Source organism: Deltaproteobacteria bacterium (genome assembly GCA_016874755.1).
Taxonomy (GTDB): Bacteria; Desulfobacterota; Binatia; order UBA9968; family UBA9968; genus DP-20.
The window spans coordinates 1-46134 of sequence record VGTH01000046.1 but is presented as its reverse complement, the minus strand read 5'-3'; the positions used below and the strand labels follow the sequence as shown (position 1 = coordinate 46134).

The window sequence follows — 46134 nt, the reverse complement described above, 5'->3', positions numbered from 1 at the left end:
AAGAGCTTCCGCAAACTGAACGCACCACAGCTTGTCGGAAAAGTAGCGCGCGGGACGAAGTATGACAATGGCAAAGAGATGAGGGTCGCCGCCTAGTATCTTTTTACACACCTATTGACAACGGCTCTTAGCTCCTGCCATTTGGCCAACAATTTTTCATGGATCGAGTTGAATTGATCGGCGCCTGGAAAACGCTCTTCAAGCCAGTGCCACTGGACCACCGCGGCTTCGAGCAGGGCCGTCGGTGTGTCGGCGTTGTACTCGAGCAGTTTTAAGTGATCGCCGTCGTAGGCGAGATCGAAGCGGCCGTAGAGCGCCGGCGGTTCGTCTTCCCAGGCTTGCTTGATGATCGGCACCGCTTGCGGCGGGATGGCCAACTCGTCAAAGCGATTTTTGTCGATGATGTGCTGCGCCGCTTGCAAGCACATTTCATGCAGCTCGTTAGTCGCTAATTCGATGCGATCGATTTCTTTGGTTTCGAACGAATAATAGGCCGCCTCGTTCCAATAGGGCTGGTCACCGGTGTGATGATAGATCAGGCCCAGAGCTTCGACCTTTTGTTGCCAATCTGGGCGGGGCGCCGTGGATACTCTTTTCATCGTCTCAGCTCGAAAAGACTAGCTGGAGATGCTGCCGCCGCGGCTGACGAAGGCTTTGCCTGTGGAGCCGAAGCCCCCGCGCGGCACCCGGCTTGAGTTAATATAGTTGGTTCCCTGGCGCGGTATGTGGCCGCCGCCGTAGGCGAGGTCGCCGGGATGGTAGCCGCCGCCGCCATAATAGTAGCGATACACGTGATGGGCTGTTGAATGGGAGCCGCGCTGCTCTGCCGGCTGCTCACACAAGCGGTCCTCAACGACAACGTCGTGGTTGTCGACGCAGCGCTTGGCTTCGACCCAATCGCCGCCGTCGTCGCTGCCGCCGCAGCCGTTCATGAAGGTGGCGGCGAGCGACGAAACCAGTACTAGAGTGACGCGCGCGGATTTTTTCATTGCGCTATCCGTGGGTGTAGCCCAACGTGACGGCGACGAACAAAACCGCTTTGAACAGCGCCGCGGCGATGTTGCGTTGTATCATCACCTCGTCGCTTAGTTGCGAAGAGCGAAACGTCACCCGCTCGGAGATCCAATGGGCGAACAACACCAGCACCAGCCAAACCGCCAGATACACGAGCACCACGGTCAGGTCCTGCTGCCAGCCGCGCGATGGCCCGCTGATGACCGCGCCGCAGACGATGCCTCCCGACAGCAGAAAACCGCCCAGCGATACACCGACGGCGAGGTTTTGTTGATCGAGCTGCTCGTCCGTGCCGCGAGCGACCAGGCGGTAGACGAACGCCAGCACGATGAGCAGCAGTTGGCCGATCACAAACCAAAGTGCCGCCAGCCACAGACCGTTTTCCCAATCTAAGAACGCCCCGGCGATCACGTAGGCGCTCGCCAGATAGGTCGCGCCTTCGACCAAGGCCACCGCAACGTTTTTCTCATCGATCACTTCGCGATTGTTGCTGAAGTGATAAAGAATGAACCATTCGTTCAAGAGCCGTGAAAGATAGATCAAGACGACGGACAGCGCCGCATGCTCGACAAAGTCGACAAAGCCGGAGTCCCCCTGGGCGCGGCTAAAGATTCCCAGCAACGTCAAGATGACCGCGATGGTGAACAGCGCGTAGCGCACGCCGAGCGCGGCGTTGTCGCGGAACATCATTTCGTTGACCGGATCGTAGCCTTCGAGCTTTCCGGTGACCCACAAAAAAAGCCACCAACGCAGCGAGCAGCACCAAGATGCCGGCAGCCAAAGAGAGCGGGGCGACAATCACGTTTTGCCAGTCCATGCGAAGGTTCCAATCTAGGCGCGGCTCTGTTGAGCGAGCCAGAGTTCCGTGCGATGTTGCGCAACAGTATGAATGACGCTGGCTAATAATGCCAATGCTACGACAGTCCTAGAACCTGTGCTGGAGCAAAGAACGTGGCAAATTATTCCGAAACCATCGGCCGCTTTGCGAGCGGTCTCACACTCGACGCTGTGCCGTCCGCTGTCGTGGACAAAGCCAAGCTAGTGTTGCTCGATACTGTGGGGGTGGCGCTGGCGTCAGCCACCATGGATTTCGGCGCCATGGTCACTGCGGTGGCAAAACAACTGGGCGGCCCTGCGCTGAGCCGGATCATTGGCTCCGCGACAAAAGTGGCGCCGGCCAACGCGGTGATCGCCAACGGCACCTTGGCGCACGGACTCGACTACGACGACACTCTCGAGGAAGCGATCGTTCACACCGGTTCGTGCGCCTGGATGACGGCGTTGGCTGTGGGTGAGGAAGCCGGCGCGAGCGGCAAAGCCGTCTTGGAAGCGGCCATCGCCGGCACGGAGGTCATGTGCAAAGTTGGTCTGGTGGCGCCGGGAAAATTTCATGCGCGCGGCTTTCATCCGACCGCGCTCTGCTCGACCTTCGGCGCCGCCGCGGCGGCTGGCAAGCTCTACGGCTTGACTAGTGCACAGTGGAGCGATGCTTTCGGTCTGTGCGGCAGCCAAAGCTCGGGCATCATCGAATATCTTGCCGACGGCACCTGGACCAAACGCTTGCATCCCGGTTGGTCGTCCCATGGCGGTATCGTCGCGACACTGCTGGCGCGCCAGGGCTTTCGTGGTCCGGCAAAAGTCTTTGACGGCACCCACGGTTTTTACCGTGCCTTCGGCGGTGAGAACGACTATCGCTTTGAAAAGCTTACTGAGCTGGGCAACGAATGGGAAATCCCCAAGCTCGCATTCAAGTCGTACCCCTGCGGCTCGATCTCCCATCCGTACATGGATTGCGCTCTGAAGATTAAGCAAACGCATGCGCCGGCACCCGAAGCGATCAAAGAAGTTATCTGCCGCACCGCCGAGGGACCGGTGCATCGGCTGTGGGAACCGCTGGCGGATAAGCAAGCGCCGGTGAGCTCCTACGGCGCCAAATTTAGCCTGCCGTTTAGCATCGCCGTCATGCTGATCCGCGGCAAAGCCGGCCTGGAAGAGTTCTCAGATGAGGCGATCCACGACCCGGCTCTACTGGGGTTAGCCAAAAAAGTTCGCTACGTGCTCGATCCGACCATCGACTATCCGCGCCATTTCTCCGGCCATGTGAAACTGTTTTTGAATGACGGCCGTGTGCTCGAACAGAATCAGCCGCACCCGCGCGGCGGCCTGGAAGATCCGCTGCCGCCGAGTGAGATCGAGGCCAAGTTTCGCGCCAACGCCGGGCTGGTTTTGCCGGCGGACAAGATCGAGCGGATCATCGGTTGCGCGCGCGCCATGGAAGAATTGCCATCGCTGCAACAACTAACTGATCTGTTGACGGCCTGAACCGGGAGTTTTTCGGATGCCATGCAGCTCTGCCGCGGCGCTCGGTGCGGCGGTACGCACACTGATCATCTGCGTTCTCTTCGCCGCCTGTGGCGGCGAAGAGTATTGCCGAGCGGGTTATGCCCCTGTTGCGCGCAGCGGACGGGCATGGCGGAGCGGGCCGGCGCGGGTGAGCCAGTGCACCGCCAAACCCACTAGCACTATGCCGATCCAGGTGGCGACGCCGCTGACGATTTTAGGGTCGGTGGAGCCGAAGAGCCAACCCAAATCTTCGCGGCGAAAGCGGCCGAAGACACCGATGGTTTTGATGCCAATAATCCAGCCGGCGTGCAGCCCCATGGCAAGATACAAAGTGCCAGTGCGCTCGAAGGCGTAGCAGAGAATCACGCCGATGAGAAACAGGCCGAGCAATCCCGGAAACAGGGTACCGATATCGAGAAATGGTCGGAAGGACGCCGCTAAATGAACAAAGCCAGCCCAGGGGTCGAGCTCGGTCAAAGGCGCATCGTCGGCGGGTTGCACGAAATGAACCGCAGCAAAAAACAAGTTGGCCGCTAGATAGCCCGGCAACAGACCGAGATCGTGGCGCAGGCCCTTGAAAACGATGCCGCGAAAAAAAAATTCCTCAAAGAAGCTGGCGCCCGCGGCTGCCAACAGGGCGTTGGCGCAGCGAGAAAGGATCACCGACCAGTTGTGGCGCAAGCCGGGAGTGTAGGTGTCGTTCAAAGTCATGGCGGCGGCCAACAAAATCATCGAAACCAAGGCGAGCAGCGTGCCTTTTCCCACAGTGGCGCCGGCATGGTCGCGCGGTAGGAGGCCCAACTCGGTGGCCGGACCGAGCCTCAGCCAACGGCGGAAGACGATGAACAAGACAATTCCGGAGATCATGAAGAACCGGTTGAATATCCGTGAGTAGGGGTATGCCTCATAGGAAACACCGAAGTAGGAGCTGCCGAACCAGTGCCAAAAAAACGCCGCCCAGGGGCTGAGCAAAGCCGTCAAAGCCAGAGCCGCCAATGCAAAAACAAAAAGGCGTTGATAGGTTTTCATGAGTCGGGAAGTGTGAGTTAAATTGTTATAGCAGGTCTACTATGGCGAACGAAGATATCGAGCGTTTAAAAGGCAAGGTGGCGTTGTTAACCGGCGCCAGCCGCGGCATTGGCAAAGCGATTGCGCGCCGCTATGTCGAAGCAGGCGCGCGGGTGTTTATCTGCGCGCGCGGGCCTCATGATCTCGCGTCAGCCATCGATGAGATCCGTGGCGTGGGCGGTGAGATTGACGGCGCGGCGGGTGACATCAGCCAAATCGCCGACGTGCAGCGCATCGTCGCGGCCGCGCAGGTGCGCTTTGGCGCCGTCGATGTTTTGGTGAACAATGCGAGCATCCTCGGGCCGCGCGTGCCAATCGCCGAATATCCCGAGCGCGCTTGGCAGCAGGTGATCGACGTCAACCTCACCGGGTTATTTTTGATGACCCGGGAGGTTATGGGATCGATGCTGGCACGGCGGCAGGGCTCGATTATCAACCTTAGCTCCGGCGTCGGACGCACGGGCAAGGCCCGTTGGGGCGCCTACGCGGTTTCCAAATTTGGCGTCGAAGGCTTTTCGCAAGTGTTGGCTGATGAGCTCAAGGGCAGCGGCGTTCGGGTGAATGTGGTCAACCCGGGCGCCACGCGCACCGCCATGCGCGCCGCCGCGTACCCCGACGAAGACCCGCTGACCCTGCCGATGCCGGAAACCCTTGGCGAAATCTTCGTTTATTTGGCCTCAGACAAAGCGGCGGGCGTTCACGGCAGGTCGTTGGAAGCCCGGTCGCCAAGAATTGACCTGGAGGGCTAATCCGGGTAGAGATCGGACAAACTATGCCGTGGCGAAAACGAAAGAGCGTGGAGAGGAGAGTTCCCTATCTCCTCATGGTCGCGAGCGTGCTGCTTGCCGTCGGCTTAGGTGTGCTGATTGGGTACAGCACTTGGGGGACGACTGCTTCGGTGGTGGAAATCGTTGAACGTCAGCTCTCACGCACCCAAACCCGCATCGAAGCGCTCGAAAAACGCATGGGTGCGTTGGAAAGGAAAGGCGGTGGCGAAAAAGTCGATACTTCAGCGTTCATAAGCAGCCCCTTTGGCGTTCCAGACGTTCCCAGCAACGCGCCGCAAAATCCACCAACTAAAAACAAAAAATGAAGCATTTGTTGATCGCCGTCCCATTCCTTGCTCTGTGGCTGTTGTGCGCCGTTACGGAGGCGCAGGAGCTGAAGAAGATCAAGATAGGCTATCCGGCCATCTCCTATAATCAAATTCATATCTGGATCGCCAAGGACGCCGGCATTTTTCGCCGCCATGGCCTTGATGCCGAAGTGATCTTTTTTCGCGGCGGTCAGATGGCGACCCAGGCACTGGTGGCCGGCGATCCGCCGATTGTCAACATCGGCACGGTCGTCCAAGCGGGACTACAGGGCCACGACGTCGTGCTGATCGCGTCGTCGGAGTCTTCCTACAACTATTCGGTGGTGGCCAAACCTGGCATGAGCCGGGTCGAACAGCTCAAAGGCAAGCGGCTCGGTGTCAGCGGCTTCGGCTCGGCATCCCACAATGCTGCGCTGATATTGCTGAAGCGGTTTAGTCTTGAACCGACCAAGGATGTTGCGCTGGTGGTGGCGGGGCCGACGATGGAACGGTTGGCGGCGGTCGATACCGGGCGCATCGACGCCACGATTCTTACGCCATCGGAAACGCCGCGGGCGCGGCGTCAAGGGTTGGTCGAAGTCTTCGACATGCTCGAGCTGGGCATCGAAGTGCAGGGCAATGGCTTTGCCACCTCGCGCGGCTTTATCAAGAGTCAGCGCGCCACGGCGCTGAGCGCGCTCCGTTCCTATGTCGAGGCGATTCACTTTATCGGCAAGAATAAAGAGGAGTCCAGGCGCATCGCCGCCAAGTACATGCGCACCAATGAGCCGGACGTGCTCGATGCGACCTACGAGTGGTTCGTCAAGCGCGTATCCAAGCGGCCCTATCCCACCTTGAAAGGCATCCAGTATTTGCTCGACGAGGTGGCGCCGACCATTGCGCAGGCAAAAAACGCTAAGCCGGAACAGTTCGTCGACCTAAGCTTGCTGCAGCAATTGGAGAAAGACGGTTTCTTCACTGAGCTTGGCCGGCGCTACCAGTAGTTTTTCCTCCAGGCAAATAATCGACACGGAGGTGCGACGATGAACCTGAAAATCGGCCAGAAGTTCCCTGACATTGAGCTGCCGGATCAGGATGGACAGGCGGTCAAGCTGTCTTCATTAGTGGGGAAATTCCCCTTTATCCTGACATTTTATCGTGGCTACTGGTGAGGGAAATGCCAGGTGCAGTTGCGCCACTACGTTGAACTTCAAGAAGAGCTGGCGGTGAACTATTGCAAACTAGCGGTATGCAGCGTCGATGCGCCGATCGTCAACGACGCCTTTCGCACCGGACTGGGTGCCAAATACCCGTTCTTGAGCGATCAAGATCGCAAAGTCGTCACCCTGCTCGACATGACGGAAACCTCGAAGACGCAGGGTGTGACCGCCATGCCGCACACGTTTTCGCTGCTGCCCGATCTAACGATTCATAATCTATACAACGGCTATTGGTATCTTGGCCGGCCGACACTCGATGAACTGCGCGCCGACATGCGCGCCATGCTACGCATGGTTCGCCCCGATTTCCTCGGGCCCGAGGGATAGTCGTTCAGCGTTCTCAGAGTCTGGCGCGCAATTCGCGCGGCGGCACCCGATCCTTGAACCGTGACCCGCTTGCCGGTAAGGTTTTGCCATGGGGATTACACCTGAAGAGATAAAACAGATCGTCGGCAAGAGCCTGCCGGTGCAATTGATCGAAACCCAGGACCTCACCGGTGGCGGCGATCATTGGCAGTTGATCATCGTTTCGCCGGCCTTTGACGGCAAGGGCTTGCTCGAACAGCATCGGATGGTGAACGACGCGCTGAAAGAGCCGTTGGCGGACCAGCGCATCCATGCGCTAGCGTTAAAGACCTATAGTCCAGTGCAGTGGGAAAAATTGGGCGCCTAACCAAGGAGATAGATAATTATGGCTGAAGAAGTCTTTTCCAAGATCGACGACAAGGTCAAAAACAACAAAGTGATGCTCTACATGAAGGGAACGCCGGATTTTCCGCAGTGCGGCTTTTCGGCGCACACGGTGGAAATCCTCAAATCCTACGGCTTTCCCTTCGCCAGCGAAGATGTGCTGGCCGACCCGGCGGTGCGCGAGGGCATCAAGCGCTACTCCAATTGGCCGACGATTCCGCAAATTTATATCGACGGCAAGTTCGTCGGCGGCTGTGACATACTCCATGAGTTGCATCAGCGCGGCGAGCTCGAACCGATGCTCAAAGCCGCCTTCCAAAAATAGCCGGTTCATGAAAAAACCCCGGAGCTGAGATGAAAGATCCGGGACCGGGGCAAATTGTAAAGAGATGAGAACCTGACGGTTCTCGACGTTTCAGCTGCCAATGTCAATCTGGAAGTCTTTGAATACAGAGGATTGTGCAACCGCAGTGGCCGCAACGCCATGGCCGATGGGATTCCAATGCCCGTCGTTTGGATATTCGAACCGCTGTGATTCACGGGCGAAATGCTCGATGAACATGGGTTGAAGATCGACAACCGCATATCCGGCGCTTAAGCCCTTGCTGATGAACTCCCGCCGCATTTGCCCATAGTACGATGTCTCAGCATCGCGGAGTGCGATGGGGTCATAAATTTGCGGCCGCATGGCGTCGACCAGCAAGAGCACACGCTGCTTTGGCAGTCCGCTGTAGGTTGGCAGGTCGCGAAAAAAAGCATCGATGGCGCGCGTCGAATCCTCGATCACGTCGGCGGAAACCACGGCCAAGGTGTTGCCGACGTAGTCGGAGGGCGCTGCCCAAAACGCATGAATCCTCTGCCGAATCTCCGCCACGCCAAGATTCAAGAGCAGGTAGCGCACTAAAGCGCTCTTGAAAGCCAAGCGATAGCGCGTCGAGGTATAGTCGAGGCGGGTTAAACGTAGGTTACCATTGTCGTCGGGAGCATAGTAACTGGCGCCAGCTCGGTTTTTGTATTTGAGCAGGCTCTCGTTGAAATCGTTGGCCACCACATTGATGATGAGAAAGTCATTTTTGTATTTCTCGCTAGCGTAGCGCGCCCAGACGAGGTACTGGCTCAGCGGTGCTCCGGAAAAGCCAAAACTGTAGACCCGCAACTTCGCGCGCAAGGTGTCGGCCAGCCGGCCTTGCAGGGTTTGCGCGAAAGGCACCATCAATGCTTCAATGTAAGAGTCGCCGACGACGGCCACCAGCGGCAGCAGCGCATGCTCATAATAGTCTTGGTCGTTAATGAAGCCGTCGTTGTTGACGCGAACCTTGTTGTGGTTCTCCAAGCGCCATCCGGCTGAATAGGTGAGATTGCGATTGGGCAGGTTACGAGCCACGGGGTTTTGCTCGTTTACCGGCATCGGATAGGTGTAATCCAGCACCGGCAGAAACCGCAGCAAGACTTCCAATATCAAACCTAGTGCGCTGACTGCCAGCGCCAAGGCCGATAGTGGCAAAACACTTTCCGCGTGAATCGATGGCTCATATCCAGTTGGAGACGCGGAGCGCAGAGAGCTCATAAAAGAGACACTAACCCCTCTGCGCCCCCGCCTCGATCCTCCGTGATGCATCTTTCGCCAATTCACGTACGGGCGGGAACCTCTACCTAGTGCTTTAGTAACTTACTTTGCCTGTCGTTGGAAGGCGGATTGCGACTTTGCTTCGCGCTGCTACGGGTGTGGCATTGTGGTCTCGGGCGTGCGTCCGTGTTAGGCTCGGCGCGATTATTGACGTTGGGGTGGTTGATTTGGTCTAGAATTCCCCGCAGCTTATTGGTTTGTATGCTGAACTGCATGGGTGGCTCCCGGTAAATCCGATGTCCAACGCTGGCGATTTTCTGCGCACCGTCTCTCTGTCTCAGGATTTGGAACGCGACACGCTCGAAGCGTTGGTGCCGCTGCTCGTGATCAAACGATTCAAGGCGGGCGAGGCGGTCTTTCGCGAGTTGGATAGACCTGATGCCCTCTACGTGGTCGAGCAGGGCCGCTTGGCAGCCAGCAAATATGTCAGCGGCGAGACCGATATCGTGCTGACGCGCTTTAACCCCGCCGATTTTTTTGGCGAGATGGGGCTGTTCGATGCTGAGCCGCGCTCGGCATCGGTCTACTGTGAGGCCGATGCCGTATTGTGGAAACTTGACCGCGATGTGTTTCACTCGCTGATCAACGATCGGCCTGAGATAGGTGCGCGCATTTGTTATCGGTTGGTAACTGTGTTTATTCAGCGCCTGCGCGCAACTAACGAGCAGGCGCGAGAAGCGGTGCGTTGGGGCTTGGAAGCCACCGGTTTCTCGCCGTCCGACGACGCATCTTCCTTCGGCCGCCGCTCCACTTGACGCTGCCATGGCCGAACCCGCCAAGCTCGAATTTCTCACGCGCAATCGCGAAAGCGGCGCCTTCAAAACCCTCGAGATTGACAGCAGCCAAGTCTACCTGCAGTTTCGCCCCAAGCGTTTGCCGCCCGCGGATTGGGAGCTGCGGCCGCAGCCGCGCGGTGCCGATGGCAAGGAGAATTTTGTCCTGCGCAGTACCCGCCGCGACCGTTATCTCCTGCTCAACGAGCGAGAATATTTCCTTTGGCTGCAGTTCGACGGCGCGCACTCTTTGAGCGAGATCGGGCGCGGCTTTCACCATCGCTTCGGCGCCTTCGACTACGCGATTATCGGTCAGTTCATCGGCAAGCTGCACAATGCCGGATTGATCGAGGACTTTGGCGAGCGCGATCTGCGCACGCGGGGCGCCGGCTTTGAGCGCGGCGGTTGGTTCACCGCGCTGAAGCAGCTGGCGCGGCGCTGGCAGCGGCTATCGTTTCGGCTGTCGAGCGCCGATCGCTATTGCGCGGCGGTTTACCGCGGCGGCGGTTTTTTGCTGTTCAATTGGTTTGCCTTGGGCGCGATCATCGCGCTCACGATTGCCGCCATGATGGCTGCGAGCCATTTGTGGCGCGAGGCGAAAACCATCTCGGCTCGTCTGGTGGGCGCGCCGTGGCTCAGCGCCGGGACGATCGCGGCGACTCTGCTCCTGGTCTCAGTGCTGCACGTCTCGGTTCACGCGCTTGCGTGCAAGGCTTACGGACGGCGCGTGCGCGAGATCGGCTTCTTTTTGCTGCAAGGCGTGCTGCCGACTTTTTATGCCGACGTCACCGATATCTTCATGGCCAGCCGCAAAGCTCGCATCGTCGTTGACTTGGCCGGGCCGCTGGTCGAAGTCGTCGCCGGCAGCGCGGCGTTCTTAGGAGCGTACTATGCGCCGCCCGGCGTCGGCCAAAGCCTATTGTTTGCGATTGGCATCGTGCTGTGGGAAGGGGCGCTGCTCAATCTTTACCCGTTTAACTTCCTTGAAATGGACGGTTACAACGTGCTCGCCGACTTGCTCGCCATGCCGGCGCTGCGCCAACAAGCGCTGGGTTTGCTATCCCGGCACGCGACCGCGCGCAGCGAGCGCCGCCAAGCGGTCAATTGGATCCACTGGGCGTATCTTGTCTTGTGTTTCCTGTCGGCATTGGTTTACGTTGTGCTCCACTTGGATATGATCGGCATCACGCTTTGGAAAAATTGAACCACGCTCCCGGTGCAAGGAGGCCGTTGCGCTCATGGTTAAAATATTTTCGGCGCTAGCATTTTTCGCCGTCTGTTTTTCGGTGTTTTCGCTAGGATATGCCCAGCAAAGCGCTGGCAGGCCGGAAAAGAAAACTCTCGACATCGCCGTCGCCGCATTCGCCCACACGACGATGCCGCTGTTGATCGCCCACGAAGCAGGCTATTTCGCCAAGTACGGCGTTACCGTGAACATCAGCGCGGTGAGCGCTAGTGTGGCTGTCCAAGGGCTGATTTCCGGCAAGATCGATATCTATCAAGGCGGCTCGGCGGCGATGATGGCGGCTTTGGCCGGCGCCGATATCATTTACGTTGCCGCCGGCGTCGACAAAAGCTCCCTCATATTGTTCGGGCAAAGGGGCATCACCAGTTTAGAAAACTTGCGCGGCAAGACTGTTGCGACTACGTCACCTGGGGCCTTTGGCGATATCGCCATGCGTATGTCGGCTCGGAAGAGCGGCATGGAGATTCCCAGGGACATCAAACTGATGTTTCACGGCACGCCGGCGCAGGCGTTTCAATCCTTCACGCTGAACCATGCCGACGGCATGATCAACACGCCGCCGCAGACCGATCTGGCCAAGCAGAAAGGCTACCCAATCATCATCGATTACTACAAAGAAGGCTTGAAGATCATCGGCCCTGGGACGGCGGTGACGCGCGAGTTTACACAGAAGAATCCCAACACGGTGAGAGCCTTTCTGATGGGATTGCTCGAAGGGGTCAAGCGGGCGATCGACGATGAGGAATATGCTAGCAAGCTCGAGTCGAAGTATTCCAAAGTCACGGATCCCAAGATTCTCGCCGACAACTATCAGCAAGGCCTGCGGGTGTGGAACAAGGACCTGACCATCGACCCGGCGGCGATTCGCATCGTGTTGGAGAACACGCCCGATGGAAAAGGTAAGGACGCCGATCCGAAACGGTTTTACGACAATTCGTTCATTCAGGCGATCAACCGGGATTTCGCTTCGAAGTTGTTTCCGGGGGAAGTGAAGTAGGCAGCGGAGGAAGGCACGAGGCGTGAGTAAGGAGCGCGATGAATCGCGCCCCAATACAATACGCCCCCAGTTTGCACCTTTGCGAGAGACAATTGGATTACGTCCGCTTCGGTTCGTAGACAATCGCCTGTTTAATCGCAGCGTCGATCTGGGTTGCCATGGGATTTTCGATTTCCTCGGCGATGTGGCCGATGGCGCCCAGCGTGCGACCGATCAAGGCGAAGGCTTTGGTAATTTGCCATGAGAAGCCCATGTCGAGGGCGATCGCCGCGATCGCTCCCGTGACATTGACCGGGATCAACCGTTTGCGCCGTTCGGTGGAAAGCTTCGAGAGGCACTGAATCAACTCGCAGTATTTGCCGTAAACGCCAGTGTCCTTGGCGATGTTGAACAACGTCTCGGCACGTGGATCGCCCTCGGCGTGGGTCCGGTGACCGATACCGGGCATGCGCTGCTTGCGCAGCGTGTAGTCATCGATAATCTTAGTCGCAATCTCATCGTATTCAGGATTTCTCGTATCCCGCGGCAAGGCGTCGAGCAGCATCTTTGCCGACCATTCGGAAGAGCCAAGATGCACGCTGCCGGCGCCACAGAGAGCTGCAGCCACTGCAGCTTGAATCGCTTCCGGCGCGCAGTGGTAGATCAAGCGCGCAGCGACCACATGGGAGACCATGCCATGCTCGACCAGGATGACCAACAAGGCGTCAAGCATTTTCGCTTCGTTCGCCGTCGGCATACGCCCGCGCAGCATGAGCGAGCACATATCGGTAAAGCTGATCTTGCCGACCAATTCTTTGTTCAAATCGTAGCCGCGCACGAGAATGCGATGAAGCTCTGCTTTGCCGAGACCTGTAACGATTTTCGCTTGTTCCGCCATCGAATGATCCTCCGTCTGAATAATGTGTTTCACCTATCATCGATTGCGCTTGAAACAAAGGAGTACCTCGCCACCGAGTCGTGTCATCTCTTTGCAACTCCGTGACGCGATTTGCCAGGGCTTTTGCCGTCAACTGCTCTCCGCGACGGATTAATAGTGTCTGGAGGAACGATGGTCGCAAGAAGCTCCAGGCCAAGTGGGGCGAGTTGTTGGGGAAGATGGGCAAAGGCTAAGCCCATGCATTTCCGATCGATGGTTTTGTAGGGGCAGGCGCCGGTGCCTGCCCAGGTAGGGGCTAGCGCGGCGGCAGCGGTGCCGGGCCGGAGAATAGCTTGTAAAAATCAATGGACTCGGCGTCGCGCGGTGTCTCGCGAATCGCTTTGGTCAATTCGTCAGCCATCATCGGGCTGGCTTCTTCAGCGACCACCTTGCGGTGCTCGGCGAGAAACTCCGGGTCTTTGAAAGTCTTGCGCATCGCTTGCTCGACGATCGTGACGCGATCTCTTGGCGTGCCTGGTGCGAGCACGTAGGGTGAGCCGGTTAGGCGAAAGATGCGCGCCAGCGCGAGCAGCCTCTTTTCTTTTTCGGACTTCACGAAGCTCTCAAGTTCGGGCAAGTGGCTGAAACGGGGAAACTTGAAGCCCTTCGGAACTTCGAGAATCGCGTGAAAGTCCATGAGACCCTTCTCCACCCAATCGGGATTGCGCTGCATCACTGAGGTCGCCGTGTTGGCCCGAGCGTCGACTTCGGCGCGCAGCAACGCGGCATCCAATTCGGGTGCGGAGTAGCCTGGGATGAATTTCGGGTCCTTCAAATCGAGAAAGTAGGTAAATAATCGAGCGGCGACATAGGCGCTGTGTCCGACGGTGCGCGCGCCGACGCGGATGCCGGTGGCGGACTTTAGTTTTTCCAGGTTGTTCAGGCCGAGTTCTCTACGCGTGTAATAAACGTTGTGGCTGGAGCTATCCGGTGAGCCGACGTAGTGAAATTTATCGATATCAAAGAGCACACCGTTTTCGCGCAAGATGCCGAGGCCGATCACGCTGCTGCTAAAGGCGCCGATGGTAAGCCCGTCAGGTTTGGCGACTTTCGCCATATGATTGCCCACCTGGCGGCCGCCGCCGCCGTCCATGTATTGCACGAGGATCGACGGATTGCCCGGGATGTATTTTTTCAGAAATGGCACCATCGACTTAACCCGGTTGTCGCCGATGCCGCCGGGCGCGGTACCAGCGACAATGAGAATGGTCTTGCCCTGATAATAGGGCGTCTGGCTAAATCCAAAGCGCGGTGCCATAGCCGCGGCGATGGTTAGGATGGCCAACACTACTAGGGTAAGATCGCTCTTCATGACCGGCGCCCCTTGTCTATTTCGATGATGCGAGCTTCCTATCTTATATTGCAAAGAATGTCGACGCAGTTTATTTGTGAAATTTAGCTTGTCTTTCGGAGGACCGATGGAAATCAAACACAAACTGATCAGCGCTGATTCCCACTGCGGGTTCGATCGCAACGATTTTGTCGAGCGCATGTCGAAGGTGAAGTGGGGTGACAAGATTCCGCAGATTGTCGAGGTGGAGTCTAAAGGGGAGAAGATCGACCGCTGGTCGGTCTATGGCGAGCCGCGCCACGGCGACGTCGGGAACTGCCCGGTGTTGATGACCGGCCCGTTTCCGACCTATCCGAAGCGCTACGCTGAAATACCCGCTGCCTATCACGACCCTATCGCCAGATTGCCTGCGCTCGATGCCGACGGGGTGGATGCCGAGGTGCTGTTCCCAAATCCGCCCGGCGGAACTTTTTATGAGCCCGGCGACGCTCACTATGAGTTAGAGGTGGTGCAGGCCTATAACGACATACTTTCTGATTGGAAGCGCGCGAGCGACCGCTATGTGCCGCTGGCCGCGGTGCCGTACCTGAGCTCGCCTCAAGCGATTAAGAAAGAATTTGAGCGCGCGGCGGCGAACGGTCACCGCGGTATCAATCTCCACGGCCAGATGCCCAAGGGATTGCCGCATATCACAGACCCCATTTGGAATCCGGTTTGGGAAGTTTGCCAGGAGTTGCAGCTCCCATTGCATTTCCACGGGTCCGCCGGACTAAGCGCCGGCGCTTCGGTGCGTAAATGGGATGGCTATTCGGTGCGCCAGGCGCATTCGGCGCAGACCGCAACGTCGGCGGTGACGCCAGCGCAGATTGTGCCGCAGTTTATTTTTCCCGGCATCACCGAGAAATTTCCCGGCTTGATCTTGGTTTTCCCTGAAGCCGGTGTTGGCAGTTTGAACTATGTCATCGCCGCCTGCGATCACGAATGGGAAAGCCGTCATCTTTGGACCGAAGGCATCATCACCCGTCCCAGTGAAGTCGTGCGCCGGCAAATGTATGTGAATTTCTGGTTCGAGGCCGAGGGGATCAAACTGCGCGACGACATCGGCGTCGACAACATCATGTGGGAGTCGGACTTTCCGCATGTAGCATCGTACTATCCGCACTCTTGGCGTGAGGTCGAACGGGTGCTCGAGGGCGTGCCGGAAGCGGACCGGCGTAAAATGCAGTACGAAAACGCCGTGCGGTTGTACAAGATCGACGCGAAACTGCCGGCGTAGTGACCGCGGAGAATTAACCGCAAAAGGCGCAAAATCGGATCCGATGTAGGGGCGGGTTTGAAACCCGCCCGCCGGGGCTTAGAGGAAAACTTTCATGAACTTGAAGTATGGCTTCATCAGTGTCGACGATCATGTGCAGGAGGTGCCGAATCTCTGGGCCGATCGCGTCGAGAAAAAATTTCGCGACCGGGCACCGCGTTTGGTCGCTAGCAAAAATGGCGGCGAGCAGTGGCTGCTCGATGGTCAAGTATTGCTTGACGGCCGCGCGGCGCGGGCCGGAGCGTTGCTGGTCGATCGCAATGAAGATCCCAAGCGCTGGGCTGATGTGCCGGCTCCAGTATTCACGCCCGCTGAACGGTTAAAGGCGATGGATTCGGCTGGTATCGACTACTCGGTTCTCTATCCGACGGTGGCAGGTTTAGCCGGGGAAGCTTTTGGACGGCTGGATGATTCTGAGTTGGAGCTTGCCTGCGTGCGGGCCTACAACGATTGGCTGATCGACGAATGGGCGAAAACGAGCGAGCGCTTTATTCCACAGTGTCTGGTGCCGATTTGGCCGGTGGAAGCGGCGATCGCCGAGGTAAAGCGTGGTGTCGGCAAGGGCCATCGCGGCGTGATTTTCCCATCGCTGCCGATGCATTTGCGCAAAGTCCCTCACGTCAGCGGGCCGGAATACGATCCGTTCTGGTCGGCCTGCGAAGAGTTGAGTGTGCCGGTCTGTTTGCATGCGGGTGCGTCACCGGAGTTGCAAACGCCGCTGCCGCCGAGTGTCAAACCGACGTTGGCCGCCGCCATGGATGCCGCCACCAAGCCGGTGTCGAGCGTGTTTGTTATCTCGCTCTATTCTTTTTCACGGGTGTTGCTCCGTCACCCGAAGCTGCGCTTCGTGCTAGCCGAGAGCGCACTCAGTTGGGGCATGCTCTATTTGGAATGGGCCGACCACCAGTTCGATCATGACGGCCTCTCGCGCGAAGGGTACGATCTGAACCCGTCACAGATGTTTAAACGCCAGTGCTTTTTTAACTCCTGGTACGATCCCATTGCGCCGTTCACCGACTACATCGGCGCCGATCATATTATGTGGTCGAGCAATTTGCCGCTCGCCAACTCCACCTGGCCGCGCACGCAGGAAACCATCGATCATTGTTTCAAGGGGGTAACGGCAGCGGACCGGGAGCGAGTTCTTTGGAAGAATGCAGAGAGGTTGTATCGATTATAGCTATTTAGCCGCTTTGGAGTTGAGCGGAGTTAGAGAACTCATCGATGAGTTATCCGAATGACATTTCAGTTTGTGCGTTATGTGGAGACAATGCGAGGGTTGAGCCCCAGCCCAGCAGAGATTCTTACAATGTAACTTGCAATAGATGCGGGATGTATTCCGTTCCGGGCATGTTAACGCGCACCGTCTTGAAAGGCCAAGACTCTGACTACGAAACGAAAGAGCTTTTCCCGTTTCTCAGAGCGTACATAAGGCAAGCCAATTTGCGGAGAGAGACTGTTCAGTTGACCGCGGACAATTGGCGAACTTTCGCGTTGGCTCATGAGGATGTGCCGTTTGTCGAAAAATCCGAGAAACTTTTAGATCTGATCATGAGACGGTCGAAACCTGGTGAACCAGCGAATGTGACTCCATGGAAGGATTTGTCTTTGGTAGATGCTCAAACCGAAGCCGAATTAAATTTTTTGCTTCAGCACTTGGTTGAATTGGACTTCATAAAGCATGCAGGGGGATTTGATTACACGCTGAGACCGAAGGCGTGGGAGCGATTACAGGCGAAACCTGTTGGGGGCACGCCTGGACGATGTTTTGTAGCAATGTGGTTTGACGAGTCGATGAATGCCGCATACGACGACGGTGTTTATCCTGCGGTCAAGTTAGACTGCGGCATGGAACCAGTTCGAATCGACTTGCTCCCGCACAATGATAACATCGTCGATAAAATCATTGTGGAGATTCGAAAGTGTCAGTTCATGATCGCAGATTTTACGGGACACCGAGGTGGGGTATATTTTGAAGCCGGGTTCGCCAAGGGGCTAGGGCGCGAAGTCATCTGGACATGTAGAGAAGACGACTTTGAGAATATTCACTTCGATATCGCTCAGTTTAGTCATATTGTTTGGAAAACCCCAAGTGAACTTCGATCGCGACTTGCGAACCGGATAAGAGCTACCATCCGGGGTGTGGCTTAGTTTTAACCAGATAAATCCCGGAAAAGAGACTCTTCGATTGTCGCGAAAGGCGCATGCCGTCATGTGGAGTGTGTCTTCGCTTCGTACCTGTGAGTCGATGGAAGAATATCAAAACGACGCGCAGGTGGCTGACCGTATGCGCAGCACCGCTTCCTGTTGAAACTGGCTCTTGTAAGTATCGATCACCTCGCGGATCGACTGCTCAGTGGCCGCATTGTCGGGATGTAGCAGCAAGAGGACATGGGAATCTTCGCGGACGATCTCGCCGTCACTGCCGCGCCACTGGCCCGAGGCACGTGATGACGTGAGACCTTGGGGAAACCGCGGTGTGACGGTATTTTCCAGGAATCCCGACCAGTCGTCGGGTGTAACGACGCCGTTGGGTTTCGCGGTGCCGAAGTAGAGCGAGTCCTGGATGGCTAGCGTGTCGCCGTCTTTGCAACGCACGATGTAGGTCGAGCCGCAGGCGCTGAAGGTAGTGGCGACGATGGCGAGAATAGCGAAGCGGAGAAGGCGCATTGTGATTCAGGAAGCTCTGAGGGCCGGATTGTCACAGAGTATAATTGCGGCCCTCATAGAATCAACGCTTTGCGAATGGGTATCAGGTCAAAGTTCAAACCCTTTCGGTTCCGGGTCCGAAACCAAATCAAACGCATTCAAACTGCAGGAAATCATCGCGTAGTAACCGATCGTCGCGGTAAGGTCGACGATGGACTGGACGCCGAGCCGGTCACGCACTGCGGAAAACGTGGGTTCGCTCACCCGATGGTTGCGCAGCAATTCATGCGCGTAGCGGATGATCATCGCGTCTTCTTCGGGAAACTCGGTGGGCGGCTTGCGCTGATAAATCGCTTTGATCGTCGCCGGGCTCAAGCCGTTGCGCTCGGCGTTGCGCACCTGGGCCGACCACTCGTGGCGGCACTCTAACTCTCGAACTGTCACGGAGACGGCGAGCGCTTTGATGCGCTGGTCGAGCTTTGCTTCGAAGCGCACATAGGCGCCGAGCTCGGCGGTGTGATGGGCGATTGACGGCACGTGGAGCAAGGCCGGGAAAACGCCGCGCACGGCGCCGCGGCTTTTGACGATACCGTCATAGACGGCGTGATGCTCCGCGCTCAATTGTTCTGTGGTTTCAACGAGTGGAATACGTGCCATGGCGTTCCCCTCAGGCAGCAACAAGATACGATATGCGTTTTCTACTCGACATCGCGGCCGATACGCAACCAATGGCGGCGTCGCTCAGTTGACAGGTCAGGTGGCATCGACTACCCTCGCCAAAGAAAGAAAACGATAGCGAGTCTCAGTCCTACGGGAGGAACGATGGCGTACGATCTACTTATCAAGAACGGCACAGTGGTGGACGGTTCGGGGCTGCCCGGGTATCGCGGCGATGTTGGGGTGAGCAGCGGCAAGATCGTTGAGATCGGCCGCGCCAATGGCACAGCCAAACAGGTGATTGATGCCGATGGTTTAACCGTGGCGCCGGGCATCATCGACAACCACACTCACTATGACGCCCAGGTGATTTGGGACCCGCTCTGCACCTACTCCTGTTATCACGGCGTAACCACAGTCGTGATCGGCAACTGCTCGCTCGCTCTGGCGCCGGCGCACAAGGAAGATCAAGCCAACCTCGCCGGGGTTTTGTCCCACGTCGAAGCGATTCCGCTGGAGGCCATCAATGCGGGCGTTAAATGGACCTGGGAAACCATCCCGCAGTACATGGACACCCTGGACCAGCGGCTCGGGATGAACGTCGCGACGCTGATCGGCCATTCCGCAGTGCGCCGCTACGTTATGGGCGAACCCTCACAAGAACGACAAGCCACTCCTGAAGAAATCGCCAAAATGAAAGCGATCGTCCGTGAAGGCATCGAAGCGGGCGCCATCGGCTTGTCTTTCGAGCGCAACCCGCGTCATTTCGATTGGGATGGCAAGCTTGCGCCGAGCAATCTCGCCACCGATGAAGAGATCGTCGAAATCGCCGGCGTCCTCGACGAAGTCGGCCGCGGCGTCATCCAGTGCGGCGGCGATCGCAAGCTTGGCACTAAAGTCGCCATGTCGACGCGCTGCCCGGTTTTCTACGGCAATATCACACAAGCCGCCATCGCTCCTGACCGCTGGCGCAATCAGCTCGACGGCACGGTCGAATTGATGCGCCAGGGCCACCGGGCCTATCAATTCGTCATGCCGCGGCCGGGCGATTTGCGCTACACGCTCAAGACGGCACAGCATTTCGATGCCATGAAAACTTGGAAAAACGTCATGCTGCTGCCGCTGGAAGCGCGCATGGCGGCGTTCCGCGATCCGGAAACGCGCGCCAAGCTGCACTTCGAAGCGGTCGAAACGCCGGTCAATCCGAACTTTGCCGGCGACTTCACCCGCCGTTGGGATTTGCAGTTCGTTTTCAAACCCGCGCTGGCGAAAAACCAGCACCTCGTCGGCAAGAGCATCGCCCAGATCGCCAAGGAGCAGAACAAAGACGTGCTCGATGCGTTTCTTGAATTAGCGCTGGAAGAGAAACTCGAGACTGAGTTTGAGCGGCGCGAAGTGAACAGCGACGAAGCGGCGATGAAAGCGCTGCTAACAAGTCCCTACACTGTCATTGGTCAGTCGGACGGCGGCGCGCACGTGGTCTTCCGCACCGATTATAGCTACTCGACCTACCTGCTGTCCCACTGGGTGCGCGAGAAGCAGATCATGCCGCTGGAGCAGGCGATCAGCAAGCTGACGTTTATTCCTGCGAATCTGTTTGGCATCTACGACCGCGGGCTGCTGCGCCCCGGCATGGCGGCAGACATAATGATTTTTGATCCGAAGACCATCGCGCCTTTGGAACCCGGTGAAGCCCACGACTTGCCTGGAGGCGCCAAGCGGCGCAAACAACTCGCTAAAGGCATCGAGTACACGGTGGTCAATGGCCAAACGTTGATCGAAAAGGGCGAGCACACCGGCGCGTTTCCGGGCCGGGTGGCGCGGAGCGCGCGGCCAGCGTAGGAAGATAAAAGTGGAATCAGGAAAGCGGAAAAACTGAAACGAGAAGAAAAGGCGGACCTGGGTGTCCGCCTTTTCTTCTTAACGCGGGCTAAATCCCCATCATCCCTTCAATCCCAACACTCCAGGCCGTTTTACGCAGCTTCCTCTCGAAACAACCCCACGCTTTCCAACACCGGCCGATCGGTCACCGAAAAAATAATCGCCGGCTCTTTCTTCGAGCGGTTCTCGAAGTGGTGCCAGTTCCACGACGGCACGAAAAAGCAATCGTGCGGGCCCCAGGGAAGTTCTTTGCCGGCGCCTTTCTTGGTTCCGGCAAAGGTCGCGCCTTCGCCCTGCATGACGTGATAGATGGTGCTGCTCGTGTGACGATGTGGAGTGGTGCTCTCGCCGGGCGGCAGCATTTGGATCCAGCAGCCGATGGTCGGCATGGTCGCGCCGCCAGTGATCGGGTGGGCATATTCCAGGAGCACGCTGTCATGCGGGTCGCGCACGCCGCTGGCGGCGACTTCGTTCAATGCTTTCAGAGTATCGCGCCATTTGTAGGTGTAGGGCAGGGCGGCGTTGCTGACGTTCGACATGCGCGGGCGAATCGCGCCGTATTGCTGTTTGCAATAGCGGTCGGGTTTGACGATCGGCTGTGACGGGCCCTCGGCGTAGTTCTCGTGAAAGTTGGCGTCGAGATAGCTGGTGAGCTGCGCGTCGAGCACGTCGAGCCAAATGAGATTTTTCTTGCCGTTGTTGAAGTGGTCGTGCCAAGTCCAGTGGGGCGTCAAGACGAGGTCGCCGGGCTCCATGAACATCTGCTCCCCTTCAACGTTGGTGTAGCCGGTGCCGTCGCCTTCGACGACGAAGCGCAGTGCCGCGGCGGTGTGGCGGTGGCACTCGGCGCGCTCACCCGGCTTGACGAGTTGGATCGACATTTGAATCGTCCGGCTGGTGGATTTTCTCTGTACCAACGACGGATTGACGAGCTGCACAGTGCGCCGCTTGGCCGCGTCGTCGATACCGCCCAATTTGATGACTTCGCCGGATTCAATCAAGCAGGAATAGATCGCCGACCACGGCCACATGTGCGGCACCAGCGGCTTGAGTTGTTCTCGGGATTGCCAATGGCCGCCGAGGGAATATTCGGCTAAGCGGTTGTGCAAGGCGATGACTTCAGGGGTTTCGGGGACGGCATGGGAATCGGCCATTAGCTTCTCCTGTTTGGTTTCTTAGGCGCTAACTTAACGCTGCTCGAATCGGGCTGTCAAACGAACTACTGATTTGACAGAGGGTGGGGCATCGGTTACGGTTTTCGCTATTAACCTGCGAAAGAGCAAAGCTTTTAATGGCCAAGAGCGAGCAAGCCCCACAATATCGCATCGAAGAATACGTTATCAAAGAGCCGCCGTATTACGTGCCGTGCGCCGACGAGATCGAAATTTTTGAGGCCGCTTACCGTCAGCGAGTGCCAGTGCTGCTCAAAGGCCCGACGGGGACGGGCAAGACGCGCTTTGTCGAATACATGGCATGGAAGCTGGGGCAGCCGCTGACCGTGGTCAAAGACGGTGCCGAGTCTCATCCCAACGGCGCGGTACCGCTGGTGACAGTCGCGTGTCATGAAGACTTGACGGCCAGCGATCTGGTTGGCCGTTATTTGCTCGACGCCAACGGCACGCGCTGGATCGACGGGCCGCTTACACGGGCGGTCAAAGTCGGCGGCATCTGCTACCTCGACGAGGTGGTCGAGGCGCGCAAAGACACCACCGTAATCATCCATCCGCTGACCGACCATCGGCGTTTGCTGACCATCGATAAGCTCGGCGAAGTGGTGGAAGCCGCGGATAGTTTTCTGCTGGTGGTTTCGTACAATCCCGGTTATCAAAACGTGCTGAAGGACTTGAAACACTCGACGCGGCAGCGCTTCGTTGCGCTGGATTTTCAGTTTCCAAGTCCCGACCGTGAAGCCAAGATCATCGACCACGAATCCGGCGTCGGTGCGGAAACCGCTTTGCAATTGGCAACGCTAGGTCACAAGGTGCGTAACCTGCGCGAACATGGCTTAAAAGAAGCGGCGAGCACGCGCGTGTTGATCTACGCCGCGCGTTTGATCAAGCAAGGGATCGCCGCGCGCCGCGCCTGCCATGTCGCCGTCACGTGGGGAATCACCGACGACCCACAGGTGCAAAGAAGTTTGGAAGAAGTGGTCGCGGCAATTTTTCCGTAGGTTCGATGTTACAGGGTCAAAAGCTGAGCATGCTTCGACTAGCTCAGCATGAACGGTTTTGTCTCCGTTCGCCCCTTTGGCAAGCTCAGGGCAGGCTCTGAGCTAGTCGCAGGGCTCCGATTGAGTCTAGACGAAATACCCGCCGACCACCGCTTCCTTCCAGCTTTTGATCACCGACGGCACTATCCCCGCGGGCAAATCTTTCTCCGCTTTCCAAAAACTATGCACGCCGGCGCCGAATCGCGTGATGCCAATTTTAGGCGCCGGTTTCATGGCGCGAAAGCCGGGAATAATCACTTCGCTGTAAACCTCCGGGCTATGATCGCGGCTGTCTTTGGAAATCTCGAATAGAAACGGCGGCACCGGTTTAACATTGGCGCCGGATATTTCCCGCGTGTAGCCGGTGAAGCGATTGACCAGCGCTTCGGTCTCTTCTTTGTTCATTTTCATGCGCGCCGCACTGACGCGCGCGCCTTCGGCAAGCGAGTCGGTGATCGCGTGGGTGACGAGATACTCCGCTTTGAATTGGGGCCGGCTCTTGGCGCGCTCCCACGAGTCCAACACATCTTCCATGAGAGCAGGCAAGCGCATCAACCCGAGGGGACCTTCTTGGCCGAGCGTTTCGGGACCCAGATAGCGCGCCAGATCGCGCCAGGTGCGGATGTAGAGTTCGTCGAATGGGTCGCTGCGTTTCTCGCCGACCTTGCCGTCTTTTTCAAAGCCGGCGATCTTGCCTAGCTCTCCGCCCCAAACGTCGCGCGCCGAGCAAAGATAGCCGAAGGGCGAATGCTCGGTGGCGCAAACCCCGGCCATGTTGGGAATACGCTGCGACAACATGCAGATGAACGGGCCGCCGGTCGAGTGGCCTTGGCCATAGACGGAAAATTCACCGACGGGAAAATGACGCCTGCAGGCTTCGATCATGCCTTCTTCGAACGCCGCCGGCCAGGCCGCCATGCGGTACCAGAAGATAGTTTCGGGCTTTGCCTTCGCCAACGTGCGGGTGCCGTAACGGGATTTTTTGGTGGGGTCTTTGACGACACTGTATTGATCGGGACCGATCAGCTCACCTTGCTTCCAGATCGGTGTACGCACCGTGCCGTCGGCGTGGATGGTGTCGTCCGGCCAGTCGCGGCTCGGGTCGGGGAAATAAAATCGTCCGGGAAAAGTGCCGGCAATGACACGGCAGCCGTACTTGCTGGCGAGCAGTTTGGCGTGGCGCTCGATGCCTTTGAAGTCGCTCGACCCGCCGTGGAGCAAAAAGAAGCCGATCTTCTTGCCGTCGGCCCCGGTTGGAATGCGGCTGGCATCCGTCGGTTCATGCACCACCATACCCAAGTCCCAGTCGAGACCGAGCACTTTGATGCGAAAAATATCTTCGGTGCTCTTGATCGGAATGTCCGACATCCCTAAGACTTCTTCGGTGTCTTTGATGCACTGCTCACGCGAGACAAATTCGGGCGGCGTCCAATTGGCCATTGTCTTTCTCCTATTGAGTATTGCTTCGATAAGTCGGTTTTACTCAGGCATGATTGGGGAAGTCAACCGGGTTAGAGTCTAACGTCTGGTGTCTAGCGGTTGGCGCCAGAATTCATGGCGTTGGACGCTAGACGCAAAACGCTAGCCTCTAGACCCCGAAGGCTAGACCCTAGGCGACAAACGCCGTATACAAAGTGCAGAGGAGTGACGATGAAAACCAGAACCGTTCTGATTGCGATGGGCGTAATCGTGCTTGCCAGCGCGTCGGTGTTTGCCGCCGACAAGCTGCGGGTTGTCACCGGCGGCTTTTCACCGAGCGTGCCGCCGTTTGTTACTTTTGCCAAAGCGCAAATGCTCAAGCAGGACCTCGAGATCGAAGACGTCATGATGAACAGCGGCACGCTGGCGGCGCAAACCTTGGCATCGGGACAAGTAAAAATCATCGTGACGACGAGCGCCGTCGTGCCGCAGTTCAACTTGGGCGGCGGCGATATGGTGATCGTCGCCGGGACTATCAACAAGTTGCCCTATCAGATCGTCGCCCGTGGCGAGATCAAGACACCGGCTCTGTTGAAGGGCAAGCGCGTGGCAATTAGCCGCTTCGGCTCGTCCTCCGAATGGCTCGTGCGTTTGGCGCTGACAAGAATGGGCCTCGACCCCGACAAAGATGTAACGATCATGCAGATCGGCGGGCAAACTGAGCGCTTTGCCGCGATGCAATCCAACACGGTGCAGGCGACACTGCTCGGGCCGCCGACCAGCACCATGGCAGTGCAGAAGATGGGCATGGTGCAGCTCGCCGATTTGACCGAATATGATACCACCTATCCACTGCAATCGGTGATTACCACGCGCGCCTATCTGAAAGAGAATCGCCCGATGGTCAAGCGGTTTCTGCGCGGATTAGGGTTGGCCTTCAGGCAGTATCGTGAGAATGCGCAGGAAGGCATCGCGTTTCAAGTGAAACAGTTCAAGCTGCCGCCCGATATGGCGGAGGCGGGCTACCGCTCGTCGGCCAAGGTCATGGAACCGGAGCTAGCGCTGCCCAACAACGCCGCGCTCGACATCGCGCTCAAGGAAATCGCCGGGCGCATTGAAAAAGCCAAGACCGTCACCGTTGCCGATTTGCGCTTGACTGATGATTCCGTGCGCAATGAGCTGGTGAAGGAAGGGCTATTCAAGAGGAACTAGTGTAGTGTCTCACTAATAGACGTACTTATTGTTGTGACACGCTCGCATGTGTTTCACCACGAAGATCACGAAGGGACACGAAGTTCGGAAAAGAGTTTACTTTTTCTTCTCTTAGGTTCGTGCACTTCGTGTCCTTCGTGGTGAAGATAACGGAAATCACAATGAAAGCGACTTTTCGCGACTATATTTCGGCCCTCGCCAACCATGATGAGTTGTTAGAAATCAGTAGGCCGGTCGACTTGCGCGACGTGGCTGCCTTGGTAGCGCAATCCGAGAAAGCTTTGCTGTTCAAGAACGTCGACGGCTACTCCATGCCGGTGGTCTCTGGGCTGCTGCAATCGCGCAATCGGATTGCGGTGGGAATGGGCGTGGCTTACGAAAAAATTGCCGATAAGCTGCGCCATGCTTTAGACAATCCAATTGGGCCGAAGACGACCCAAGACGCGCCAGTAAAAGAAGTCATTCGCACCGGTAAGGACGTCGATCTCTATGATCTGCCGGTGCCAGTGTTTTCGGTGATGGACGGTGGGCCGATGATTACGGCTGGAGTCGTCATCGCGCAGGACCCGGAGTTTGGCATCAACGCTGGTATCTATCGGTTGATGCTCAAAGAGCGCAACGTCACCGGCATCGATATCGTGACGCCGAACAATATGCGCAAATTCGTCGAGCGCGCCCTGGCCAAAAAACAGCCGCTGCCGGTGTCGATCTCGATTGGCACGCACCCTTACGAATTGGTGACATCCACTTTCAAAGCCAACCTCGGCGTGAACGAGCTTAGCTTCGGCGGCGGCCTGCGCGGCGAGCCGCTTCCTTTGGCAGAAGGTGTCACCGTGCCGGTGCCGTGCATCGCGGATGCGGAAATCGTTCTGGAAGGGGAGATACCGCCGGAAGGCTGGGTGCATTCCGAGGGGCCGTTCTCGGAATTCAATCGGCTGATGGGCGGGCTGCACATGAACCCGCGGGTGATCATCAAGTCGATCATGCATCGCAGAGACGCCATGTATTACGCATTGCAGATGCCCTGGGAAAACATCTGGATGTCGGCGCCGATCTACGAGGCTGCGGCTTGGCGCGTGCTGTTCGAAGCGGGCGTGCAGGCGACCGCGATCAACGTGACGCCGGGCGGCTGCTGCCATTGGCACATTATCGCGTCAATCAAAAAGGTCCCGGGCGACGGCAAGAACGCGATCATGGCGCTGTTATCGATCGCCGACATCAAACATGTGACAATCGTCGATGACGACATCGACGTCTTCGACCCCGTCGACGTCGAGTGGGCGGTGGCGACCCGGGTGCAGGCCGACCGCGACGTGCTGATCGTTTCCAACGCGCGCGCCAAGCCGCTCGACCCATCTTTGCCCCTACCGATCCATGGTAGGGTTCCGACTACAGCGAAGATGGGCATTGATGCGACGATTCCGGAGAACATTCCCGCGGAGCGCTACAAGCGCATCGTTTATTTTAATCAAGGCAAGATCAAGCTGAGCGACTACGTTGACACAGCGAAGGAATCGGCGAGGGCCGCGAAATCAAGTGAAACTGTCGAATCGCTCGCGACCAAGATAGAAGCCGCGCTGGGAAAAGCTCACTGCTTTTTCGCCGAGCTGTTAGAGATGTTTCCGGACGCAAACTACAAAACGGTTGCGACAGCGGTCAGTCGGCTTTACGAGGCTGGCAAAATCACCCAAGACAAAGATGGCAAGTTTGAGTTGAAGAGCTAAGCAACAACGTTCAACCGTTCGCCGCGATTGTGTAGAGGAAGACTTTGGTGGCCGCGCAGTCCGGAGCTCGCCATTGGTTTGGCCTAAGTCATCGCAGAATTCCACTTCGTAAACGTCTGCGGCTAGCAGTTCCACGACGGTTCCGACTTCACCGGTCTTAATAAGCTTTCAGGGGCTTACCGCCGCTTATTCTGGATCAACGTCCAGCCGATATCTCCCGCCGGCTTGAAGTCGTCGATGACCGACTGAAATATCTTTTGCAAGTTTTTCCACGGGTCTTCATCGCGGTAGAAGCGGTGCAGGAACAGCATGTCGGTGATCAGGCTCAACATCCAGTTAACGTTGGTGGTGTAGCCGAGTACGGCGCGGCAGCAGGAAGTGTCGAGGAACTTTTTTGCGAACTGTTCCCCGGTGCGGCCTTGGAGCACGCTACAGGCGGCGAAATAAACCAACTTCGGTTGGCTGCCGTAGTCTTTGAAGGCTTCGCAGAGGTGTTGTTCACCGATGGATTCCAAAACCGACTTCACTTCACTGGGCGCGCCATGGAAGGCGAGATAGCAAATCGGCGCATCGGACGCGCCGGGGTCGCGCCAGAGCAAGCCATCCGGCGCGGCGGTGTAATGCGCAAGGCCGCGCTGCGATTCGACGAAGCGGTGCGCGAGCTGCAGCGGTGGATCGTGCAGTGGCCCCATGGATTCGAAAAAGCCTTTTACCGACATCGTCTGGAACAGACGGTTATCCCAATAGGATTCCAAGACGACGAGCTTTGCCGGCACGCGCCGGCCGCGATCGACGCTCGGCCAGGTCGGATGTCCCGCGCGGGCGCAGGCGGCGAACCACTGCGGGGTTTCTTTAGGGCAGTGCTCAACGCAGCAACTGCTGCAGACCATGCTTTTGCCGTCATAGCAGGGAAAACAGTCCTCTTTGGCGGTCTGGTGCTTCCAGTAGCAGTTGGTTTCGGGTGTGGTTTCTTCGGCCATCCGAGCTCCTTGGTTTTAGAAAGAAGATGTAGACTGATCGGACCGATCCGACGGATCCGTCGGAATCAAACTATACAGCACGGCGTCGTGACTCATGCCGTGCATAAAAATGCGTCTCCGCAAAATCCCTTCTTTTTGCGCCCCGGCTTTCTCCGCGACCCGTTGGCTCGCCAGGTTTTTTGGGTTAACAACGATCTCCAAACGCTCAAGCTCGGTCTGCTCAAAGGCGAAGCGAGCGGCCAATCGGACGGCTGCCGTCGCCAAGCCTTTACCGGCCTCGCTCGTGCGCACCCAGTAACCGAGGTTGGCGAAGCGATTGGTCGGGTGAAGATCATTCAAGCCAATACCGCCTAGGAAGCGCCGCGTGTCGGTGTCGATGATGACAAACTGAAATTCGCGCTGCGCTGACCATGCCTCGCGTTGGCTGCGAATCCAGGTTTCCGCTTCTTCGATCGAGTAATCCGGCTTACACCATTCCAGCCAAGGATAGACTTCGCGGGTCGATTCTTGGGCCGCGGCGACCATCTCTTTGAGATCCGAGAACTGGTAGGGACGGATGGTAACCCGGCCGTCGGTGTAGCGTGTCTGCACTTGTGCTCTAAACTTTGGGCCGCGGATAGGTGCGGGTGCTATGCGCCAGCTGCATGCGCACCATCATCTCGGCAGTCTGAATGCTGGTCATGAGCGCGTCCATCACCGGCACGCCTAGTTCTTTGGCCATTTCCTGCGGTGAATATTGCACGGGCACCATGGTGACGCCCATTGGCACGATCAGGTCGGCGTCGTACTTGTCGATCAACTCACGCCCCACGTCGAGAAATCGGCCGCGCATGGCCTCGCGATTTTTGGTGCTCTCCGGCAGCGGTATACCGATGCCGCGAATGCCGACCACCGAATCTGCGACGCGCCAGGCGTGCATCTGCTTGCGCATGAACGGGATGCTCTTGTCTTCGTAGGCGATCACGCCCAAGCGATTGGTCAGTTGAGCCCCTAGATGCAAGACGGATTGGCCGGCGCCGACGACCGGGATGTTCACGAGATTGCGCGCAATCTCGACGCCCGCATCGAGCGTTCCGAAGGGCACGACCGCATCGTAGCCATCGGCTTCGGCTTTGATGGCGATCTCGGCTACCAGCGGCCCGGCGGACAGCGAATTGACCTGCGAGTTGGAGTGCTTGAAGAAGGTCGCTTTGATCACGCCAAAGCCGATCTCGGTGCCCGGCGACGCGCATTTGAGCACGGCGCTGCGCCGCCGCTCGGTTTCTTCTGGTGGATATTCACCCATGACGACCATGATTTTCATAGCTCAGCGCTCCTTCGATCCTTCGCGGAATATCTCGCATCCGTGCTAAAGCTGTCAAATCGAAGCGGGCGATGGGTCTTGACCCCACATCTCCTGAGAACACGAAACCCGAAGCCCGACACGCGAAACCGCGCGCAGCGCGCTTGCCTTGACACTGCGGCCAGCGGCAACTAATGATCGTAACATGCTCGTGAAAGATGGCACCCTGGGTCACATCGTTCTCAACGTTGCCGACTCCAAAAGATCGGAGACATTTTACCGCGAAATTTTGGGTCTCAAGGTTTCGGCGCGCAATCGCAAAGTCGGCTTGACGTTTTTGAGTTACGGCCGCGAGCATCACGACGTCGCCTTGATGCAGGTGCCCAAAGGGAAAAGGCAAGTGCGCAGTAACGGTGTGCCGAAGTTGCACCATTTCTGTATTTACGTCGAGTCCGACGACATCATCGATAAGATTTATCCCATCCTCAAACGCCGCAAGATCCCAGTCGTCAGTGGGCCGGAGACACTGATCGTCGCCGGCAATCGCTCGATCAGTTTTCTCGATCCCGACGGCAACCGGGTCGAGATTGCCTGCAACGCCAACAAGTTCCAGTTCGATAACCGGGCGCGAACAAGAAAATGATTCATTGCGGAGGCACGGAGCGCAGAGAGGGAAAAAAGACGGAGTTGGAAAATTGATTTTCATAATCCCTTCCCCGCTGTGTTCGCGGCGTCTCTGTGGTGAAATTCTTAGCATGGAGCAGTAATGTCGCGATTTGATTTTGACAGAGTGGAACCCTACGGCCAGGACGAGTTCATCGGCATGGTCAAGGCCGAAGCCTTGGACCGCAACGCCCGTTTGGATCACCCGTATGTAAAACTATTGGTGGATGGCAAATTGACCCGCGAACAATTGATCGATTTCGCCAAGCAGGATTACCAACTGAAAAAAGTTCCAAGCTGGTGGTCGGCGCAGCGGATCACCAACTGCCTGACCATCGCCGATCAGAAGGCGATCTCAAAGGCCTTTAGTGAAGAAATGGGTGGCACGGGCGACCGGTTTACCGGCCATCAAGCTATGTACCTTCAATTTGGCGAAGCGCTCGGTTTGCGTGCCGAGGATTTGGAACACGCGCCGGTGTTGCCGTCAACGATTTTGGCCGTGACGATGCTGATGCACATCAACAAATATCGCAGCACACCGGAAGGGCTCGCCTCGGGCAGCGTGCTCGGCGAGCAGACCAATGTGCGCGTGGCAAAAATGTTCGTGCCCGCCTTTGAGAAGCACTACGGTTTGCCGCGCGAGAAGCTGATCTGGTTCCTTGAGCATATCGAAGCCGATGAAGGCCATGGCGGCATGGGCGAAGAGTTCGTGCACAAATATTCCAAAACCAAAGACATGCAGAATAAGATTTGGGACACGATTATTCGGACCAAGTCTGTTTGGTGGATTTTCTTTGACGGTCTTTATTCGGCGCAAATCACGGGAACTAATTTGCCGCGGTATACAATCGGCAAGGACCTTCCCGAGTTCTTTCCCAACGAACCGTATTGAGGGCCCAACGCATGGATTTTCTCTCTACGTACAATCTGAAGAAATGGGTGGCGGAAAACCAATCGTTTTTCAATCCGCCGTTGCGGACCAATAAGTTGCTGGTTAGCCATAAAGATTTTCTCGTCATGATCCTGCGCGGGCCGAATACACGGCTCGATTTTCATATTCAACCCGGCGACGAATTTTTCTATCAAGTGCAAGGCGAGATGGAGCTGGTGGTGAAACCACAGGGAGAGCGGCGGCAGAATGTTCGCATCAAAGAAGGGGAGATTTTCGTGCTGCCCGGTGGCATGCCCCATTCGCCGCGCCGTTTTGACAACACCTGGGGTCTAGTGATCGAGCGCAAGCGCAAAGCCGATGAGAAGGAGGAGTTCGCCTGGTTTTGCGAAAGCTGCGACGAGGTGGTGTTGTCGCGTCCGGTGAGTCAGGGAAATATTCCCGAACAGGTCACCGCGGTCTATAGCGAGTTCAACGCTAACGCGGCTTTGCGCACGTGCAAATCGTGTGGCTATGTGTTTCCGGAAACACCGATGGCCGAACGGCTCACCTTTCTCGACGACAAGAAATAATCCTTTAGCGCCCGACCCAAATCGCCGATGTCACGCTTCTTCATTAGCTATGCGCGAGTCGATGCAGTGGGTGTCGACGCTATCGTCCGCGCTTTAGAGTTTCTCGGCCACGATGTCTGGATCGATCGCGAGCTGGTCGGTGGTCACAGGTGGTGGGATGCGATACTCGACAATATTCGCCGCGCCGATGTGTTTGTGGCTGCGCTGTCGGTGGACTCTCTTGAGTCAAAAGCTTGTCGTGAAGAATTGGGGTACGCGCGGGCATTGGGGAAGGTTACATTGCCAATCTTAGTTGGCGACCTTGGGGCGAAAGGTCTGCCCGCCGATTTGGCGGCGATCCGATTCGTCGACTATCGTGTACCGGAGGAACGAGCCGCATTGGCGCTAGCGAAAGCGGTCGGCGCTTTGCCGCCACCCATGCCGTTGTCTAATCCTTTGCCGGTTCCTCCGGAGCTCGGAGCGATTCAAGATCCGAGTGACAATTCGAGTATCGGCCCGGGGCTAGGCCGCCCGGGAAGTGTCTGGTTTTGCCGGCTTGTCTCAGCGTGTGCGATCTTTTTCTTTGTCATGCCGATCGCGATCATAGGAGGCGCTATGATCATGCTTATGATCGCGGGCATGATGGGTGTAGATTCAAAGGAGATGTCACCGCGTTGGACCTTGGCGGGGACGGTGCTAGTCGGATGGTTTTTGTGGCGATACATTTCACCGCGTCTGAAAAGCGCGTCGGCGAAGCTATTGTCTCGGTGGCGCATCCGCAGCGCAACGTCGTTCCTTATGAAGTCCGAGTCGCGCAAAACCGGCCGAGCCTGATTGTGGAGAAAGAAGGGAGCTATGTCATCTAGTTTTCAAGCAAAGTTCGGTTACCCTGCGGAACGCACCGCGGGCAAAGTCCGCCCGACCATGCACCCGTGGATTCAGGACTTTATCCGCCATTCCCCCTTCTGTGTCATGGCGACTAGCAATACCGACGGCGATTGTGACGCCTCACCCAAGGGCGGTAAACCAGGTTTCGCCAAGGTGTTGAACGCCAAGCCGCTATTTCTCCCCGACGTCGCAGGCAACAAGTTGTTTCATGGCTATGGCAACATCGAGAGTAATCCCAAAGTCGGCCTGATTTTCTTCATACCGGGTGTTGGCAACACGGTGCGGATCAATGGCCGGGTCAAGATCGTCGATCGCAGCGACATGAACGGCGCGCAGCTCGAAGTTTTCAACGCCGACAAGAATGCCGAGATCCTGCAAGGCTTGTTGATCGATGTGGAGCAAGCCTACAGCCACTGCCCGCGCGCACTTAAGTTCTCTAAACTATGGGACGTTGAAGAGATCACGAAAAATGAGGGCACGCCGCCGGTGGGGGTGAAGGAGCCGGGGATCTAAGCGTCGTAGATTGAGTTTGTTCAAACCTAGCGAAATATGTTTTATGAGCGCCCGCGCCCTGGCGCAGGCGCTGCGCGCGCGCGCAGTGAGCGCGCGCGAAGTGATGGGCGCTTTTCTCGCGCAAATCGAGCGCTTCAATCCAAAGATCAACGCCATCGTCGCCAAGCTGCCGGATGAGCAATGCCTCGCGCTGGCCGACGAAGCGGACCGGCGGCTCGCGGGCGGCGAAAGTGTTGGACCGCTGCACGGACTGCCGTTCGCCTTCAAAGAGCTGGATCCCGCCGTCGGCTTTCCGATGACGCGCGGCTCGCTGATTTTCAAAGGTTTCATGCCGCAGGAAGATTCCGTATTGGCCGAACGGCTGCGCCGCGCCGGCGTGATTCCCATCGGCAAGACCAACATTTCCGAGTTTGGCATGGGCTCGCACTCGTACAATGCTGTCTATGGCAAGACTCTTAATCCCTACGACTTGACCAAATCCGCAGGTGGGTCGAGCGGCGGCGCCGGGGCGGCGCTGGCGGCGGGTTTGCTGCCGCTAGCAAGCGGCAGCGATCTTGGGGGTTCGCTGCGCAATCCGGCCAATTTCAACAATATCGTTGCGCTGCGGCCGACGGTGGGGCTCGTGCCTGCAGCGCCCACCGCTCTGCCGTTTCTTGGCTTCACGGTGAAAGGACCGATGGCGCGCTCGGTCTCTGACGTGGCGTTTCTGCTGAGCGCGATGGCGGGCGCCGATGGGCGCGATCCGCTCTGTTATCCGTCCGAGCTGAATCAATTCGCTCAACCGCTGGAGCGTGATTTCAAAGAGGTGCGTGTCGCTTGGTCGCTCGATTTGGGCGGCTTGCCCGTGGACGCGCAGGTGCGCGCGGTTTTGGCACAGCAACGCAAGACGTTTGAAAATCTTGGCTGTGTGGTCGAAGACACTTGTCCGGATTTCTCTGACGCGGACGAGGTCTTTCTCACCCTGCGCGCGTGGCACTATTTTCACACACTTGGCCCGCTGCTCGAAAAGCACCGCCGGCAAATGAAACCGGAAGCGGTATGGCAGATAGAGTCGGGCAGCCGTTTAAGCGGCGCTGAGGTGGCGCGGGCGATGGCCCGACATGGCGCCTTGCTCGAGCGCCTGCGCCAGTTCTTCGAGAAATATGAATTTCTCGTTTGCGTTGTGAATCAAGTGCCGCCCTTCGACGCAACGGTCGATTGGCCCCATGCAATCGACGGCATCAAGATGGAGAGTTATCTGGACTGGATGAAATCGGCCTACTGGATCACGACGACGTTCGGTCCCGCCATGTCAGTTCCCGCTGGATTTAGCTCAAACGGGCTCCCCGTGGGCATCCAAATCGTTGGCCGCCATCGGATGGATTTTTCCGTGCTCCAAATGGCGTACGCTTTCGAAAAATCCACCGGGTTTGGTCATACCCCTCCATCGATGGTCTTGGAAAAGTAAATCCTTAGACGGTGTTTTTCGCATGCCCTTTCGGGGGCTCGTTCCGGCCGCCCTAAACCGCGGGCATATTCTAAACGACCGCATGTTCGGCTTGGTCAACGCTGTCGGCGGTGACGACGACGATTAGAAGAGAAAATGTGTAGGGACAGGTCGCGACCTGTCCCTACAGCTTATTTCTGCTGGTAGAGTCTCGTCGCGAAGCCGCTCTTCTCGATCTCACGCATGATCGTGCCGTCGATGAACTGCTCGGGCTTGGCGGCTTTGGCGCGCGAATCTTTTTCCGCCATCCAAGTAAGTTGGGTTTGGATGGCGGCGGGGGAGACATGCGGAATCGGCTGGTATAACTCTTTGTAGAGCTTGTAGACGTCTTCGAGCGCTTCGCGGTCGTCGATTTTGAGATACTTTCTCAAGGCGGCAATCGAGGGCTCCGGGTTTTGTTTAACCATGTAGATGCCTTCAACGATGGCGCGCATGTAGCGGGTCACGATGTCGGTCTGCGCTTTTACATAGGAGCGGGTCGTGATCACCTCGAGCTGCGGGAAAGGGATATCGTACTGCGTCGGGTCGGTGAGGATCGTGAAGCCGCCCTTCTTGCCCACTTGGAAAAATTCCGGCGTCAGCACCGTGGCATCGACGCTCTTTTTGCTCAGCGCAGAAAGGCGCGTGCTGGTGCCGCCGGTTTGAAGAATCGTCACCTCTTTATCAGGCACTAAGCCATAGCGTTGCAGAATCAGCCGCGCGGCCAAATCGGAGGCGCTGCCAAAGCGCGATACCGCCAGCCGTTTGCCCTTCAGTTGCTCGAAGGAACGAATCTCCTTCTGCGTCAGCAGCGCATAGGGCATGCGGCTTTCGATGCTAGAGATCGAGATAATGTCGCTGCCGGCCAAATTGCTGCTGACCGCCACAGTACCGCCGCCCATGGCAATCTGCGTTTCACCGGCGGTGAGCGCCTGCACGGTGGTGACGCCGCTTTCGATCAGCACAACGTCAACGCTGAGCCCGTGCTTCTCGAAAACTTTGGCTTCTTTGGCGAGCCAATAGGCCGCCATGTTGGCGGTGAGCGCGCTGTAGGAGGTCTTGAGGCGGGTGAGTTGCTGGGCGTGGCAGACGCTTGCGAACATCACAAAGAACATCAGACCGATCGGTCCGATCCATCGGATCGGTCGGATCATTTTTCACCTCCAAGTAAAAACTCAGTCAGCACGCGATTAAACTCCTCGGTCTCTTCGATCTGCGGCTCATGCGCTGAGTGCTTAAAACGGTGCACCTGCGAGCCTGGCACGATCTTTTGAAAGTTAACGTCCCAGTCGCTTTGGTTCAATGGGTCATGGTCGCAGGACATGATCAATAACGCAATCGACAATCGCGAGAGCTGCCGGACGAACTCGTCGGTGGTCGAGCGCACCTGGTGCGCTGGGCTGCGCAGGCGCGCCGCGGATAACGTCTCCCAGGCGCCGGGAATAATCGACGCCTCGTAGCGCTCGCGGATGTTTTCTTCGCTCTGCCATTTCTTGTCGTGGTAGAGCAACGCGACGATCTTTTTCATGTTATCAAACGAAGGTGTGTAGTTTTCCAGATCGGCCTGGGAGTTGGTCTTGAACACGCTGGCGTTGCCGCAGATGGTGACCATTTTGAGAATCTGCAGCGGCGCCGGCTTTCGCACCGATGCACGCAGTACGAGCCCGCCGCCGGCTGAGTTGCCGACGAAGTAGGCTTTGCCGATGCCAAGCGCTTCGAGAAAACGCTGCAAATGCTTGATGCGCAAACCGGCCGGATCGGAAAAACTGTAAAGCTTGTCGGTTTGGCCCCAGCCGAGAATGTCGGGTGCAACGACATGAAAGCGCTGTGCCAACGCGTCGATGTTGTGGCGCCAAGTAATCTCCGCCGAGGCGCCATACTCGCCGCCGTGCAGCAAAACCAAATCGGGTCCGCTGCCGGCCTCGAGGAAGTGGGTGCGGATGTCGCCGACGAGAATGTTTCGATGCTGGTACGCCGCCATCGAACCTTCCTAGAGAAAAGAGACGCCGCCATCGACGGCGACGGTCTGGCCGGTCATGAAATCGCTCAGCGGCGAGGCCAGGAACAGCATGGTGCCGACCAAGTCCTTGGGCAATTGCAATCGTTTCAGGGCGCGATCGGCCAAGCGCGCGCCGCGCATCTTCAGCACTTCTTCGCTGGGATTCTCTTCCGACAAGGTCGAGCCCGGCGCGATGGCGTTGACGTTGATGTTGTCGTCGCCGACTTCGCGCGCCAGGCAGCGGGTGAAGCCGATGACGCCGGCTTTCGAGGTCACGTAATGAATCCGCCCGGCGCTGCCGTTGAGCGCGGTGCCCGACGAGATGTTGATGATTTTACCCGATTTCTGCTTGCGCATGGTCGGCAGCACGGCGCGGCTGCAGAAAAACAGACCTTTCAAGTTGACCCGCATCATGCGGTCCCATTCATCGGGGTCGATGCTGTCGATGCCGCCGCGGTTCATCGGAATCGTCGAGAAGATTGCCGCGTTGTTGACCAAGACATCGATGCGGTTGAACTTGTCGAGCGCCAGCGTCGCCATGTCCTTGGCCGATTGCTCGTTGGCAACGTCAACTTTAGCGGCAAGCGCCTTGCCGTCGAATTGCTTGACCACTTCGCCGGCAACTTTTTCCGCCGCCGGTTGATCGATGTCGGCGACGACAACGCGCGCGCCGGCTTCGGCGAAGCCGTGACAATAGGCGCGGCCGATGCCGTGGCCGCCGCCGGTGACGATGACGACCTTATCTTTCAGTCCTTCAATCATAACGTTCTCCTTGGTTCTGGCTGGCAGCAAAATAGCCCTTAAAAGTTTGTCGAGTCAAGGCGAGGTGTGGCGATTTGCAGAAATTTAAGTGCTATGATGCCGCGCGTATGAACGCCTTGTCTATTCACTCACCACAAAGCGCACGAAGGACGGGAGTGGGAATCGTGACTCGTGCTCGTGGTGCGATTCTCATCATCATCTTATTTTTCGCATTACTCGGTGTCGCCCGGGCCCAGGACGATCCCACCGATAAGCTGCCAATGTACGGCCAGCCGTCCACGGCTCGCTCCGAAGCGCTCAAGAAAGCCGATGACGTGTTTGTCCGCGAGTCGTCGCTGCGTTATGGCAATCGCAACGCGGCCAGCCGCGCGCTGGCGCTCGAAGGTTGGATCGCGGCGCGGCGCGGCGTGTTCGACGTCGCCATGCGGCGCTTCAATCAGGCATGGTTGTTGAATCCGAAAAACTATCAGTCGTTCTGGGGATTCGGCGCAGTCCTGAGCGACCAGGGTAAATTGCTCGAAGCCGCTGAGCAGTTGGAAAGCGCGCGCCAGTTGATCGACGAGCCGGCGCAGCGGCCGGCGCTGTTGGCCGATCTAGGGTCGGTTACTTCGGAATATGCCGCGCGCCTGCCCGCCGCACGCCAGCTCGATCGCGCGCAATATTTCATCAGAGCTAACCAATACTTCACCGAGTGTTTGGAAAACAATCCGAACTTCGCGGTGGGCTGGCGCGAATGGGCGATTTCGTTGTATGACCAGGAGCGTTACTCCGAGGCCTGGGTCAAAGCGCAGCGCGCGCAAGAGTTGAAGGCTGAGCCGTTTGCGCCGGAATTTATGAAAAAGCTGCGCGAGCATGTGCCGCAGGCCAAATAATAGACTGATGCTTGCGCAGCTCCGCCGCTTTCATGTTTCCAGTCGGCCGAACCTGCTAGTTTTTGTCCTATTCGCCTACTGGCCGGCTTTGCTCGCAGCGGCGGAGCCGAATCCAGGCGAAAAATTCTTAACCGTTTGGGCGGGCACGTTGCCGATCATTATCTCCGCACCCCACGGTGGGCGGGAGCCTTTGGCGGGAGTGGCACAACGGCGCGGCGTCGGCGTGCCGCAGTTCGTCACCGGCCGGGATACGCGCACCGACGAGTTGGCCGAAGCCGTTGCGGGCAAGCTGGCCCATACCTTTCGTGCAAAGCCGTTTTTGGTCGTGGCCCGCTTCGAGCGCAAATACGTCGACGCCAACCGGGCGCGCCACGCAGCGTACGAATCCGACGGCGGCAAACTGTACTACGATGCCTATCACGACGCGCTGGGCGAGGCCTGCAAATTCGTGCGCATGGAATGGGGCAGGGGGATCTTGCTCGACATTCACGGCGAAGGCGCAGATCCCGAAGCTGTTTTTCGCGGCACCAATAACGGCAAGACCGTACAGACGCTAGTCGGCCAATTCGGCCAGGAAGCTGTGAGCGGCAGTAAGAGCATCACCGGTCAATTGGCTGAGAAAGGCTACAAGGTCTTTCCTCCCAACGGTTCATCGGACAAAGAGCAGCGTTACGTTGGCGGGTTTATTGTGCAGAACTACGGCAGCCACAAGGCCGGCGGGGTGGACGCCATACAGCTCGAGTTCGGCACCAACCTGCGCCAGCGCGCGGTTCTTGAGCGTACCGCTAGCGACGTTGCCAGTGCTGTGACCGTCTTCGTGAAGAACTATTTGCCCATGAACCGAAGGACTGCGGAGCCAAAAACCGCGACCGTACCGTGATTGCATACACAGCGGGTGTATATGACCCCATGTCGTGAGTGCCACCAGCCGATTTCTGAGCAAGCTTCATCATGCCCAAACTGCGGGGCACCGATGCCGGCGCGGGCAAAGTGGGACGGCTGGGGTTTCGAATACAAATCGCGGAGCGAGCTCTTCGGTTGGCCGCTTGTCCATGTCTCGTTCAAGTACCGTCCGAATCGCATGCCGGTGCCGGCCAGAGGTATCATCGCCATCGGTCAGTTTGCCTGCGGCGGACTGATGATCTCTCAGTTTGGCGTTGGCCTCGTTAGCATCTCGCAGTTCACCATTGCCGGTTATGCCTTGGCGCAATTTGCCATCGCCTACGCGTTGATCGCCCAGATCGGCCTCTACCTGAGCCACGGCCGCGGCCAGTTGGTCAAGCACTGGGCCGAGCTAGTCGGTTATTTGTAGAGCTGGCGCCCACAGCGGGCGGGGTTCCGAACATGGTTGTCTCCGTCTATCAGCTAAAACCCCGATTCCAGTCGTTGTTGCGGCCCGCGCTGGCTTTTCTCGCCCACGCCGGCGTCACCGCCAATCAGGTGACGGTCGCCGCGCTCTTGCTGTCGGCCGCGTTCGGTCTGTCGATCGCGTGGTTCGCGGCGGCGCGTTGGCCACTACTGCTATTGCCGCTGGCGCTATTGGCGCGCATGGCCCTCAATGCAATCGACGGCATGCTGGCGCGCGAGTACGGCATGAAATCCTCGCTCGGTGCGATCCTGAACGAGCTGGGTGACGTGCTGTCCGATACGGTTCTCTATCTGCCGCTAGGGTTTCTCCCGGGGATCGAGCCAGCTTGGCTCATTGCGGTGGTGACCCTTGCTATTCTCAGCGAGATGACCGGCGTGCTGGCGGTCATGATCGGCGCGCCGCGTTGCTATGACGGGCCGATGGGTAGGAGTGACCGAGCGTTCGTCTTTGGGCTCGTGGGTTTGTTGATGGGGCTGGAAATCTTGCCGGCGCGCGGGTTCGACTACGCCATGATGGCGATGTTGCTGCTCCTGACGCTGACAATTTTCAACCGGGCGCGGCACGCGCTGCGGGAGGCTGCGTGAGTTATTTGGGTGTGAGTGCCAACGTCTTGGCATCCCTCGCCGGGCTCTATGCGATCCTGATCGCCGCCTCACTCTACTTGATACTTTTGCGACTGCGCGCGCCGGGGAAAGACTATGGCGAGCTTGTCCAGCGCATTCGCTCCTGGTGGATCATCGTCACGCTCTTTACTTTGGCGATCGTGCTGAGCCGCAGCGTTTCGGTGGTGTTCTTCGCCTTCGTCAGCTTTCTCGCACTCAAAGAGTATCTGACCATCATTCCGACCCGGCGCGCCGATCGGCGCGTGTTGTTCTGGGCCTATCTGTCCATCCCCATCCAATACTATTGGGTGGCTCAGGCGTGGTACGGCATGTTCATTGTTTTTATTCCGGTCTACGTGTTTTTGTTGTTGCCCATGCGCATGGTGCTGATCGGCGAGACCAAAGAGTTTCTCCGCGCCGCCGGCACGCTCCACTGGGGCATCATGACGCTGGTGTTCGGCATCAGCCATATTGCTTATCTGCTCGTGTTGCCGGAATCGAAAAACCCGCTGGCCGGTGGCGCCGGCTTGGTTCTGTACCTGGTGTTCCTGACCCAGTTCAACGACGTCGCGCAATATTGTTGGGGCAAGCTGTTCGGCAGCCACAAAATCATTCCCAAAGTCAGTCCCAACAAGACGTGGGAGGGCTTTCTCGGCGGCGTCGCGACGACAGCGACGTTGGCTGTTGTGCTGGCGGGGTGGCTGACACCGCTGCGCTGACAGATGGCGCTTGTGGCCGGCTTGCTGATCAGCTGCGCCGGCTTTGTCGGCGACGTCACGATCTCGGCGCTGAAGCGCGATATCGGCTTGAAGGACACTGGCAACATTTTGCCCGGCCATGGCGGCATTCTCGATCGCATCGACAGCCTCACTTACACGGCGCCGCTGTTTTTTCATTTCATTCACTACCTGCACTACTGAGATGGCAACCCTCCTGCGGTTTTTGTTCTATGGCGTCTTTATTCGCGTACTCGTCTGGATTGTCCTCGGTATCAATGTCCGCCATCGCGAACGGCTGCCGCGGCAGGGCCCGGCGGTGATCGTCGCCAATCATAACAGCCATCTCGATACCATGGTGCTGATGACGCTGTTTCCGCTGCGGCTCTTGCCCAAGCTCCATCCGGTGGCGGCAATGGACTATTTTCTTCGCTCGAAAATCTTTGCTTGGTTCACGCTGCAGGTTGTCGGTATTTTGCCGATCAAGCGCACCGTGCAACGCGGCGACGACAACCCCCTGGCGCCCTGCAACCATGCCCTGGCCGCGGGAAAGCTCCTGATCATTTTCCCAGAAGGCAGCCGCGGCGAGCCGGAGCAGCTGCAGAGTTTCAAAGGTGGCATCGCCAGATTGGCCGAGGCAAATCCGCGGGTGCCAATTGTTCCAGTATTCCTGCACGGCCTGGGTAAGGCGCTGCCGAAAGGTGAAGCGATCTTGGTGCCCTTTTTCTGCGACGTCTTTGTCGGCGAGCCGCTGTTGTGGAACAGCGATCGGCGTGGGTTTATGCATCAGCTCGATGAGCGCATGAAACAGTTGGCAGGCGAGGGAAACTTCCCGTCGTGGGAGTGATCGACGGGCGGCGCACAAAGAGTTTCGAGTTCCGGGTTTTGCGTTCCGAGTTGTCCACCGGAAACCCCAAAACCCAAAACTCGCAACCGTCTTCCCTACACCGCGATGGTTTGCCCGCCGTCAACTACGAGCGCGTGGCCGGTGACGAAGGACGCCTCGTCGGAGACTAAAAACAGCACGCCGTAGGCGATTTCTTCGGGCCGCCCCATGCGTTTCATGGCCTTGTTGCTGGCGCCCATCTTGGCGCGTTGCTCGTCAGTCATACCTTCGCCCAACGTCGGCCGGGGCGGGAAGCCGCGGAAGCGCGGCGTCTCGATGGCGCCGGGGCAGACGGCATTGACGCGAATTCCCAGCGGGCCGTAGTCAATCGCCATCTCGCGCGTCAAGTTGATGATCGCTGCCTTGGTGGCGCAGTAGCCGGGATATTCCGGTGAGGCGAGCAGGCCGAAAGTCGACGCGGTGGTGACCATACTGCCGCTGCCTTGCTTAATGAAGGTCGGCATTATCGCCTTGGCGCCGCGGTACATGGCGTTCAAGTTAGTGTTCAAGACAAAGTTCCACTCTTCGTCGGTATGCTCGTGGACTTTCTTGCGAATGCCGGCGCCGGCGTTGTTGTAGAGGATGTCGACTCTGCCAAAGGTCTCGACGGCGCTCTTGACGGCGTTGTCCAAATCTTCCTGCTTGGTGACATCGCAGTGGAGAAACAGCGCTTCGCCCTTTTCTTTTTCCCTGATGAGTTCATCGATGCGCGGCGATATCGTCTCCTGGATATCGCAGCAAACTACTTTCGCCCCTTCGCGGGCGAACAGCCGTGAGGTGGCGCGGCCGATGCCGCTGTTGGCGCCGGTGACGATCGCCACTTTGCCTTTCAAGCGCCCCAGTCCGGGACGGAGCATGTCATGTTCGTCTCTTAGAATAGTTTCTGCCATGGGCGGATCTCCTTCGATTGCGCAAATTCTAAATCACTTATCCTAGTCTGTGAAAATAATGCAACCGCGCGTTGGGGCATGATCGAAGCAAAAAAAAGCGAGCGCCGCGCGTGACCGTCGCTTCGAAGCATCCGCGGGCGGCCGTCGCGGTGACTTATCTCTTGTAAAGCTGTTTGAAGAAGCCGGATTTCTCCAACTCGCCGACCAATGTCATGTCGATGTAGGTTCGGGCGTCGGCGCTGCCCGCCTTGGGATTGCGCGGCGCCAGATCGTCGAGCATGGTTTTGACGCCATCCGCCGTTGGATAGGGGATCTCGGGAAAGATCGCCGCGTAGGTCAGGTAAGCGCGTTCGAGTCCTTCGGGGTCGGCGACGCGGAGATTTTTCTGGAAGATACCCTTGGCGTATTCCTTTTCGGTCTTGATGATATGGATGGCTTCGGACATCGCTCGGGTCAGCTTTAGCAATAGCGGTCGCTTCGCCTTGATAATCGCTTCACGGCTGAGGATGCCGTTCCACCAGAAAGGGATCTTCAGCTCCGAAACGGGATAAAGGCTGCGAAAGCCCAATCTTTCGGCTTGGGTGAGAAACGGCTCCGGCATGATGGTGAACTGGGTGAGCCCCTTGGAGAGGGCGGCGAAGCGCTCCGGATTGCCGCCGACGGGAATGATTTTGACGTCTCTTTCCGGATCGATCCCGAGCTTGCGCAGGGCCAGCCGCAGGCCGAGATCTGAGGTGCTGCCGAGGCGATTGACGCCGCCGACCTTTCCCCTCAGCTGCTCGACTCTCGTGATGTTAGAGAGCGAAATAATGTGGTCGACAAAGGTCGGCACGACGCCGAGAATCATCACGGTGTCTGCGCCTTGCAGTCTGGAGCTGGTGAGGGTGGTGACCGAAACGCTTGCGGCGTCGATTTCATTGGCCAGCAGTGCCTGAAGGACGGTCGGGCTGGCACTGATGGCGATGACTTCCGGATTGACGCCCTGCTTCTGCAATAGTTTGCGATCTTCCATGACCCAGATGGGACTGTTGGTCGGACTAAACCCCGCCCAAGCCAATCGTAGCCGCTCCTGCGCGTGTGCCGCGGAAGTCAGTGCAGCCGCGAGGGTCAAAGCCAATATCAAGGTCGTGTGATGCATCGAAAACACCTCCTACAACTTTGGACGTAGCAGGCGCCATATTCCTTAAATCAATCCACCAGTCAACCACCTGCGAGATTTTTCCCTCCGGTTTGGAAAGAAGACTCATTGACTCAGTATCCCATTTGATATATTAGAAGCACGGCTGACGGAGGCTATCATCATGGCAGGCAAGGGAATTCTCGTCACAGGCGGCACAGGTTTGGTGGGTGCCTATGCGGTCGGTATGCTGCTCGACCGCGGCGAGCGCCCGGTCATATTCGATGTTGCGCTCAATGAGAGGCTGCTCAACGCCGTCGGGGTCGACCCGAGCAAAGTAACGCTGGTACGCGGCGACATGATGGACCTGCCGGCGATCATCTCGGCGCTGCGCGACAACGACTGCGATCAAATCATTCATCTCGCCGCCTTCCTCGGCGAAGAGGTGCAGCGCCGGCCCTATAGCGGCGTGCGGCTCAACTTCATGGGCACGATCAATGTTTTCGAAGCGGCCCGGCTGGAAAAGGTGAAGCGCGTGGTGTTTCCCAGCTCTGGGACGGTTTATCTCGGTTCTCTCGGCGAGGGACTCACCAAGATCGACGAGAGCATACCGATGAATCCGCCGTCGGTCTACGCCGCCACCAAGGCGAGCTGCGAGTTCATGGGACGCGCCTACGCCAAGCGCTATGATTTCGAGTTTATCTGCCTGCGCTACACCGGCGGCCTCTACGGGCCGTCGCCGGCGGCGCTCAAAGCCACCCGTGAGATCGCCATCCAGCAGATGATCCGCGCCGCGGTGAAAGGCGAGTCGGCCAAAATTAGCTGGCCCTACGGCCCGGCCGAGATTCTCTACGGCAAGGACGCCGCCAAAGGCACCGTGCTGGCTGTGATGAAAGACAAGTTCAAAGACACGCTGTTCCACATCGGCAACAACGACCTGGTCAGCGGTGAAGACATCGTCCAAGCGATCCGCAAAGCCTTCCCCGGCTCCAACATCGAGATCGCCCGCACCCAGAACCCCATGCCCTATCCTGACTCACGCTTGTCGAGCGACTTCTCGCGCGCCAAGGAGCAGTTGGGCTATGAGCCCGACTATCCCATCGGTAAAGCCGTGGAGGACTATGGTGCGACACTCAAGAGGCTCGAAAACCTCTAGTTCATTCCCCTACGACTGAAGCCGCAATTAATCGTTTCGTCTAACTAACCAAGAGACGTGTGAAGACGGGTGTAACCGAAAACGATCACTGCAGGGGTGACAGATTGATAACGAGTAGGCGTTTGTTCGTACTGATATTGAGTTCGCTATGGTTCGCTCAGGTGCTGCATGCGGCTCAGCCGGCGGCCCCGAAAGCGAGTTTCGATGAAAAAGCCGTGGCCGAGTTCTATCGCGGCAAAACCCTGCGCATCGTTGTCGGCTTCTCGGCCGGCGGCGGCTACGATCAATACTCCCGCGTGATCGCGCGCCATCTGTCGAAACATATTCCCGGCAATCCCAACGTGTTGGTCGACAACATGCCGGGAGTGGGCAGCATCATCGCCGCCAACCATGTTTACAACGCCGCGCCCAAAGACGGCACCGTAGTCGGTAATATCTCCGGGCCGATCGTTTTGGAACAGCTCTTCGGCGCGCCATCGATCCAATTCGACATGGGCAAGTTCCGCTATTTGGCCGTGCCGGTGAGCGAAAGCTACCTGATGATTGCCATGAAACGCACGGGCATCACCAAGTTCGACGATGTGCGCGGCGAGAACGGCAAGCAGCTCAGCATTGGCGCCATCCCAGGCTCGACGGTGGAACATGCGCCAATCCTGGTCCGTGAAGCACTCCATACCAATCTTAAAATCGTTTCCGGCTACAAAGGCACGGCCGACGTGCGCCTGGCAATGGATAGCGGCGAGGTGGATGGTTTCTTCAACACCTGGACGTCGTCCAAAGTGACCTCCATGGACAAGGTCAAGAGCGGCGAATGGGTGGTTCTCGCTCAGCTCACGGAAAAACCGCTAAAGGATCTAATCGTACCCAATGTGCCGACCATCCAACAGATCGCCCGCTCCGACGAACAGCGACTGCTGCTCAAGTACGGGACCAGCACGCCCAACGACTTCGGCAAGGTCTACGTCCTGCCGCCCGCAACGCCAGCGGACCGCGCCGCGGCTTTGGAAGCGGGATTCGCGCGTGTATTCAAAGACAAAGGATTTCTCGCCGATGCCGACAAGGCGCGGCTCGATATCGATCCGCTGATCGGCAATCAGATCACCAAGCTGGTCACTGAGTTCCTCGGCATGCCGAGCGATGTGAAAAACAAGCTGCAAACGGTCCTGAAATCGCCGGTAAAAAAATAACCAACTCAAGCCGAGAAGGAG

At 57.7% G+C, this 46134-nt stretch carries 51 protein-coding genes and 1 pseudogene; 32 read left to right on the top strand and 20 right to left on the bottom strand.

Annotated features, from left to right (window positions below; translation table 11 throughout):
* Positions 1 to 92: 92 nt before the first annotated feature.
* From FJ145_21980 to FJ145_21970, 3 genes are read right to left on the bottom strand one after another with little or no spacing between them, the layout of a single operon-like run.
* Positions 93 to 599, bottom strand: coding sequence for a glutathionylspermidine synthase family protein (locus tag FJ145_21980; protein MBM4264078.1), 507 nt, complete (start codon positions 597 to 599; stop codon positions 93 to 95).
* A gap of 18 nt (positions 600 to 617) precedes the next feature.
* Positions 618 to 989, bottom strand: coding sequence for a hypothetical protein (locus FJ145_21975; GenBank protein ID MBM4264077.1), 372 nt, complete (start codon positions 987 to 989; stop codon positions 618 to 620).
* A gap of 4 nt (positions 990 to 993) precedes the next feature.
* The gene (locus tag FJ145_21970; protein MBM4264076.1) at positions 994 to 1749 is read right to left on the bottom strand and encodes a DUF350 domain-containing protein; all 756 of its coding nucleotides are present in this window, start codon (positions 1747 to 1749) and stop codon (positions 994 to 996) included.
* 216 nt (positions 1750 to 1965) lie between these two features.
* On the opposite strand from FJ145_21970, the gene FJ145_21965 reads away from it, so the two are divergent.
* Complete coding sequence (locus tag FJ145_21965; protein MBM4264075.1) at positions 1966 to 3336, top strand: MmgE/PrpD family protein; 1371 nt, start codon at positions 1966 to 1968, stop codon at positions 3334 to 3336.
* 117 nt (positions 3337 to 3453) lie between these two features.
* On the opposite strand, the gene FJ145_21960 is transcribed toward FJ145_21965, so the two are convergent.
* Positions 3454 to 4386 carry a CPBP family intramembrane metalloprotease gene (locus FJ145_21960; GenBank protein MBM4264074.1) on the bottom strand — a complete coding sequence of 311 codons (933 nt, stop codon included), beginning with the start codon at positions 4384 to 4386 and terminating at the stop codon, positions 3454 to 3456.
* Positions 4387 to 4427: 41 nt separating this feature from the next.
* Between FJ145_21960 and FJ145_21955 the strand changes: the two genes are divergently transcribed.
* From FJ145_21955 to grxD, 7 genes are all read left to right on the top strand, one after another.
* Positions 4428 to 5174, top strand: a complete 747-nt coding sequence (locus FJ145_21955) for an SDR family oxidoreductase (protein ID MBM4264073.1) — start codon at positions 4428 to 4430, stop codon at positions 5172 to 5174.
* A gap of 74 nt (positions 5175 to 5248) precedes the next feature.
* Entirely contained in the window at positions 5249 to 5518 is a 270-nt protein-coding gene (locus FJ145_21950; GenBank protein MBM4264072.1) for a hypothetical protein, read from the top strand.
* Complete coding sequence (locus FJ145_21945) at positions 5515 to 6504, top strand: ABC transporter substrate-binding protein (GenBank protein ID MBM4264071.1); 990 nt, start codon at positions 5515 to 5517, stop codon at positions 6502 to 6504. Before FJ145_21950 ends, FJ145_21945 begins: the two co-directional genes overlap by 4 nt.
* 39 nt (positions 6505 to 6543) lie before the next feature.
* Positions 6544 to 6672: a redoxin domain-containing protein gene (locus FJ145_21940; protein MBM4264070.1), complete on the top strand. Its 129-nt coding sequence runs from the start codon at positions 6544 to 6546 to the stop codon at positions 6670 to 6672.
* A gap of 12 nt (positions 6673 to 6684) precedes the next feature.
* Positions 6685 to 7047, top strand: coding sequence for a redoxin domain-containing protein (locus FJ145_21935; protein ID MBM4264069.1), 363 nt, complete (start codon positions 6685 to 6687; stop codon positions 7045 to 7047).
* A gap of 88 nt (positions 7048 to 7135) precedes the next feature.
* Positions 7136 to 7393: a BolA family transcriptional regulator gene (locus tag FJ145_21930; GenBank protein MBM4264068.1), complete on the top strand. Its 258-nt coding sequence runs from the start codon at positions 7136 to 7138 to the stop codon at positions 7391 to 7393.
* An 18-nt stretch (positions 7394 to 7411) separates the two neighbouring features.
* The gene (gene grxD / locus FJ145_21925; protein MBM4264067.1) at positions 7412 to 7735 is read left to right on the top strand and encodes a Grx4 family monothiol glutaredoxin; all 324 of its coding nucleotides are present in this window, start codon (positions 7412 to 7414) and stop codon (positions 7733 to 7735) included.
* A 90-nt stretch (positions 7736 to 7825) separates the two neighbouring features.
* On the opposite strand, the gene FJ145_21920 is transcribed toward grxD, so the two are convergent.
* Entirely contained in the window at positions 7826 to 8914 is a 1089-nt protein-coding gene (locus FJ145_21920; GenBank protein MBM4264066.1) for a hypothetical protein, read from the bottom strand.
* 359 nt (positions 8915 to 9273) lie between these two features.
* Here FJ145_21920 and FJ145_21915 point away from each other — a divergent pair, with 359 nt between their 5' ends.
* From FJ145_21915 to FJ145_21905, 3 genes are read left to right on the top strand one after another with little or no spacing between them, the layout of a single operon-like run.
* Entirely contained in the window at positions 9274 to 9792 is a 519-nt protein-coding gene (locus FJ145_21915; protein MBM4264065.1) for a cyclic nucleotide-binding domain-containing protein, read from the top strand.
* A 7-nt stretch (positions 9793 to 9799) separates the two neighbouring features.
* Positions 9800 to 11014: a hypothetical protein gene (locus tag FJ145_21910; GenBank protein ID MBM4264064.1), complete on the top strand. Its 1215-nt coding sequence runs from the start codon at positions 9800 to 9802 to the stop codon at positions 11012 to 11014.
* 34 nt (positions 11015 to 11048) lie between these two features.
* The gene (locus FJ145_21905; protein ID MBM4264063.1) at positions 11049 to 12053 is read left to right on the top strand and encodes an ABC transporter substrate-binding protein; all 1005 of its coding nucleotides are present in this window, start codon (positions 11049 to 11051) and stop codon (positions 12051 to 12053) included.
* Between the two features lie 97 nt (positions 12054 to 12150).
* On the opposite strand, the gene FJ145_21900 is transcribed toward FJ145_21905, so the two are convergent.
* Both FJ145_21900 and FJ145_21895 read right to left on the bottom strand, forming a co-directional pair.
* Positions 12151 to 12930 (bottom strand): citryl-CoA lyase, encoded by a 780-nt coding sequence (locus FJ145_21900; GenBank protein ID MBM4264062.1) that lies wholly within the window; start codon positions 12928 to 12930, stop codon positions 12151 to 12153.
* 295 nt (positions 12931 to 13225) lie between these two features.
* On the bottom strand, positions 13226 to 14281 hold the full coding sequence (locus FJ145_21895) for a hypothetical protein (protein ID MBM4264061.1): 1056 nt from the start codon (positions 14279 to 14281) through the stop codon (positions 13226 to 13228).
* A 106-nt stretch (positions 14282 to 14387) separates the two neighbouring features.
* On the opposite strand from FJ145_21895, the gene FJ145_21890 reads away from it, so the two are divergent.
* The 3 genes from FJ145_21890 (at position 14388) to FJ145_21880 (ending at position 17726) form a co-directional block, all read left to right on the top strand.
* Positions 14388 to 15536 carry an amidohydrolase gene (locus FJ145_21890; GenBank protein ID MBM4264060.1) on the top strand — a complete coding sequence of 383 codons (1149 nt, stop codon included), beginning with the start codon at positions 14388 to 14390 and terminating at the stop codon, positions 15534 to 15536.
* Between the two features lie 94 nt (positions 15537 to 15630).
* Positions 15631 to 16755 (top strand): amidohydrolase, encoded by a 1125-nt coding sequence (locus tag FJ145_21885; protein ID MBM4264059.1) that lies wholly within the window; start codon positions 15631 to 15633, stop codon positions 16753 to 16755.
* Positions 16756 to 16943: 188 nt separating this feature from the next.
* Positions 16944 to 17726 (top strand): hypothetical protein, encoded by a 783-nt coding sequence (locus FJ145_21880; GenBank protein ID MBM4264058.1) that lies wholly within the window; start codon positions 16944 to 16946, stop codon positions 17724 to 17726.
* A gap of 108 nt (positions 17727 to 17834) precedes the next feature.
* On the opposite strand, the gene FJ145_21875 is transcribed toward FJ145_21880, so the two are convergent.
* Together FJ145_21875 and FJ145_21870 are read right to left on the bottom strand one after the other, a co-directional pair.
* Entirely contained in the window at positions 17835 to 18245 is a 411-nt protein-coding gene (locus FJ145_21875; GenBank protein MBM4264057.1) for a DUF3574 domain-containing protein, read from the bottom strand.
* 87 nt (positions 18246 to 18332) lie between these two features.
* Positions 18333 to 18881 carry a carboxymuconolactone decarboxylase family protein gene (locus FJ145_21870; protein MBM4264056.1) on the bottom strand — a complete coding sequence of 183 codons (549 nt, stop codon included), beginning with the start codon at positions 18879 to 18881 and terminating at the stop codon, positions 18333 to 18335.
* Here FJ145_21870 and FJ145_21865 point away from each other — a divergent pair.
* Entirely contained in the window at positions 18831 to 20723 is a 1893-nt protein-coding gene (locus FJ145_21865) for an amidohydrolase family protein (GenBank protein ID MBM4264055.1), read from the top strand. The genes FJ145_21870 and FJ145_21865 overlap by 51 nt on opposite strands.
* Before the next feature lie 131 nt (positions 20724 to 20854).
* On the opposite strand, the gene FJ145_21860 is transcribed toward FJ145_21865, so the two are convergent.
* On the bottom strand, positions 20855 to 21916 hold the full coding sequence (locus FJ145_21860) for a cupin domain-containing protein (protein MBM4264054.1): 1062 nt from the start codon (positions 21914 to 21916) through the stop codon (positions 20855 to 20857).
* Positions 21917 to 22053: 137 nt separating this feature from the next.
* Between FJ145_21860 and FJ145_21855 the strand changes: the two genes are divergently transcribed.
* Positions 22054 to 22932 carry a CbbQ/NirQ/NorQ/GpvN family protein gene (locus tag FJ145_21855; protein MBM4264053.1) on the top strand — a complete coding sequence of 293 codons (879 nt, stop codon included), beginning with the start codon at positions 22054 to 22056 and terminating at the stop codon, positions 22930 to 22932.
* Positions 22933 to 23058: 126 nt separating this feature from the next.
* Here the strand turns inward: FJ145_21855 and FJ145_21850 are convergent, their stop codons facing one another.
* The gene (locus tag FJ145_21850) at positions 23059 to 24411 is read right to left on the bottom strand and encodes a hypothetical protein (protein MBM4264052.1); all 1353 of its coding nucleotides are present in this window, start codon (positions 24409 to 24411) and stop codon (positions 23059 to 23061) included.
* Positions 24412 to 24525: 114 nt separating this feature from the next.
* Between FJ145_21850 and FJ145_21845 the strand changes: the two genes are divergently transcribed.
* Together FJ145_21845 and FJ145_21840 are read left to right on the top strand one after the other, a co-directional pair.
* Positions 24526 to 25602: an ABC transporter substrate-binding protein gene (locus FJ145_21845; protein MBM4264051.1), complete on the top strand. Its 1077-nt coding sequence runs from the start codon at positions 24526 to 24528 to the stop codon at positions 25600 to 25602.
* A gap of 161 nt (positions 25603 to 25763) precedes the next feature.
* Complete coding sequence (locus FJ145_21840; GenBank protein MBM4264050.1) at positions 25764 to 27326, top strand: UbiD family decarboxylase; 1563 nt, start codon at positions 25764 to 25766, stop codon at positions 27324 to 27326.
* Here FJ145_21840 and FJ145_21835 read toward each other — a convergent pair.
* The 4 genes from FJ145_21835 to FJ145_21820 are packed head-to-tail and all read right to left on the bottom strand — an operon-like array spanning position 27213 to position 29609.
* Positions 27213 to 27488, bottom strand: coding sequence for a DUF4926 domain-containing protein (locus FJ145_21835; GenBank protein ID MBM4264049.1), 276 nt, complete (start codon positions 27486 to 27488; stop codon positions 27213 to 27215). The two genes, FJ145_21840 and FJ145_21835, sit on opposite strands and share 114 nt — an antisense overlap.
* Before the next feature lie 14 nt (positions 27489 to 27502).
* Positions 27503 to 28306, bottom strand: coding sequence for a hypothetical protein (locus tag FJ145_21830; GenBank protein ID MBM4264048.1), 804 nt, complete (start codon positions 28304 to 28306; stop codon positions 27503 to 27505).
* A 15-nt stretch (positions 28307 to 28321) separates the two neighbouring features.
* Positions 28322 to 28897, bottom strand: coding sequence for a GNAT family N-acetyltransferase (locus tag FJ145_21825; GenBank protein ID MBM4264047.1), 576 nt, complete (start codon positions 28895 to 28897; stop codon positions 28322 to 28324).
* 7 nt (positions 28898 to 28904) lie between these two features.
* Positions 28905 to 29609 carry a hypothetical protein gene (locus tag FJ145_21820; GenBank protein ID MBM4264046.1) on the bottom strand — a complete coding sequence of 235 codons (705 nt, stop codon included), beginning with the start codon at positions 29607 to 29609 and terminating at the stop codon, positions 28905 to 28907.
* A 184-nt stretch (positions 29610 to 29793) separates the two neighbouring features.
* Here FJ145_21820 and FJ145_21815 point away from each other — a divergent pair, with 184 nt between their 5' ends.
* The 6 genes from FJ145_21815 (at position 29794) to FJ145_21790 (ending at position 34539) form a co-directional block, all read left to right on the top strand.
* The gene (locus FJ145_21815) at positions 29794 to 30231 is read left to right on the top strand and encodes a VOC family protein (GenBank protein MBM4264045.1); all 438 of its coding nucleotides are present in this window, start codon (positions 29794 to 29796) and stop codon (positions 30229 to 30231) included.
* 123 nt (positions 30232 to 30354) lie between these two features.
* Positions 30355 to 31143, top strand: coding sequence for an iron-containing redox enzyme family protein (locus FJ145_21810; protein ID MBM4264044.1), 789 nt, complete (start codon positions 30355 to 30357; stop codon positions 31141 to 31143).
* Positions 31144 to 31154: 11 nt separating this feature from the next.
* Entirely contained in the window at positions 31155 to 31712 is a 558-nt protein-coding gene (nbaC, locus tag FJ145_21805; protein ID MBM4264043.1) for a 3-hydroxyanthranilate 3,4-dioxygenase, read from the top strand.
* 27 nt (positions 31713 to 31739) lie between these two features.
* Positions 31740 to 32525: a TIR domain-containing protein gene (locus FJ145_21800; GenBank protein ID MBM4264042.1), complete on the top strand. Its 786-nt coding sequence runs from the start codon at positions 31740 to 31742 to the stop codon at positions 32523 to 32525.
* 21 nt (positions 32526 to 32546) lie between these two features.
* Positions 32547 to 33092: a pyridoxamine 5'-phosphate oxidase family protein gene (locus FJ145_21795; GenBank protein ID MBM4264041.1), complete on the top strand. Its 546-nt coding sequence runs from the start codon at positions 32547 to 32549 to the stop codon at positions 33090 to 33092.
* Between the two features lie 43 nt (positions 33093 to 33135).
* Positions 33136 to 34539, top strand: a complete 1404-nt coding sequence (locus tag FJ145_21790; protein MBM4264040.1) for an amidase — start codon at positions 33136 to 33138, stop codon at positions 34537 to 34539.
* A gap of 170 nt (positions 34540 to 34709) precedes the next feature.
* Here FJ145_21790 and FJ145_21785 read toward each other — a convergent pair whose 3' ends face one another.
* From FJ145_21785 to FJ145_21775, 3 genes are read right to left on the bottom strand one after another with little or no spacing between them, the layout of a single operon-like run.
* Entirely contained in the window at positions 34710 to 35711 is a 1002-nt protein-coding gene (locus tag FJ145_21785) for an ABC transporter substrate-binding protein (GenBank protein MBM4264039.1), read from the bottom strand.
* Positions 35708 to 36538, bottom strand: coding sequence for an alpha/beta fold hydrolase (locus FJ145_21780; protein MBM4264038.1), 831 nt, complete (start codon positions 36536 to 36538; stop codon positions 35708 to 35710). Before FJ145_21780 ends, FJ145_21785 begins: the two co-directional genes overlap by 4 nt.
* A gap of 9 nt (positions 36539 to 36547) precedes the next feature.
* Positions 36548 to 37318 carry a 3-oxoacyl-ACP reductase FabG gene (locus FJ145_21775; GenBank protein MBM4264037.1) on the bottom strand — a complete coding sequence of 257 codons (771 nt, stop codon included), beginning with the start codon at positions 37316 to 37318 and terminating at the stop codon, positions 36548 to 36550.
* Between the two features lie 164 nt (positions 37319 to 37482).
* Here FJ145_21775 and FJ145_21770 point away from each other — a divergent pair, with 164 nt between their 5' ends.
* The 6 genes and pseudogenes from FJ145_21770 (at position 37483) to FJ145_21745 (ending at position 41724) form a co-directional block, all read left to right on the top strand.
* Complete coding sequence (locus FJ145_21770) at positions 37483 to 38190, top strand: hypothetical protein (protein ID MBM4264036.1); 708 nt, start codon at positions 37483 to 37485, stop codon at positions 38188 to 38190.
* Positions 38171 to 39070: an N-formylglutamate amidohydrolase gene (locus FJ145_21765; GenBank protein MBM4264035.1), complete on the top strand. Its 900-nt coding sequence runs from the start codon at positions 38171 to 38173 to the stop codon at positions 39068 to 39070. Before FJ145_21770 ends, FJ145_21765 begins: the two co-directional genes overlap by 20 nt.
* 21 nt (positions 39071 to 39091) lie before the next feature.
* Positions 39092 to 39502 carry a zinc ribbon domain-containing protein gene (locus FJ145_21760; protein MBM4264034.1) on the top strand — a complete coding sequence of 137 codons (411 nt, stop codon included), beginning with the start codon at positions 39092 to 39094 and terminating at the stop codon, positions 39500 to 39502.
* 32 nt (positions 39503 to 39534) lie between these two features.
* Complete coding sequence (locus tag FJ145_21755; GenBank protein MBM4264033.1) at positions 39535 to 40143, top strand: CDP-alcohol phosphatidyltransferase family protein; 609 nt, start codon at positions 39535 to 39537, stop codon at positions 40141 to 40143.
* Positions 40140 to 41081, top strand: a pseudogene (locus FJ145_21750) (phosphatidate cytidylyltransferase). The gene FJ145_21755 and the pseudogene FJ145_21750 overlap by 4 nt, the downstream one beginning before the upstream one ends.
* Before the next feature lies 1 nt (position 41082).
* Positions 41083 to 41724: a 1-acyl-sn-glycerol-3-phosphate acyltransferase gene (locus FJ145_21745; GenBank protein ID MBM4264032.1), complete on the top strand. Its 642-nt coding sequence runs from the start codon at positions 41083 to 41085 to the stop codon at positions 41722 to 41724.
* Positions 41725 to 41819: 95 nt separating this feature from the next.
* Here the strand turns inward: FJ145_21745 and FJ145_21740 are convergent, their stop codons facing one another.
* Both FJ145_21740 and FJ145_21735 read right to left on the bottom strand, forming a co-directional pair.
* A complete protein-coding gene (locus FJ145_21740) occupies positions 41820 to 42653 on the bottom strand; it encodes an SDR family oxidoreductase (protein ID MBM4264031.1) in 834 nt (277 codons plus the stop codon).
* A 154-nt stretch (positions 42654 to 42807) separates the two neighbouring features.
* Positions 42808 to 43791, bottom strand: a complete 984-nt coding sequence (locus FJ145_21735; GenBank protein MBM4264030.1) for a hypothetical protein — start codon at positions 43789 to 43791, stop codon at positions 42808 to 42810.
* 163 nt (positions 43792 to 43954) lie between these two features.
* On the opposite strand from FJ145_21735, the gene FJ145_21730 reads away from it, so the two are divergent.
* Both FJ145_21730 and FJ145_21725 read left to right on the top strand, forming a co-directional pair.
* Entirely contained in the window at positions 43955 to 44926 is a 972-nt protein-coding gene (locus tag FJ145_21730) for an NAD(P)-dependent oxidoreductase (GenBank protein ID MBM4264029.1), read from the top strand.
* 59 nt (positions 44927 to 44985) lie between these two features.
* Positions 44986 to 46113, top strand: coding sequence for a hypothetical protein (locus FJ145_21725; protein MBM4264028.1), 1128 nt, complete (start codon positions 44986 to 44988; stop codon positions 46111 to 46113).
* The last annotated feature ends 21 nt before the right edge of the window (positions 46114 to 46134 follow it).

Bases quoted from the DNA above. Each gene is read 5' to 3' on its own strand.
- FJ145_21980 (MBM4264078.1), bottom strand. From the start codon at position 599: ATGAAAAGAGTATCCACGGCGCCCCGCCCAGATTGGCAACAAAAGGTC.
- FJ145_21975 (MBM4264077.1), bottom strand. From the start codon at position 989: ATGAAAAAATCCGCGCGCGTCACTCTAGTACTGGTTTCGTCGCTCGCC.
- FJ145_21960 (MBM4264074.1), bottom strand. From the start codon at position 4,386: ATGAAAACCTATCAACGCCTTTTTGTTTTTGCATTGGCGGCTCTGGCT.
- FJ145_21955 (MBM4264073.1), top strand. From the start codon at position 4,428: ATGGCGAACGAAGATATCGAGCGTTTAAAAGGCAAGGTGGCGTTGTTA.
- FJ145_21950 (MBM4264072.1), top strand. From the start codon at position 5,249: ATGGTCGCGAGCGTGCTGCTTGCCGTCGGCTTAGGTGTGCTGATTGGG.
- FJ145_21945 (MBM4264071.1), top strand. From the start codon at position 5,515: ATGAAGCATTTGTTGATCGCCGTCCCATTCCTTGCTCTGTGGCTGTTG.
- FJ145_21940 (MBM4264070.1), top strand. From the start codon at position 6,544: ATGAACCTGAAAATCGGCCAGAAGTTCCCTGACATTGAGCTGCCGGAT.
- FJ145_21930 (MBM4264068.1), top strand. From the start codon at position 7,136: ATGGGGATTACACCTGAAGAGATAAAACAGATCGTCGGCAAGAGCCTG.
- grxD (MBM4264067.1), top strand. From the start codon at position 7,412: ATGGCTGAAGAAGTCTTTTCCAAGATCGACGACAAGGTCAAAAACAAC.
- FJ145_21915 (MBM4264065.1), top strand. From the start codon at position 9,274: ATGTCCAACGCTGGCGATTTTCTGCGCACCGTCTCTCTGTCTCAGGAT.
- FJ145_21910 (MBM4264064.1), top strand. From the start codon at position 9,800: ATGGCCGAACCCGCCAAGCTCGAATTTCTCACGCGCAATCGCGAAAGC.
- FJ145_21905 (MBM4264063.1), top strand. From the start codon at position 11,049: ATGGTTAAAATATTTTCGGCGCTAGCATTTTTCGCCGTCTGTTTTTCG.
- FJ145_21900 (MBM4264062.1), bottom strand. From the start codon at position 12,930: ATGGCGGAACAAGCGAAAATCGTTACAGGTCTCGGCAAAGCAGAGCTT.
- FJ145_21895 (MBM4264061.1), bottom strand. From the start codon at position 14,281: ATGAAGAGCGATCTTACCCTAGTAGTGTTGGCCATCCTAACCATCGCC.
- FJ145_21890 (MBM4264060.1), top strand. From the start codon at position 14,388: ATGGAAATCAAACACAAACTGATCAGCGCTGATTCCCACTGCGGGTTC.
- FJ145_21885 (MBM4264059.1), top strand. From the start codon at position 15,631: ATGAACTTGAAGTATGGCTTCATCAGTGTCGACGATCATGTGCAGGAG.
- FJ145_21875 (MBM4264057.1), bottom strand. From the start codon at position 18,245: ATGCGCCTTCTCCGCTTCGCTATTCTCGCCATCGTCGCCACTACCTTC.
- FJ145_21865 (MBM4264055.1), top strand. From the start codon at position 18,831: ATGCTCCGCGCTCAATTGTTCTGTGGTTTCAACGAGTGGAATACGTGC.
- FJ145_21870 (MBM4264056.1), bottom strand. From the start codon at position 18,881: ATGGCACGTATTCCACTCGTTGAAACCACAGAACAATTGAGCGCGGAG.
- FJ145_21860 (MBM4264054.1), bottom strand. From the start codon at position 21,916: ATGGCCGATTCCCATGCCGTCCCCGAAACCCCTGAAGTCATCGCCTTG.
- FJ145_21855 (MBM4264053.1), top strand. From the start codon at position 22,054: ATGGCCAAGAGCGAGCAAGCCCCACAATATCGCATCGAAGAATACGTT.
- FJ145_21850 (MBM4264052.1), bottom strand. From the start codon at position 24,411: ATGGCCAATTGGACGCCGCCCGAATTTGTCTCGCGTGAGCAGTGCATC.
- FJ145_21845 (MBM4264051.1), top strand. From the start codon at position 24,526: ATGGCGTTGGACGCTAGACGCAAAACGCTAGCCTCTAGACCCCGAAGG.
- FJ145_21840 (MBM4264050.1), top strand. From the start codon at position 25,764: ATGAAAGCGACTTTTCGCGACTATATTTCGGCCCTCGCCAACCATGAT.
- FJ145_21830 (MBM4264048.1), bottom strand. From the start codon at position 28,306: ATGGCCGAAGAAACCACACCCGAAACCAACTGCTACTGGAAGCACCAG.
- FJ145_21820 (MBM4264046.1), bottom strand. From the start codon at position 29,609: ATGAAAATCATGGTCGTCATGGGTGAATATCCACCAGAAGAAACCGAG.
- FJ145_21815 (MBM4264045.1), top strand. From the start codon at position 29,794: ATGCTCGTGAAAGATGGCACCCTGGGTCACATCGTTCTCAACGTTGCC.
- FJ145_21810 (MBM4264044.1), top strand. From the start codon at position 30,355: ATGTCGCGATTTGATTTTGACAGAGTGGAACCCTACGGCCAGGACGAG.
- nbaC (MBM4264043.1), top strand. From the start codon at position 31,155: ATGGATTTTCTCTCTACGTACAATCTGAAGAAATGGGTGGCGGAAAAC.
- FJ145_21800 (MBM4264042.1), top strand. From the start codon at position 31,740: ATGTCACGCTTCTTCATTAGCTATGCGCGAGTCGATGCAGTGGGTGTC.
- FJ145_21795 (MBM4264041.1), top strand. From the start codon at position 32,547: ATGTCATCTAGTTTTCAAGCAAAGTTCGGTTACCCTGCGGAACGCACC.
- FJ145_21790 (MBM4264040.1), top strand. From the start codon at position 33,136: ATGAGCGCCCGCGCCCTGGCGCAGGCGCTGCGCGCGCGCGCAGTGAGC.
- FJ145_21785 (MBM4264039.1), bottom strand. From the start codon at position 35,711: ATGATCCGACCGATCCGATGGATCGGACCGATCGGTCTGATGTTCTTT.
- FJ145_21780 (MBM4264038.1), bottom strand. From the start codon at position 36,538: ATGGCGGCGTACCAGCATCGAAACATTCTCGTCGGCGACATCCGCACC.
- FJ145_21775 (MBM4264037.1), bottom strand. From the start codon at position 37,318: ATGATTGAAGGACTGAAAGATAAGGTCGTCATCGTCACCGGCGGCGGC.
- FJ145_21765 (MBM4264035.1), top strand. From the start codon at position 38,171: ATGTGCCGCAGGCCAAATAATAGACTGATGCTTGCGCAGCTCCGCCGC.
- FJ145_21760 (MBM4264034.1), top strand. From the start codon at position 39,092: ATGACCCCATGTCGTGAGTGCCACCAGCCGATTTCTGAGCAAGCTTCA.
- FJ145_21755 (MBM4264033.1), top strand. From the start codon at position 39,535: ATGGTTGTCTCCGTCTATCAGCTAAAACCCCGATTCCAGTCGTTGTTG.
- FJ145_21745 (MBM4264032.1), top strand. From the start codon at position 41,083: ATGGCAACCCTCCTGCGGTTTTTGTTCTATGGCGTCTTTATTCGCGTA.
- FJ145_21740 (MBM4264031.1), bottom strand. From the start codon at position 42,653: ATGGCAGAAACTATTCTAAGAGACGAACATGACATGCTCCGTCCCGGA.
- FJ145_21735 (MBM4264030.1), bottom strand. From the start codon at position 43,791: ATGCATCACACGACCTTGATATTGGCTTTGACCCTCGCGGCTGCACTG.
- FJ145_21730 (MBM4264029.1), top strand. From the start codon at position 43,955: ATGGCAGGCAAGGGAATTCTCGTCACAGGCGGCACAGGTTTGGTGGGT.